The sequence below is a fragment of the Chryseobacterium polytrichastri genome, assembly GCF_900142445.1.
Lineage (GTDB): Bacteria > Bacteroidota > Bacteroidia > Flavobacteriales > Weeksellaceae > Chryseobacterium > Chryseobacterium polytrichastri.
Window position 1 is genome coordinate 57,672 of sequence record NZ_FRAV01000010.1, and the last position, 57,671, is coordinate 115,342.

Annotated in this window: 49 protein-coding genes (2 of these 49 cut by a window edge); 15 read left to right on the forward strand and 34 right to left on the reverse strand. The window is 33.8% G+C overall.

What is annotated here, in order from left to right:
- Both BUB80_RS08245 and BUB80_RS08250 read left to right on the forward strand, forming a co-directional pair.
- A protein-coding gene (locus BUB80_RS08245) for a carboxypeptidase-like regulatory domain-containing protein (protein WP_073292455.1) crosses the window boundary here: on the forward strand, positions 1-1,029 show its end. 1,839 nt of this gene lie to the left of the window's left edge; the window shows 1,029 of its 2,868 coding nt (coding positions 1,840-2,868); its start codon lies beyond the left edge, outside the window; it ends in the stop codon at positions 1,027-1,029.
- 35 nt (positions 1,030-1,064) lie between these two features.
- A complete protein-coding gene (locus BUB80_RS08250) occupies positions 1,065-2,456 on the forward strand; it encodes a M949_1556 family lipoprotein (RefSeq protein ID WP_073292456.1) in 1,392 nt (463 codons plus the stop codon).
- 277 nt (positions 2,457-2,733) lie between these two features.
- Here BUB80_RS08250 and BUB80_RS08255 read toward each other — a convergent pair whose 3' ends face one another.
- From BUB80_RS08255 to BUB80_RS08275, 5 genes are all read right to left on the reverse strand, one after another.
- Entirely contained in the window at positions 2,734-3,204 is a 471-nt protein-coding gene (locus BUB80_RS08255; protein ID WP_228433733.1) for a DUF6702 family protein, read from the reverse strand.
- Between the two features lie 58 nt (positions 3,205-3,262).
- A complete protein-coding gene (locus tag BUB80_RS08260; RefSeq protein ID WP_139262618.1) occupies positions 3,263-4,015 on the reverse strand; it encodes an LOG family protein in 753 nt (250 codons plus the stop codon).
- A gap of 8 nt (positions 4,016-4,023) precedes the next feature.
- Positions 4,024-4,737, reverse strand: a complete 714-nt coding sequence (locus tag BUB80_RS08265; RefSeq protein ID WP_073292459.1) for a nucleotidyltransferase family protein — start codon at positions 4,735-4,737, stop codon at positions 4,024-4,026.
- Positions 4,738-4,833: 96 nt separating this feature from the next.
- The gene (locus BUB80_RS08270; RefSeq protein ID WP_073292460.1) at positions 4,834-5,250 is read right to left on the reverse strand and encodes a RapZ C-terminal domain-containing protein; all 417 of its coding nucleotides are present in this window, start codon (positions 5,248-5,250) and stop codon (positions 4,834-4,836) included.
- 183 nt (positions 5,251-5,433) lie between these two features.
- Positions 5,434-6,453, reverse strand: a complete 1,020-nt coding sequence (locus BUB80_RS08275; RefSeq protein WP_073292461.1) for an aminoglycoside phosphotransferase family protein — start codon at positions 6,451-6,453, stop codon at positions 5,434-5,436.
- 50 nt (positions 6,454-6,503) lie between these two features.
- Between BUB80_RS08275 and xrtF the strand changes: the two genes are divergently transcribed.
- Both xrtF and BUB80_RS08285 read left to right on the forward strand, forming a co-directional pair.
- Entirely contained in the window at positions 6,504-7,034 is a 531-nt protein-coding gene (xrtF, locus tag BUB80_RS08280) for an exosortase family protein XrtF (RefSeq protein WP_073292462.1), read from the forward strand.
- Entirely contained in the window at positions 7,021-7,458 is a 438-nt protein-coding gene (locus BUB80_RS08285) for an exosortase F system-associated membrane protein (RefSeq protein ID WP_073292463.1), read from the forward strand. Before xrtF ends, BUB80_RS08285 begins: the two co-directional genes overlap by 14 nt.
- Before the next feature lie 143 nt (positions 7,459-7,601).
- Here BUB80_RS08285 and BUB80_RS08290 read toward each other — a convergent pair whose 3' ends face one another.
- The 8 genes from BUB80_RS08290 to BUB80_RS08325 form a co-directional block, all read right to left on the reverse strand.
- The gene (locus BUB80_RS08290) at positions 7,602-8,600 is read right to left on the reverse strand and encodes a cation diffusion facilitator family transporter (RefSeq protein ID WP_073292464.1); all 999 of its coding nucleotides are present in this window, start codon (positions 8,598-8,600) and stop codon (positions 7,602-7,604) included.
- Between the two features lie 54 nt (positions 8,601-8,654).
- A complete protein-coding gene (locus BUB80_RS08295) occupies positions 8,655-9,647 on the reverse strand; it encodes an aspartate-semialdehyde dehydrogenase (protein WP_073292465.1) in 993 nt (330 codons plus the stop codon).
- 32 nt (positions 9,648-9,679) lie between these two features.
- Positions 9,680-10,117, reverse strand: a complete 438-nt coding sequence (locus BUB80_RS08300; RefSeq protein WP_073292466.1) for a hypothetical protein — start codon at positions 10,115-10,117, stop codon at positions 9,680-9,682.
- A 95-nt stretch (positions 10,118-10,212) separates the two neighbouring features.
- Positions 10,213-12,849: a TonB-dependent receptor gene (locus BUB80_RS08305; RefSeq protein WP_073292467.1), complete on the reverse strand. Its 2,637-nt coding sequence runs from the start codon at positions 12,847-12,849 to the stop codon at positions 10,213-10,215.
- A gap of 209 nt (positions 12,850-13,058) precedes the next feature.
- Positions 13,059-13,919 carry a carboxylating nicotinate-nucleotide diphosphorylase gene (gene nadC / locus BUB80_RS08310; RefSeq protein ID WP_073292468.1) on the reverse strand — a complete coding sequence of 287 codons (861 nt, stop codon included), beginning with the start codon at positions 13,917-13,919 and terminating at the stop codon, positions 13,059-13,061.
- A gap of 10 nt (positions 13,920-13,929) precedes the next feature.
- Entirely contained in the window at positions 13,930-14,571 is a 642-nt protein-coding gene (locus BUB80_RS08315) for a hypothetical protein (protein WP_073292469.1), read from the reverse strand.
- 23 nt (positions 14,572-14,594) lie between these two features.
- Positions 14,595-16,166: an L-aspartate oxidase gene (nadB, locus tag BUB80_RS08320; protein WP_073292470.1), complete on the reverse strand. Its 1,572-nt coding sequence runs from the start codon at positions 16,164-16,166 to the stop codon at positions 14,595-14,597.
- A gap of 31 nt (positions 16,167-16,197) precedes the next feature.
- The gene (locus BUB80_RS08325) at positions 16,198-16,824 is read right to left on the reverse strand and encodes an NAD(P)H-dependent oxidoreductase (protein WP_073292471.1); all 627 of its coding nucleotides are present in this window, start codon (positions 16,822-16,824) and stop codon (positions 16,198-16,200) included.
- Between the two features lie 206 nt (positions 16,825-17,030).
- On the opposite strand from BUB80_RS08325, the gene BUB80_RS08330 reads away from it, so the two are divergent.
- From BUB80_RS08330 to BUB80_RS08345, 4 genes are all read left to right on the forward strand, one after another.
- Positions 17,031-17,318, forward strand: coding sequence for a class I lanthipeptide (locus BUB80_RS08330; protein WP_073292472.1), 288 nt, complete (start codon positions 17,031-17,033; stop codon positions 17,316-17,318).
- Between the two features lie 292 nt (positions 17,319-17,610).
- Entirely contained in the window at positions 17,611-18,810 is a 1,200-nt protein-coding gene (locus BUB80_RS08335; protein ID WP_073292473.1) for a lanthionine synthetase C family protein, read from the forward strand.
- A gap of 19 nt (positions 18,811-18,829) precedes the next feature.
- Positions 18,830-21,907 carry a lantibiotic dehydratase gene (locus BUB80_RS08340; RefSeq protein ID WP_073292474.1) on the forward strand — a complete coding sequence of 1,026 codons (3,078 nt, stop codon included), beginning with the start codon at positions 18,830-18,832 and terminating at the stop codon, positions 21,905-21,907.
- Between the two features lie 29 nt (positions 21,908-21,936).
- Positions 21,937-24,135, forward strand: coding sequence for a peptidase domain-containing ABC transporter (locus BUB80_RS08345; protein ID WP_073292475.1), 2,199 nt, complete (start codon positions 21,937-21,939; stop codon positions 24,133-24,135).
- On the opposite strand, the gene BUB80_RS08350 is transcribed toward BUB80_RS08345, so the two are convergent.
- The 13 genes from BUB80_RS08350 to BUB80_RS08410 form a co-directional block, all read right to left on the reverse strand.
- Positions 24,132-24,869 (reverse strand): nucleotidyltransferase domain-containing protein, encoded by a 738-nt coding sequence (locus BUB80_RS08350; RefSeq protein WP_175549579.1) that lies wholly within the window; start codon positions 24,867-24,869, stop codon positions 24,132-24,134. The genes BUB80_RS08345 and BUB80_RS08350 overlap by 4 nt on opposite strands.
- A gap of 136 nt (positions 24,870-25,005) precedes the next feature.
- The gene (locus BUB80_RS08355) at positions 25,006-27,270 is read right to left on the reverse strand and encodes a T9SS type B sorting domain-containing protein (protein WP_073292477.1); all 2,265 of its coding nucleotides are present in this window, start codon (positions 27,268-27,270) and stop codon (positions 25,006-25,008) included.
- A 242-nt stretch (positions 27,271-27,512) separates the two neighbouring features.
- Positions 27,513-29,768 (reverse strand): T9SS type B sorting domain-containing protein, encoded by a 2,256-nt coding sequence (locus BUB80_RS08360; RefSeq protein WP_073292478.1) that lies wholly within the window; start codon positions 29,766-29,768, stop codon positions 27,513-27,515.
- Positions 29,769-29,935: 167 nt separating this feature from the next.
- On the reverse strand, positions 29,936-30,412 hold the full coding sequence (rnhA, locus tag BUB80_RS08365) for a ribonuclease HI (protein ID WP_073292479.1): 477 nt from the start codon (positions 30,410-30,412) through the stop codon (positions 29,936-29,938).
- 198 nt (positions 30,413-30,610) lie between these two features.
- Positions 30,611-32,191 (reverse strand): replicative DNA helicase, encoded by a 1,581-nt coding sequence (dnaB, locus tag BUB80_RS08370; RefSeq protein WP_073292480.1) that lies wholly within the window; start codon positions 32,189-32,191, stop codon positions 30,611-30,613.
- 156 nt (positions 32,192-32,347) lie between these two features.
- The gene (locus BUB80_RS08375) at positions 32,348-34,465 is read right to left on the reverse strand and encodes a T9SS type B sorting domain-containing protein (RefSeq protein WP_073292481.1); all 2,118 of its coding nucleotides are present in this window, start codon (positions 34,463-34,465) and stop codon (positions 32,348-32,350) included.
- A 114-nt stretch (positions 34,466-34,579) separates the two neighbouring features.
- Positions 34,580-36,661, reverse strand: a complete 2,082-nt coding sequence (locus BUB80_RS08380; RefSeq protein ID WP_073292482.1) for a T9SS type B sorting domain-containing protein — start codon at positions 36,659-36,661, stop codon at positions 34,580-34,582.
- A 28-nt stretch (positions 36,662-36,689) separates the two neighbouring features.
- Positions 36,690-37,310, reverse strand: coding sequence for a tetratricopeptide repeat protein (locus tag BUB80_RS08385; protein ID WP_073292483.1), 621 nt, complete (start codon positions 37,308-37,310; stop codon positions 36,690-36,692).
- Positions 37,311-37,400: 90 nt separating this feature from the next.
- Positions 37,401-38,636 (reverse strand): MFS transporter, encoded by a 1,236-nt coding sequence (locus tag BUB80_RS08390; RefSeq protein WP_073292484.1) that lies wholly within the window; start codon positions 38,634-38,636, stop codon positions 37,401-37,403.
- A 93-nt stretch (positions 38,637-38,729) separates the two neighbouring features.
- Positions 38,730-39,092 (reverse strand): hypothetical protein, encoded by a 363-nt coding sequence (locus tag BUB80_RS08395; RefSeq protein ID WP_073292485.1) that lies wholly within the window; start codon positions 39,090-39,092, stop codon positions 38,730-38,732.
- Positions 39,093-39,161: 69 nt separating this feature from the next.
- Positions 39,162-40,661, reverse strand: coding sequence for a GH3 auxin-responsive promoter family protein (locus BUB80_RS08400; RefSeq protein WP_073292486.1), 1,500 nt, complete (start codon positions 40,659-40,661; stop codon positions 39,162-39,164).
- Positions 40,662-40,789: 128 nt separating this feature from the next.
- Positions 40,790-41,080 (reverse strand): hypothetical protein, encoded by a 291-nt coding sequence (locus BUB80_RS08405; RefSeq protein WP_073292487.1) that lies wholly within the window; start codon positions 41,078-41,080, stop codon positions 40,790-40,792.
- A gap of 254 nt (positions 41,081-41,334) precedes the next feature.
- Entirely contained in the window at positions 41,335-41,727 is a 393-nt protein-coding gene (locus BUB80_RS08410; protein WP_073292538.1) for a hypothetical protein, read from the reverse strand.
- Positions 41,728-41,979: 252 nt separating this feature from the next.
- Between BUB80_RS08410 and mfd the strand changes: the two genes are divergently transcribed.
- From mfd to pth, 7 genes are all read left to right on the forward strand, one after another.
- Complete coding sequence (mfd, locus tag BUB80_RS08415; RefSeq protein ID WP_073292488.1) at positions 41,980-45,348, forward strand: transcription-repair coupling factor; 3,369 nt, start codon at positions 41,980-41,982, stop codon at positions 45,346-45,348.
- A gap of 135 nt (positions 45,349-45,483) precedes the next feature.
- Positions 45,484-46,305 (forward strand): hypothetical protein, encoded by an 822-nt coding sequence (locus tag BUB80_RS08420; protein WP_073292489.1) that lies wholly within the window; start codon positions 45,484-45,486, stop codon positions 46,303-46,305.
- 3 nt (positions 46,306-46,308) lie between these two features.
- Positions 46,309-47,127 (forward strand): hypothetical protein, encoded by an 819-nt coding sequence (locus tag BUB80_RS08425; protein ID WP_073292490.1) that lies wholly within the window; start codon positions 46,309-46,311, stop codon positions 47,125-47,127.
- Positions 47,128-47,130: 3 nt separating this feature from the next.
- A complete protein-coding gene (locus tag BUB80_RS08430) occupies positions 47,131-47,895 on the forward strand; it encodes a hypothetical protein (protein ID WP_073292491.1) in 765 nt (254 codons plus the stop codon).
- A gap of 141 nt (positions 47,896-48,036) precedes the next feature.
- Complete coding sequence (locus tag BUB80_RS08435; RefSeq protein WP_073292492.1) at positions 48,037-48,921, forward strand: hypothetical protein; 885 nt, start codon at positions 48,037-48,039, stop codon at positions 48,919-48,921.
- A gap of 102 nt (positions 48,922-49,023) precedes the next feature.
- Positions 49,024-49,956: a hypothetical protein gene (locus tag BUB80_RS08440; protein WP_073292493.1), complete on the forward strand. Its 933-nt coding sequence runs from the start codon at positions 49,024-49,026 to the stop codon at positions 49,954-49,956.
- Between the two features lie 90 nt (positions 49,957-50,046).
- Positions 50,047-50,610, forward strand: a complete 564-nt coding sequence (pth, locus tag BUB80_RS08445) for an aminoacyl-tRNA hydrolase (protein WP_054512175.1) — start codon at positions 50,047-50,049, stop codon at positions 50,608-50,610.
- A gap of 146 nt (positions 50,611-50,756) precedes the next feature.
- On the opposite strand, the gene BUB80_RS08450 is transcribed toward pth, so the two are convergent.
- The 8 genes from BUB80_RS08450 to BUB80_RS08485 all read right to left on the reverse strand — a co-directional run.
- Positions 50,757-51,392 (reverse strand): carbonic anhydrase family protein, encoded by a 636-nt coding sequence (locus tag BUB80_RS08450; protein ID WP_073292494.1) that lies wholly within the window; start codon positions 51,390-51,392, stop codon positions 50,757-50,759.
- A gap of 47 nt (positions 51,393-51,439) precedes the next feature.
- Positions 51,440-53,032, reverse strand: a complete 1,593-nt coding sequence (locus BUB80_RS08455) for a SulP family inorganic anion transporter (protein ID WP_073292495.1) — start codon at positions 53,030-53,032, stop codon at positions 51,440-51,442.
- Positions 53,033-53,177: 145 nt separating this feature from the next.
- Positions 53,178-53,477, reverse strand: coding sequence for a hypothetical protein (locus BUB80_RS08460; RefSeq protein WP_073292496.1), 300 nt, complete (start codon positions 53,475-53,477; stop codon positions 53,178-53,180).
- Positions 53,478-53,497: 20 nt separating this feature from the next.
- Positions 53,498-54,166: a carbonic anhydrase gene (locus tag BUB80_RS08465; protein ID WP_073292497.1), complete on the reverse strand. Its 669-nt coding sequence runs from the start codon at positions 54,164-54,166 to the stop codon at positions 53,498-53,500.
- A 373-nt stretch (positions 54,167-54,539) separates the two neighbouring features.
- Positions 54,540-55,094, reverse strand: coding sequence for a serine acetyltransferase (locus BUB80_RS08470; RefSeq protein ID WP_073292498.1), 555 nt, complete (start codon positions 55,092-55,094; stop codon positions 54,540-54,542).
- A gap of 13 nt (positions 55,095-55,107) precedes the next feature.
- The gene (locus BUB80_RS08475) at positions 55,108-56,259 is read right to left on the reverse strand and encodes a glycosyltransferase (RefSeq protein ID WP_073292499.1); all 1,152 of its coding nucleotides are present in this window, start codon (positions 56,257-56,259) and stop codon (positions 55,108-55,110) included.
- Positions 56,260-56,823 (reverse strand): DapH/DapD/GlmU-related protein, encoded by a 564-nt coding sequence (locus BUB80_RS08480; RefSeq protein ID WP_073292500.1) that lies wholly within the window; start codon positions 56,821-56,823, stop codon positions 56,260-56,262.
- Positions 56,820-57,671: the 3' portion of a glycosyltransferase gene (locus tag BUB80_RS08485; RefSeq protein ID WP_083547117.1), read on the reverse strand. Its footprint extends 306 nt past the window's final position; the window shows 852 of its 1,158 coding nt (coding positions 307-1,158); the start codon falls outside the window, past its right edge; its stop codon occupies positions 56,820-56,822. The genes BUB80_RS08480 and BUB80_RS08485 overlap by 4 nt, the downstream gene beginning before the upstream one ends.

Consider the following 57,671-nt stretch of genomic DNA (forward strand, 5'->3'; position numbering starts at 1 on the left):
TTCTGGAATTTTGGAATGAAAGGACAAGCTGTATATAAAGTGAATGGTAGAAACTTCATTGTATACAACGGGGCATATTATTCTCAAGCACCTTTCTTGGAGGATTTATTCATTAACCCTAGGGTAAACGGATCTACTGCTCCTAATATTAAGAATATGGTTGTGAATGCTAACGACCTTAGTTATGTGATCTCTACACCTTTCTTGAAAATGAGATTAACAGGTTACTTAGTAGATACAAGCAACGAAACGACAGTGCAAAGATTCTTTGCCGATGGTATTCCGTTGGAAAGTATAGATGCTGATGGTAACCAAACCAATGTACAGAGTGCTTTTGTAACTCAGGTAATGACTGATGTTAAGAAAAGAAATATGGGGGTAGAATTAGGATTTGATGTTAAAGTTATTCCTACTTTATCTTTACAGGGATTAGCAAGTTACGGACAGTATACTTACAAAAATGACCCAATGACTTACTTTGCATCTGATGCAGCGGGGGTTTTTGCCAATGGTCTTTCTTATACAAGTGTAGGCAAATCTTATATTAAAAACTATCGTCAGGGAGGAACTCCTCAGCAGGCGTTCTCTTTAGGTTTCCGTTATAACAACCCTAAATACTGGTGGGTAGGTGCTAACTGGAATTATTTTGATGATAATTATCTAGATCCATCTTCATTGATTAGAACAGAATCATTTGTTCAGAATAGTACGACCTCTACACCGTATTATGGTTTAACAGAATCTGATCTTAGAAGAGTTTTACAGCCTAATAAATTGCCATCTTCATTTTTCTTCAATGCTAACGCAGGGAAATCTTGGGTGATCGGGAAATATTATGTTTTGATTTCTGCATCTGTTAATAATATTTTAGATAATAAAAGATATATTACTGGAGGTTTTGAACAAACACGAAATGCCAAATATCCTACTTTTTCTCAGGATCTTGATAGAGAATCTTCACTGTTTGCTCCTAAATACTGGTATACTCAGGGAAGATCATATTTTGTGAATTTACAGTTTAGATTTTAAGAAAAATACGAATAACTACTTTAAAAATTATTAAAATGAACATCAAAAAATATTTAAGTTTAATAACGGGGGTCACATTTGCTGCGATTTCTATTACTTCTTGTGTACAAAAAGATGAATGGGAAACTCCACCCATTAAGTGTGAGAATAAATTTCCAGCTCCAAATATTTCTTTAGCTGCTTTTAAAGCATTAGCTCCGGCTACAGGATATACTTTAATTACTACTGACCAAATCTTTGATGGGTATGTAATTTCTTCCGATGAAAACGGAAATTTCTACAAAACAATTTCATTCCAGGATAAGTCGGAAAACCCTACAGCTGGTTTACAGATTGAGGTAGATAGAGCAAGTAACTATGCCGATTTTCCTGTAGGAGCGCATATCAGAATAAATGCGAAAGGTCTGAGAATAGGTTTAGATAGAGGAACTGTGAAAATAGGTTCCGTAGATCCTACTTACTCAATTGGTAGAATTCCTGGATCTTTGGTTGGGAGATATGTTTCTGGAGTTTGTAATGGTAATGGGCTTGAGGTAGTAGCTATTAAGCCTCTAGAATTGCCTAACCTTGGAGCTGCTAAAAGTGATCAATATATTAATACATTGGTTAAAGTACCTAATTCACAATTTGTAATTGGAGATGTTTTCCCTGTGAACAAAACTTTTATTGACTATGTTGCAGGTGCAGGAGTAGATACAGACAGAACTTTGGAAGATGCTTCTGGAAATACGGTTACTGTTAGAAACTCAGGTTTCTTTTCAGAAGGAGCCTCTTTATTACCAAAAGGAAACGGCGATATTACTTTTGTAGTGAGTCGTTATAATAGTACATGGCAAATGTTTATTAGAAACACTAAGGATATTAACTTTAAAGGAAATAGAGTAGATGCTACACCGCCAAAAGGAGGTACAGCAATCACGTATTCTGGAAATTTCCTAGAAAATTTTGAAAGTTATTCGCTTACGCCTACAAACTTGGAAGTTTATCCTAAATATGTAAATGATCCACTTCTTGGAAACAGATATTGGCAGTTAAAAAGTTTTAGTAATAATAAATATATTCAGTTAGGAGCAAATTCAGGTTCTGGAAGCTACTTAACTTATTTCATCGTTCCAATTGATTTTACAGCAGCTAACACATTTAAGTTTGATGTTAACGTTGGATTCTATAATGGGAATGCTCTGAAAGTTTATACGACTACAAATTATACTCCACTTGGAGATATCACTGCTGCTACATTAACTGATATTACTTCAGCGTTTACTATTCCAACAGCACCTACAAATGCATATGGAACGATAGCACCTGCTGGAACATATAATATCCCAGCATCACTTACTGGTAACGGTTTTGTTGTGTTCGAATATTCAGGAGCTTCGAATGGAGCAACAACTACTATTCAATTAGATAACATTCAGGCTCAATAAATTGAACTTGATTCATTAATCAAAGAGGCTGTTCGAAAGACCAGCCTCTTATTTTTGTCAATTTCTACCCCTTTTTCTATATCAAAATTAATGAAATTGTAATTCTGAAGGTCTTTTTACTCATGGATTAGATGGAGGGTTTTATTTCCTGTAAACTCAAAATAATACTAAATGCCTTGTGAGAAGTGTTTTCATTCAAGAAGGTTATGGGAAATTAATGCAATTAAAAAACCACTGCAAAAAACAGTGGCTTATTATTTAAACTAAATTTTTTCTTTTAAAAAGAAACTTCATTCACTTCTTTTCCGCGTTGGAAATTCATTGTTTTCTGGCTTCCTTTGTAAGCAATATTAACTAAATTAATTTGCTTAGGAAAAGCGCTTAGAAGTATGGTATTTTTAATTTTTAAGGTACTTATTTCCGAAACGCCGCTGGTTTCAAAATATACCCAAACTGTTTCTCCGCTTACCTGACTTCCTGTAAAGGTAATGGTCTTTGGAGAATCATTAACGTACACGTCGAAGTTATTATTTACATATTTCTTTACTTCTGCTTCAAACCCTGCTGTGTTAGGATTTATTTTTATAGCATCCGAAATATGGGCTGTATTCATCTTTGTGGTAAACTTCAACGTCTTGCTTCCATCAATATAATCAACTTTAGTCATTGAAGAGAAAAAGTCTACACTCATGAAACTCGTTAACACAAAAAATGTTAATATTCCTGATATATATAAAAGTTTTTTCATTCTAATTAATAGATTTACAATCATAGTTGTTAGTTATAAGTCACAAATAATATGCCAATTAAAAATTTACGTTTACAGAATATTTATCATAAAACGCTTTAATGTGTGCAACTGCCTCGTCAGCTGTGTCTACCACTCTATAAAGATCTAAATCGTCTTCAGCAATCATTTTTTCTTTTAATAAAGTTGCTTTAAACCAATCTAGCAATCCTCCCCAAAATTCAGATCCTACCAAAACAATAGGGAATTTTCCAATTTTATTGGTCTGAATTAAAGTCATGGCTTCGGTAAGTTCATCCAATGTTCCAAACCCTCCAGGCATTACAATAAATCCTTGGGAATACTTTACAAACATTACTTTTCTTACGAAGAAGTAATCAAAGTTCATAGAATAGGATTTGTTGATATAAGGATTAAAATGCTGCTCAAAAGGCAAATCAATATTTAATCCTATCGATGTTCCTTTAGCGTTAAAAGCTCCTTTATTTCCAGCTTCCATAATTCCAGGCCCACCTCCGGTAATGATTCCGAAACCAAGTTTCGTTATTTTTTCGGCAATCTCAACTGCCATATCGTAATATTTAGTATCTGGTTTTAGCCTGGCAGAACCGAAAATAGAAACACACGGTCCTATTTTAGCCAATTTTTCGTAACCATCTACAAACTCAGCCATTACCTTAAAAACCATCCAACTATCTTTGGTAATGATTTCATCCCAGGTTTTTTGCTTTAAACTGTTATGTAGTTTTGTTTCGTTACTATCAAGTGCCGGATTTACCAAACTTTCATCTCTCGTTTCATCAAGTTCCATCATGACAATTATTTAAAATGTTTTTCGGCTTCTATTACAGATTCTGGTCTTCCAACATCTACCAAAATGCTATCGTGCACAAAACCATGGATGTGCTCCGTTTGCATGATGTCCAGATATTCTTCCATAATAGAAAATTTGCCTGTTCTTTTTATTTTGTTAAAAATGATAGGGTTGATACAATGAACACCGCTAAAAGCCAACGCTTTGAATCCTTTGTTAAATTCTGCAAGTCTTTGTTCGCCGGTTTGTACATTAAGCCATCCTCTTAAAACCAATTCATCATTGAAAAGTAATTTTCTTGAACTTTCCCTATCCGAAACGGCTAAAGTAGCGAAATCTTTTATCTTTTTATGATACTTTACAAGATCAGTAATATTTATCTCTGTTAAAATATCCGCATTCATGATTAAAAAATCTTCCCCATGATCAAGGAATCTTCTAGCAAAAATCAAACCACCGCCAGTTTCCAGAAGTTCGTTGGCTTCATCAGAAATCTCAATGTTGCAATTGAAATTGTTATTTTTCTTCAAAAACTCAACAATCTGATCTCCAAAATGATGGACATTGATCACGAAATCAGTGATTCCGAAACTCTTGAGATAATTTATATTTCTTTCTAAAAGAGGAATACCATTAACCTTAGCCAAAGCCTTTGGATGATGATCTGTAAAAGGTTTCAGACGGGTACCTTTTCCCGCAGCGAAAATTAAAGCCTTCATATAGTATGGGTAATGAGTAATTGGTAATAAGTAATAATGGTGTATAAATAATAATTAATATAATTTAACGAAGTTAAAAATATTACTCATTACCAATTACTTATCACTCATGTTAAGTTGGTGTTGTTCATCATGATGCAGCGTTACATTCGTTCCTTCAGGATATTTTTCTTTGATAAATTCTGCAATTTTTATCGCACAGTATACAGATCTGTGTTGTCCGCCTGTACATCCGAAATTAATTTGTAGGTTTTCAAAACCTCTTGATAAATAGTTATCGATGTTGATAGAAACGATGCTTTTTATAAGCTCTAAAAATTTAGGCATTTCAGTTTTTGTTTCAAGATATTCCTGAACGCCAATGTCATTTCCTGTTTGAATTTTATATTCTTCAATTCTTCCAGGGTTTAAAATTCCTCTACAATCGAAGGCGAAGCCACCTCCGTTTCCTGATTCGTCTTTAGGAATTCCTCCTTTTTTGTATGAAAAACTGTGGATGTCTATGTGTAGCATTTTCTTTTATATTTAATGTTGAACGGTTAAGTTCATTATGTTTATTATTAATTTTTCGGTCTATTTTGTCATTCCGGAGGAATCTAAACTGAGTTTTTTAAAGAGATCCTTCGACTTCGCTCAGGATGACATTGCTAATACTAATTATTTAAATGAGCATATTCTTAAAAGCTTAAAAGAATCTTAATGGTTTAAAACTTCTTCAATTTTTAAGCTTATTTTCTCTAAACTCAATTGTTGTATCACTTTTTCAAGCTCAGGATAATCTTTCATGTTTTCCCAAGTTTGAGCAAATTCTGTAATGTTTTCTATTCCTTTTTCAATACTTGCAATGAAATGTTGTTTCCTTTGAATTAGGCCTCTAAAGCCATATGCTCCCAAAACCTGTAAGAATCTCATCAGTTGAATTGGTTTAACCGATTTTCTTAGTTGAACTTGATTTTTTTCATTTTCAAATTGTTGAATGTAGAATTCCAGCATCTCGTTTTTAAAATCTTCAGGAAAATTAGCTTTCGCCTGAAAAAGAAAAGAAATGACATCATACATTAAAGGTCCCTTCATCGCAGACTGATAATCGATAAATGAGATATCATTATTTTCATTCACCATAATGTTTCTTGCCTGAAAATCGCGGATCATTAATCCTTTGGGTTCAAGGTTTTCGATGAGGTTCACAATTTTTTTAAATTCTTTAAGCAGAGTAGATTTATGATATTCCAGCTCAAGAACATCTGCCACAAAGTTTTTAAAATAATATAAATCGTGAATGACGGGAAGCTCATCATAACTTTCATATTCAAAAGTTTGATGGTAATCTATTTTCCCTTGGGTCTGCCTTTGAAGTTGAAAAAGTTTTTCTAATGTCTGCTTTACCAATGATCTTACATTTTCAGATAAGCCTTCTTTTGAAATAACTTCAGAAAGTGTATTTCCTCCTAAAAACTCCTGGATATATATTTTCCGGTCATCAGAAATGGAGAAAATAGTAGGAGTACTAAGGTTGAGTTGAGAAAATATATCTGAAAAATAAAAAAAACTTTCATTCTCCTGAATGTTTTCATTGTATGTAATGATGTATTTTTTGTTATCGGATTGGGCCACGAAATTTACCCTCGCAGAACCGCTTTGAGCCAATGTGATGAACTCAGAAGATTTTTTACCAATATAGTTTTCAAAAAATCGTTTTGCGTTTTCGGAAGTCATAATATGGAAACAAATATACTAATTATCAGTTGATTTTTTATCTTTGCTTTATGCTAAAGGATTTTAAACCAGTTTTGAGCATTTTATTACGCTTCATCATTATTTATTTGGTGTTGCTTTTTGGGTATCAGTTTTATCTGAATGAATTTAAAGGAACAGGGCTTGATCCTTTTTCAAGAATGATTGCGGATCAGGTAATGTGGATTCAGAATTTAGTAAGTTTTCCCACAAAACTGTATGATGATATTCGCGGAGAATCTGTTTGGTTTAATGTGAAGAATTATTATCCAACAAGGATGGTGGAGGGATGTAACGCTATTTCTGTGATGATTCTTTTTGTATCTTTTGTTTTCGCTTTTTATAAAGGAGCAAAAACATTTATTTTTGTTCTCATCGGACTCATTATTCTTTATATTATGAATGTATTGAGAATTGCGGGTTTGAATGTTGTAATGACAGATCATCAGCAATATGGTAAAATGTCACATGATTATATTTTCCCGGCAGTAATCTACGGAAGTGTGGTTTTACTTTGGCTTGTTTGGATTAAATTCTTTGCTTTAAAAAATGAAAATTCTTAGTTGGCTTCTTGTAATATTAGGCGTTGTTGGACTTGTAAGTGTGAGAGCACTTGAAGACAAAATCTTCTATGATCCTTTTCTCAATTATTTTCATGAGGCTAATAAAAATATTTCGTTTCCTCCTTTTGAATGGGGAAAACTGATTGTAGGGTACCTTTTCAGATTTATTTTAAACTTATTCTTTTCCTGTGTAATCATTCATTTTATATTTAAAAATAAAGAATGGACGATCCAAGGAGCTTTATTAATCACAATAATTTTCGCGATTACGTTTCCGATTTATCTGTATTGTATCTATGATAGATTTGAGATTGGCTACCTATTTTCTTTTTACATGAGAAGATTTGTAATTCAGCCTTTGATTTTACTTTTGATTGTTCCGATGTTTTATTATAGAAAGCAAATGGGTAAAGAAGTTCAATAAATTTCTAAATACAAATTTCCACTAATATTCTTCACCAATAACACAATTTTGTCATCAATAGGAACGGGTTTTAACCCGTTTAATTAAGGTAATATTATCAATTGGCTTTAGCCAAAACTTGAAATTTTTTATCTAAATTGAAATTATTCGATGGTATGTTTAACTTCTCTAGTAACATTCTCAGCTGTCCATTCTACTCGTTTTACAAATTCTTTTTCGCGGACTGGGCAGTCTGCAATCTGGCATACAGGACATGAAACAGTTCTGCAGTCATCCATATGGAAATTAAATTCTACGGTACGTTTTGTGTTTTTGGCTAAAAGAATAATCACTTTTTCCATTTCTTTATGGGCATCACGCAAGGTGTAATACCAAGGAAGAGTGATATGAGCATCGATATGCAGGGAAGCTCCAAATTGCTGGATTTTCATATTATGAATATCAATCCATTCTGTTTTTCTATTATTTTCAAGAATATGAACAATCTGATTTAATAAATCTGGGTCTTGTTCATCCATTATTCCGCTTAAAGATTTACGGACAATCTTGTATCCCACAAAAATAATATATGCTCCAAAAACTAGTGCTACGGCTGAATCTATCCAATAAATTTTGGTGAAATAAACAACGACTAAACTAATCACCACACCCAATGTTGTAATGGTATCAGACTGAAGGTGTTTTCCGGAAGAAATCAACACTAAAGAGTTTTCTCTTTTTCCTTTGTTGATGGAAATGTAGCCTAAATAATAATTTACAATCGCGGTTGCAGCAATAATCCAGATTCCCCAATCAAGTTTATTTAATACTTTGCCGATGATTAAACTGTTGATGCCTTCATAGATGATCATGATCCCCGCAATAGCGATCAAAGCACCCTCTATTCCCGATGTTACGAATTCTACTTTTCCGTGACCGTACGGGTGGTCTTCGTCCTTTGGTTTTGCGGCAAGATGTAAAGAGTAAAGTCCCATAAATGCACTAATGACATTCACTATACTTTCCATAGCATCAGAAAATACAGCATCGGAATTAGTTAATTTCCAAGCAACGATTTTTCCTATAAATAGAATAATTCCAAAAGTGGCAATCCATTTTTGAAAGCCTATTTTATCTTTATTGATATTCTTCTGAACGTTCATAAGTTTGATAAAAAAAAGAATCTCAATTTTGAGACTCTTTTTTATTTTGTTAGTTTATACTAAGTTGTTTGCTACAAGGTATTCTGCGATCTGTACTGCGTTGGTTGCAGCGCCTTTTCGCAGATTATCTGCTACAATCCAGAGGTTGAGCGTTTTCGGCTGGGAGAGGTCTCGCCTGATTCTTCCGACGAACACTTCATCTTTCCCTTCTGAATATAGTGGCATTGGATATTCGTTGTTTTTAACGTTGTCCATTACAATCACTCCCGGAGTTTCAGCTAAGATTTTTCTTACTTCATCAAGTTCAAATTCATTTTCAAACTCAATGTTTACACTTTCAGAATGTCCTCCCTGAACCGGAACTCTTACTGCTGTTGCTGTTAAATTAAATGTATCATCCCCTAAAATTTTCTTAGGTTCTTTCATTAATTTAATCTCTTCTTTTGTATAATCATCATCAGAAAAAACATCACAATGTGGTAATGCATTTTTAAAGATCTGATAAGGATATACTTTTGCAACAGAGTCGTCTCCGTTTATTTCTCCGTTTAATTGATCTACAGCAGCTTTCCCAGTTCCTGTTACAGATTGGTAGGTAGAAACAATTACTCTTTTTAAATCATATATTTTGTTTAGTGGGCCTAAAACCATCACCAACTGAATCGTAGAACAGTTTGGATTTGCGATAATCTTATCTTCCTTTGTCAATACATCAGCATTGATCTCTGGAACCACCAATTTTTTATCAGGATCCATTCTCCAAGCAGAAGAATTGTCGATCACTGTAATGCCTGCTTCTGCAAATTTCGGAGCATATTCAAGCGATGTTGAACCACCTGCTGAAAAAAGTGCAATATCAGGTTTGGCAGCTATAGCGTCGTCGATGCTTACGATAGTGTAATCTACCTGTTTATACTTCACCTGTTTACCAATAGATCTTTCCGAAGCTACCGGAATTAATTCAGTTATAGGGAAATTTCTCTCTTCGAGAACTTTAAGCATCACTTGTCCAACCATTCCTGTTGAACCTACTACAGCTACTTTCATTGTTTGATTAAAAAATTTAAATTAATATATAATTAAGCTCCAAAGACTCTTGTCCATGGAAACGCGAATGCGAATAAACCAACTGCAATTAATCCCATAATTACAATTTTCAAAGAAATACTATCGCTAGATTTTACTTTCTTATTGATGATTGTCATCAAAACGGCTGCAATTAGCATAGAAAAAGGATGTTCTACAAATGTTTGTCTGCTATAAGCATCACTCATTAATGTTCCAGATGCCATAGCAGCTTTTAAGCCTGGGGAAACAAATAATAAAAAGATTCCCATTAAAAATTGCACGTGGAAGAAGATCATTGTGAAAAGGGTAGTCTTCTTTAAAAATTTATTTACTTTCCCACTGAAACCAAACATGGTAGCTAGTAAAGCGATAATAAATAATGTTACTAATAGAAGCTCTAAATACCCAAATCCCTTATGGGCACTCAATAAAATCTTGTAAAAATCCATAATCCTATTTTTTCTTTTTTTCTAGTCACAAATATAGCAAAAATCCCGGCGAAAAGCCGGGATTGATATTTATAAAATCTAATGTTTTTATATGATTAGAAGTTGAATGATAATGTTGCAGACCATGTTCTTCCGAATCCGAAATAAACTTGGTTTTGTTGGCTAACTCCATTCCAATTTCCTGCTGCTTGATAAGCTGCATAGTTTGTAGTAAGTTGCGCAGCAGTAAGATTTGAATTAATGGCTCCATACTCTGCTTTAGTAAGGTTTGCAAGGGTATTGGTATTTGATTCAGAAATATAAATTTTATCCAATACATTATATACGTTTCCTCTTATAGTAAAGTATTGTTTAGGATCTTTTAATTTAATTTTAAAAGTAACCCCTAAATCTACTAAACCAAATGTAGGAAGTTTTAGTGCACCTTTCTCTCCAGAAGCTTCATTTTGGAAGCTGATAGGGTTTACGTTAGCATAAAGATTTTTGATCCCTCTATACATCCCATCAAATGAGAACCAGTTTGTAGGTTTGAATGTAAATCCTGCAGCAGCAGTAAATTGTGCTGAGCTACCAACCTTTACTTTGTCTAGGTATAATGTTGTTGTCGGCGCATTATTTAAATTAATAGGATCGTTAGTTTCTGTAAAAAGATTACTTGCAGCATTACCTTTATAATACCAGTCACCCATTGATAACATACCAGTTAAAGATAACATTTTGTGTACATTAGCAGTTGCGTCAATTTCAATACCTTGGTGAATTTCAGTAATACCTTGAATGTTAGCATAAGCATTATTGTAAACAGTACCTGAATTAGGATCTGTAAAATTAATACCTGTTCTTCTTAAGAACCTATCTTTCCAAGAAGTTCTGTAAAGGTTAACGTTAGCATTGAATATTCCTGATCTGAAACCATATCCTAATTCAATTCCAAAGATTTTTTCATTGGTCAAGTTAGGGTTAAGTAAGTTTTTGTTGTTTGGATATACAGAGTTTAAAAACGGCTGTTTAGAGTAATATCCGATATTAGCAAAAACATTATGGTGCTCATCAATATTATAGTTTGTTCCAGCTTTTATATTGTAACCAAGGATGTTTTTAAATCCTGTTTTTTCATATAGTACAGGGTTAGTAGCTGTCGGTTGATTTGTAGGGCTTACTAACGTTCCATTAAGAAGAGATTGTCCATCTACGATAAAGTGATCAATTCTTTGGAAAGCTTGATTAGAAATAGCACCTTGTACGAAAGCTGATAATTTATCATTGGTATATTCTAACTGGCCAAATCCACCATACCATAATACTTCTCCGTCATTATCAAAAGTAACCATATCATTAATATTGTTCACTTTTCCTCCAAATGGATTCCATGATGGTTTTGGATCAAATGTGTTAGAAACAATATTATAAGGTAAATTTTTGTTTCCAGTGTCTTTAAATCCGCTAGCTCCTAATAAATTTGAAATTAATTGATAATGATAACCATAATAGTATCTTGCGTCAATACCTACAGAGAAATTTAAGTTATCATTAATTTTATGGTTGAAACTAGAAATTGCACCAAACCAGTTGTGAGAGTTTACTGATGAAACCTGAGCAATTGTGTTTGCACTAGGGGTGGTTGCATTAACAGGTGTTGCTGCATTTCCAGCAAAAATAGGATCCCAGTTAATTTGACCGTCAGCAGTTTTGAAACTAGGATCATTATATGATTTTGTACCTAGTTTTCCTACGTTTCCGTTTACACCACCACCTCTACCAAAAGAAGCATAAAATACAGTGTTTAATCTTGATTTTTCAGAAATATTCCAATCCCAGTTAAGAGATAAAACAGGTTTGTGGTAGTAGTTACTTCTATTAGATAATTCTTCACCATTTCTGTATCCCCAATCTGGATTGTATTTTCTATTTGGTTCACCATTTTGGCCTCCATATTTAAAATAATCAGACATTGGAACGAATGTGAATCTGTTGTTGTGCCATTGAGGAGCTCCAGTAATTGTAAATTGGAATTCGTGCTTACCTCCTGGTTTCTTATAGCCTAATGCAAAGTAATAGTTGTATGCTTCGAAATCTGTTCCGTTAGCATATGTAGAACCTGCTGTTCTGCTCATTAAGAATGAAGAAGACCATCCGTTAGCAGATTTTCCTGTATTATATGCAAAAAGTGTTTTTAAATAATCGTCATTTCCAACTCCAAGAGAAATGGTTCCTCCTTGTTTTTTATCAGCAGCTCTTGTTAAGATATTTACAGTTCCTCCAACAGAAGCAATAGCTAATTTAGAAGATCCTAAACCTCTCTGTACCTGCATAGCAGAAGTCACATCAGACATACCTGCCCAGTTAGACCAATATACAGCTCCTGATTCCATATCGTTCACAGGAACACCATTAATCATCACTGCAATATTTCTTTGATCAAAACCTCTAATGTTAAGTTTCCCTTCACCGAAACCACCACCTCCTTTAACTGCATAAACAGAAGGTGTAGTATTTAAAATTTCAGGAAATTCTTGGTTTCCTAATTTTTCAACAATTTGTGCTTCTTTGATTGTCGAAACAGCAACTGGTGTTTTTCTATCTTTTGCGATATCCGCAACACCTGTTAGTATCACTTCTTCAATGTCTTTGGATTTTGTTTTAGTAGAATCCTGAACTTGTTGAGCGTAATAGACGCTAGCTGTAGATAAAGTAATTATCGCAGTTAACATCGATTTGTTGATTAATTTCATAATCGTTAGTAATAGTTAGATTTAATTTTCTGCAAAATTGGCGAAATAAATTTTAACTAATATTAACTATATGTTAATTTTTACTGAATCTTAATAAGTTGTAAATTGTTGATTTTTAGTCGTTTAACTTAAAATTGAATTTTCATATGAAAAAAATCATATTATTGTATTTTTAATAAATAGGGGTGCTTTTTATTAAAAATACAACGCTATTTCACTGCTTTGAGGCTTAAATCGATATTCTCAGCTGAGTGAGTAAGGGCTCCTACAGAGATATAAGTCACTCCTGTAGTTGCAATTTCTTTTAACATTTCTCGGGTAATTCCTCCCGATGCTTCAGATTCGCAAGAGCCATTAATCATTTTTACAGCTTGCTTCATCATTTTCACATTCATATTATCAAGCATAATTCGGTCAACTTTTGCTTTGATTGCTTCTTCAACCTCTTCAAGATTTCTGGTTTCAACCTCAATCTTTAATTTCTTTTTATTTTTTTTGATGTAATCTTTTGCCATTTTCACGGCATTAGTTATGCTTCCATTATAATCGATGTGGTTGTCTTTCAGCATGATCATGTCGTAAAGACCGTATCTGTGATTGGTTCCTCCACCAATTGCCACTGCCCATTTTTCACAAACTCTGAAATTGGGAGTTGTTTTTCTAGTGTCTAATAATTTAGTTTTTGTGCCAACCAATCTAGAATCCCAGTCATTGGTAAGGGTTGCGATCCCGCTCATTCTTTGCATGCAATTAAGAATCAATCTTTCTGTAGAAAGTATAGATCTTGCACTTCCGGTTACAATAAGCGCGATGTCTCCAACTTTTGCGGGAGTTCCATCTTTAATGAAAACCTCAACCTTTAAGTTTTTATCAAAAGTTTTGAAAATAATTTCAGCCAATTCTACACCCGCCAAAATACAGTTTTGCTTTACTAAAAGTTTTGCACTTTGTTCCAAGTCTTTCGGAATAGTAGAGAGGGTAGAGTGATCTCCATCCTGAATGTCTTCTTCTAAAGCATTCTTTATGAATTGTTTTAAAACTTTATCTGTAACGTAAGCTGGTCTTTTCATATTTTTAATTTTAATAATAAAAGGAAGATCTTTTTCCGAATAATAAGTCGTGGATGATGAAGAGCAAAATTACTTCATTTTCTTTAGCTTTTATTTTTCCGAACTCTATTTTGTTTTTTATTCTAATATTATCTTGGTTGGGACCTGTAAATTCTATTAAATATTCACCTTGAGCTCTATATGAATTAGGGTTTTCCGAATAGAAAAAATATTTCCAACTAAAATCTTTCCAGTCATATTCCTGATTATGAAAAAGGATTTTGCCTTTGTTAAATTGCAAAATAGGATGCTGAAGATTGTTAATGTAATAAAAAGTTAAAGGAAGTTTATTGTCATTAATAATTTCATCCAAATCAAATTTATCTTTTCCGAAATAATAAGGTTTTCCTATATCAAGAATATTACATAATAAATTCAAAGGAAGCGGATGTTTTGTTTTAGAAATAATTATTTTCTTTAAATAATTAAAAAAATCTCTTCCAAAGCATATAGCAACAATTCCTAATATCCATGCTACAAGATCGCTTGAATCTTCAAATTTAAAAACATATAATAGAATACTGAAAATTCCTAAAATCATTAATACAATTAATACTCTTAGAAAATATAAAAGATTGATAATTGTAAGAATTCTCAGACTGAATATTTCCATTGATTCTTGCGTTTAAACTCTTTTTAAGCTAAATCTTTATTATAAAACGCTCCTTTGTTCTCCGTCATTTCCATAGATTGGGTGATGATGAGGTGAGCAACGGTTGTTAAATTTCTTAGTTCTGATAATTGTGGCGAAAGAATGGAGTAGTGGTAGATTTCATCTACAGCCGCAGCAATTTCCTGATGCTTTTGTAAAGCCATAGCTAAACGTTTGTTGCTTCTTACGATTCCCACAAGGTCGCTCATCATTTCCTGAAGTTGTTTTCTTAGGTAGCTTACGATTACCATTTCATCCATGATATTCATTCCTTCTTCATCCCATTCAGGGACTGCTTTTAAATCATCAAAGTTGAAATTATTTTCATTTAATAGCGTCATTGTTTTCATAGCAGCATTGTGTCCGAAAACTAAACCTTCTAATAAGGAGTTGGAAGCTAGTCTGTTGGCTCCATGTAGTCCTGAGTTGGTACATTCACCAACTGCAAAAAGATTTTTAATGGATGATTGCCCGTCTTTGTCAACTTCAATTCCGCCCATCAAATAATGGCAAGCCGGAACTACGGGAATCAATTGAGTAAAAGGATCAATTGCTTCTTCTCTGCATTTTTTATAAATATTGGGGAAGTGTTCCAAGAATTTTTCATGATCCATATCCCGGCAATCTAAGCCGACAAATTCATCACCTGAAACTTTCATTTCATTATCAATAGCTCTTGCGACAATATCTCTTGAGGCTAATTCTTCACGTTCATCATATTTGTGCATGAATTTTTCCCCTCTTTTAGTTCTTAATTTTGCACCATCTCCACGAACTGCTTCTGAAATTAAAAATAACATTCCATCAATTTTACTATACAAAGCTGTGGGATGAAACTGATAATACTGCATATTGGAAACCTGACCTTTCGCACGGGCTACAAATGCAATTCCGTCTCCTGTTGCAATTTTAGGATTGGTTGTGTTTTTATAAACATGTCCGGCACCGCCTGTTGCTACCAAAGTAATTTTTGAAGTAATTTTTTTGATAGTTTTAGATTTTTCATCTAAAATGTAGGCTCCGTAGCAATGGATATCTCCTGTATTTAATTCTTTTCCGGGAACGTGGTGTTGCGTAATGATATCAATTACATAATGATGATCTAAGATCTCAATATTCGGACTTTTATTAGCGGTCTCCAAAAGAGCTCTTTCAATCTCAAAGCCGGTAATATCTTTATGATGAACAATTCTGTTTTCGGTATGGCCGCCTTCTCTTCCTAAAGCAAATTCACCATTTTTTTTGTCAAAGTTGGCACCCCATTCTACGATCTCGTTGAATCTTGCAGGAGCTTCCCTTACCACCATTTCTACAACATCATGTTTGTTTTCTCCGTCTCCGGCACGCATAGTATCCTCGATGTGCTTTTCAAAATTATCATTCTTGGAATCTGTGACTACCGCTAAACCGCCTTGTGCATATTTGGTATTGCTTTCATCTTCATCAGATTTCGTTACTATAATTATTTTGGCATCAGGGAGTTGCTCAGAAACTTTTATGGCATAAGAAAGTCCCGAGATACCGGAACCAATTACTAATACATCCGCTTTTATCATATGCTTACTTTAGGTACAATCGTCTAAATAATTAAATAAATTTAAACAATTTTTCGTTTGGTTTTCTTACTTTTTTCATGTGTTGGAAATGATCTTCCTCAGAACGGTAACCTAATGCTAGGGTAACGGTCACTTTTTCTGTTTCAGGATCGATGTTTAGAATTTCTTCAATAACATCCTGACGGTAGCCTTCCATAGGACAGGTGTCAACATTTTCTATAGCAGCAGCGTACATTAAATTCGCTAGCACGATATACGATTGTTTTTCTGCCCAGTTGAAAATTTCATCATTGTTTTTTTGAGTAATATGCTGATTGATACTTTTTTTGAAAAGGTCAAGGTTCGCTAACGGAACATTTCTTACTTCAGAAATATGATTGAAATAACCTTGAATATAGTTTTCTCCGATTGCCTTTTTTGAAATAATAACAATCAAATGAGAGCATGTAGATATTTGTGATGGATTATAAAATGCAGGAATTAATTTTTGCTTCATTTCTTCACTTTCCACCACTGTAATTTTGTAGGGTTGAAGGCCAAGCGAACTTGCAGACAGCTTTCCTGACTCAAGAATGTTATGAAGGGTTTCTTGAGGAATAATTTCGGCATTGAATTTTTTTACAGAATACCTTCTGCTTAAAGCTTCCAAATAATTCATATCACAAATTTAAGGATAGAATGTGAATAAAAATGCTTTACAATGAAATATCTGCTCGTTAAAAGGTATAGCTATTTCTAATTTGGAATAAAAATGAATACTTTTTTTATTAGTAATGAAAAGTTAACAGAAATTTAACAGGGAGTAATATTCCCTATGTGTTGAAAAAAACATATTTTTAGTTAATCATAATACATTTTAAAAATATGCAAAAGAAAAAAATCAAAAAACTGGAAATTAAGAAAGAAGATATTCTTAATTTATCTAATGACGAAGCTCAAAGAGTAATAGGAGGAGGTGCTAATACAAATACTCCTTCTAATGACTGCAGTACAGAATGGTGTACTAAAAGTGGTTGTGACGGAGGTGATACCGATCCTTGTAGTGTTGTTATAGGTGATACTGACCTTTGTGGTGTGAGTGATAATTGTCAATCAGGATGGTGTCAAACAGGTTTTACACAAGATGTTGCACCTGAATGTAATAGGACCTAGAGAATAAATTATTATCCTTAATGATTGTTTAAAGTTAAAATAGTTATTAAGGATAAAATTTAATATTTTTTAATAAAAGATAAATTTAGGTGTATTGTAATTGGTCGATTGCCAACTGTTAGAAAAAATAGATAAAAATTTATGTGAGTTGTGGTCGAGTAGTGAAAGGGATGCCTGTACTATATGAGATGGATTTATAAAAACTTGATAATAAGATATTCAAATTAGATTATATATTAAGGATGGCATAATTGAATTGTTATCCTTTTTTAGTATGATTAGATAAAAAAAGATGGAAACTATTTTAAAGGAATTAGAGCATATCAAAGCAAAAACGAGCTTATACATAAATAAAAACCGGTATAAAAGTGGATTATTGGATGATTTAGGAGGATTAAGTTTGTTTTCTTTTTATTACGGTCGTGAGTTTGATGATGTTGATAGTTTGAATAAAGGTGAAGAATTAACCAATGATATTATTCTAAATATAAATACTAGTCTTAAGCGAGGTGATTTTAAATATAGTAGCGGAGCCACTGGATTTGCATGGCTTTTAAAATTCTTTAATAAAGAAGGCTTTGTTGATTTTGAGACTGAGGATGTATTGTCTGATCTGGATGAAATTATTTACAATTTTGCTATTATAGAATTAGATAAAGGAAAGTTTGATTTTCTTCATGGTGCCATGGGGGTGCTACATTATTTTTTAACTGATGCCAAGGACCTGAATGACTATGCAAAAGGTATTATTTCTAAACTACATTCTATTGTAGAATATACTCCTGAAGGAAAAATGTATTGGCCTTTTTTTGGAATTACTGACCCTAACAAGCTTGAGAAATCTATTAATTTTGGTCTCGCTCATGGTCAACCGGCGGTTGTATCAATCCTGTCAAAAGCATATAGATTAAGTCCTGACAATACTATACTGAAGGAATTGATTGAGAATACAACAAAAACAATTATAGATTATAAGTATCAAGATAAAAGGAATTCTCTTTATCCATCTACAGTACATACGTTGCAAAACTCAAGCTATTACTCTAAAGGCTCAAGAATGGGTTGGTGCTATGGTGATTTGGGCATTGCTGTAGCTTTATGGGATGTGGGAGAAATATTGGAAAATGATTCTATTCAATTAGAAGCATTAGAATGTATAAAAAAATCAGCTTTACGAAGGGATCTTCAGGACGGATTTGTAAGAGATGCTGCTATTTGTCATGGCTCAGCAGGTATTATGTATATTTTTAACAAGTTTAGTCTTTTGGATAACGGGAACAAGTATAAAGATGAAGTAGAATACTGGAAAAATATCTCTGTTAATTTACTGAATACGAATAATGATAAGTTGGTTACAGGTCATTGTGCCTGGAATAATAATACAGGTCATTATGATGATTTTGGATTTTTGCAGGGAATAAGTGGTGTGGGACTTTCTTTTTTATCCTTAATCAATCCTGAAATTAAGTGGGGGGAGGTTCTACTTATGTAATTTTAAATTAAATTTAAATATGTACGAGAGTACTTTTTATGCTACAAGGCAGCCATTATTGCCCGTCAATCAACTTTTTGAGTTTTATAGTATTATAAAATCTCATAATGAACAGTATGTATTAGATTATCTTATAGAAAAATTTACTGTAAATTATCAACTGGAAGAGGCTCTATATCTTGCTTCTGATACTTTATATCATGAGGTTGTAAAATACAAATCAATGTCTTCTGTTTTTTCTGATAAAGATAAAAAGAGGATGCTACATTCTTTGGCAAAATATTATATAAGAGCTTCATCAAGAGCGACTCCGTTCGGGCTGTTTGCTAATTTTAGAGAAGGTGGTTTTGATTTTGAAAAAGATAATGATTTTACTGATCAATTGGATTATTACCCAAAGCTGGATATGGAAGTATTATTTCAGATAGGGGAATGTCTTTCAGGAACTGAGGGGGTAAAGAATCACCTTATCCTCTATAATAATACAAGTTTGTATAAAACTAAAGATGATTTTAGGTATATAGAATATAGATTGAGAAAGGGATTAAGAACCCATCATCTGGTTTCTATAGCATCTGATGAACTTCTGAATTTTATTATTAAAATTTCTAAAAAGGGTATAAAATATGATACTTTAATTGTTGAAATTCTTAATCAATATGATGTAGTTCAGGAAGATGTTGAAGCGCATGTTGATAATCTGATATCTTGCAAGCTCTTGGTTACTAACCTTGATGTTAATATCACAGGGCTGGATTACGTTGATGTTTTGTATGACTTCGTTTCAAAAATTTCAGATGAGGTGACTGATGGTAAGATTGTGCAGCTAAAAAATATTTTACAAGATATAAAATCTTTATTATTACAGGTTGATAATAAGCAATCTAATATTAGTTCGTATAGAAAGATATATGAATTGTTAAGGGATGTGCTACCAAATATTCCTGAGAAAAATTTGATACAACTAGATGTTGTAAGCCAACAGATAGACGATACTTTGCATTCGGGGGTAAGAGCTGATTTGGGAAAGTTATTATCTGTTTTTTCTACCTTTTCAAAATCATATTCGACTCAATATTCCCAGCTTGAAATCTTTAAGAGAGCCTTTTCAGAACGATATGATGATCGGAGGGTGAAGCTGACGGAAGCACTGGATGAAGAAATCGGAATTGGATACAAATCAGCCATAAGCACAAAAGATATTTATGATCCTAAAATAACCGGAAAAACTAAGTTTACCAAATTTGTTTTGAAAAAGTATCATGACTATTTAAAACAAAATAAAAAGCAAATAGAAATTACAGATTGGGATATAAAAGAAAGTTTTGGGAATACCAATATCGACAATTCATGCCCTGGATTTACTTATCTGATTAATGCATATCCTAAAAAAGAAGGTCTATTATTGCATGCGATTTCATATTCTCCGGTCATAACAGGTTTGTCAGGCCGTTTCTGCGGAGCTCATCAACAGTTTTATGAAAAGTTAAATAATCTGAATGATCGTATTGAAGATCAATATGATAATTATATTTATGCGGAAATAATACATTTACCACAGGCTAGAGTAGGGAATGTCATAGCTAGGCCGTATTTTGGAAAATATGAGATTCCTTTTTTAGCGAATTCTAGGCTTCCCGAAGAGCAGAAAATTTTTGTTGATGATCTATATATACAGATGATTAACAATGAGTTGTTCTTATTTTCAGAGAAATTGAATAAACCAATTCGTCCACGTTTGTCTAATGCCCATAATTACAGAAAAAATGGTATTCCTATCTATCATTTCTTAAGTGATATGCAATTTCAGAATTTTGATTCTCAAATGATTTGGGATTGGGGTATTTTGAAAGATGTTGAAGAATATCTTCCCAGAGTTGTTTATAAAGATATTATCATAGAGCAGGCGTACTGGATTATAAAAGACCATCATTTTGCAGCTTTAAAAAAAACTAAAAATTTTATTCAGTTTAAAATGAGTCTTGCGGAAATAAAACATAAGCTTCACTTCGATGATTCCATAGTTTTTAAAGAGAGTGATAACGTTCTTTATATTGATCTTTCAACAGATTTAGGAATTGAATTGTTCCGGAAATATGTTAATAAGAACGAGAAACAGATTGTTCTGTACGAAAGCCTAGTGGATAAAACCTATGGTGAATCTCTACCCAGATACAATAAAGAATTGGTGGTCCCATTTGTGAAAAAAACTAACAAAAAAGCTTTTCCCTTAAAAATAGTAAGCCCAAGTAAAGATACAGTTCCCAGAACTTTTATTCCAGGCTCTGAATGGATATACTTCAAAGTTTATATTGGACATAAATTCTCAAATAAACTTTTGGTTGTAATAGGAGATTATATTGAAAACAAACTGGTAAGCAAAGGGTTAGTAGGAAAATGGTTTTTCATAAGATATTCAGATCCTAAACAACATCTGAGAATCCGTATTTATATCAGGGATACTAGTTTGGTGTCTTCCGTTGTAGTGGGTATAAGTACTATTTTTAGTAAGTATATAAAATTAGGTAAAATAGCAGGTGTTGTACAGGATACTTATCACAGAGAGCTGGAAAGATACAAAAACAAAAATATAATTGAATCTGAAGCGTTATTCTATCACGATTCCAGATTGGTGTATAATCTTTATAAATCTTTCGGTGAAATAAACTACAACCAATTGTTTTTTGCAGCCTATTTTATAGTGGAGGAGTATTTGGAAACTTTAAATTTGGATCATCTTGAAAAATTTAAATTTCTTGAAAGGAATTTTAAAAATTTCGCTAAAGAATTTGATTATGAAAGAAATAAGACCTTGAGGAATTCTTTGCATGAAGAGCTTAGAAAAATTAAAGATATTACTTTTACGGAGGCCCTTGATACTAAAATGATCAATATTATCAGTAAGTCTGAAATAAAAAATATTTTGTTAACTATTAAAGGCAATGTAAAAGATGATTATTTTAGTATGCTAGGAAGCTATATCCATATGTCAGTTAATAGATTGTTTTCTGATAAACAAAGGCTGAATGAATTTCGGATATATTTTTTTCTTTATAAAAAATATCAGTCTATTATAGCTAGAGAAGCAAAGTCATGATATAATAATTAAATCAATTAACCTATCTTTTGAAGAAGTTTCCTTTTTATAAACAACCTGATGCTAAGGATTGTGGTCCTACCTGTCTGCGAATTGTCAGTAAATATTATGGGAAAACCATAAATCTACAACAAATAAGAGATCTTGCGCAAACTACCAGAATAGGAAGTAGCTTGTTAAATCTCGGAACTGCTGCTGAAAAACTAGGGTTTAGATCAAGAGGAGTAAAGGTCAATTTTAGAGTTCTTGCTGAAAGTATTCAACTTCCCTGTATTGTTCATTGGGATAAACGACATTTTGTAGTGGTGTATAATATTAAAAAACAGGGCAGAGAAGAAACCGTATACGTTTCTGATCCCAGTTATGGTTTACTGACATTTAAAAAAAAAGAGTTTATTAAGCGCTGGATTGGAAATAATGCCAATGAAAACTCTCAGGAAGGTATTGCCTTACTATTAGAAACGACACCCTTTTTTTACGAAGTAGAGTGGGATGAGAAAAAGAAGAAATTAGATATTAAATTTTTAAGCCGTTATGCATTTAAATATAAAGCATTAATATTTCAACTGGGTGTTGGTCTCTTAACAGGAAGTTTATTGTCTTTAATACTTCCTTTTCTTACGCAGAGCATAGTAGATGTAGGGATACAGAATAATGATATCAATTTTATCTATCTCATCCTCATTGCTCAGTTTATGCTTTATTTGGGTCGAATGGGAGTTGAGATTGTGAGAAGCTGGATTTTACTGCATTTAAGCTCTCGCATTAATATTTCGCTAGTGTCGGATTTTTTTATAAAGCTTATGCGGCTTCCTATCAGTTATTTTGATACAAGGATGACAGGAGATTTACTGCAGAGAATAGGGGATCATTCCAGAATACAGCAATTACTGACTTCCTCAACGCTCACCACCCTGTTTTCAGTTTTCAATTTTTTTATATACAGCATTATATTACTTTTTTATGATTACAGATTATTTTTGGTTTTCTGCATTGGAGCTGTTTTGTATACTGTATGGGTACTATTCTTTCTTAAAAAGAGAAAAGAGCTGGATTATAAAAACTTTTCTCAATTATCAGAGACCCAAAGTAAAGTGATTGAGCTCATCAATGGGATGCAGGAAATTAAAATGAATAATGCAGAACAAAAGAAAAGATGGGCATGGGAGTCTACTCAGGTTCAGATATTCAAACTTAATATTCAAGGTTTAAAATTAGACCAATGGCAATCTATAGGGGGTAGTTTTATCAATCAGATGAAAGATATGGTAATCAGCTTTCTGTCTGCAAAATTAGTGGTAGATGGTGATATTACATTGGGTATGATGATGTCTATCCAATATATTATAGGTCAGTTAAATGGTCCCATCGGACAGGTTGTATCATTTGTGAAACAATTGCAGGATGCTAGTATTTCTTTGGAGAGACTTAACGAAATACATGAGAAAGATAATGAAGAAATTGATGCAGAACATTACTTGGATGAGGCTCCACAAGGAGATATTGTTATCAGTAATCTTACCTATAAATATGTTGGAGGTTATAAGAATATTTTTGAAAACCTTAATTTAACTATTCCTTACCGGAAAACAACAGCAATTGTTGGGGTAAGTGGTAGCGGGAAATCAACATTAGTGAAGCTATTGCTGAAATTTTATGAGCCTCAGCAGGGAGGTATAAAAATAGGTAGTGCTGATTTTAAAAGAATTTCTCCGAGAATATGGAGAGAAAATGTGGGAATAGTAATGCAGGATGGATATATATTTAATGATACAATAGCAGATAATATAGCGGTAGGTGATGATAATATAGATAAAGCAAAACTGCGCCATGCTGTAGAAGTGGCGAACATCAAGGAGTTTATTGATACTATGCCTTTGGGTTATAATACCAAAATAGGAAATGAAGGTATGGGAATCAGCGGGGGACAAAAACAAAGGCTGTTTATTGCTAGAGCTATTTACAAAGCCCCGGATTTTATTTTTTTTGATGAGGCAACCAGTTCATTAGATGCAAATAATGAAAAAGCAATCATTGACAATCTAAATCAGTTTTTTAAAGGAAGAACAGCTGTCATTGTAGCGCATCGTCTTTCTACTGTGAAGAATGCAGATAAAATAGTTGTTCTAGACAATGGTAAGGTGATAGAAGAAGGAAGCCACGCAGAGCTTGTTAAGCTTAAAGGTGCTTATTTTAAATTGATTAAAAACCAGCTTGAGTTGGATTAATCTCTATATACGACCTCAAAATCTTTTTCTTCTATAACTAGGGTTTTAGTTTGAATGTATTTATATATGACCTCCATGTTCTTTGGATTGATTTCAGTAATGCTTTTTATCCATAATTCAACGAAAGTGGAATCTGGGAAATCTTTCCATAAATTCTTTTCACGGTAAGAACTGTTTGATAATATTTTATCCGGCTTAATGTCAATCACCATCTCAGAATTAAGAATAAGTGAATAGGTGATCAAAATGGCCTTCATTAAAGAAATATAGTTGTAAATATAAATAGGATCTGAAATAGATGTATGCAATAAAGACTGGTAGCGTATATGTAAGGAGTACATTTTCAGGATAATATCATCCTGTGTTGTTTTTTTTTGAAACGTATTTTCCATGAAAATCTTTGCATACTGAATAAGTTCTTCTACATATCCATTTTTATCATATAAAATCTTGCCTAAAGTAAATAATCTTGCTTCAAAACGACTATTTCTGGAAAAATCAATAGACATTCTTCTCTTTACCATATCTATATTTTCTCCAAAATAGGATAATTTATATCCATCAATATATTTTACACCTTTTATAGTGTGCTTTATATTTTTATCAAAGATAATCCTGATATCAATATCAGACTTTTCAGTTTGGGTTTGGGTAGCATAGCTTCCGGTGAGTAGAATCCCATTTACGTCATCTTTTTTTAAATAAGAGATAATTTTTTCTTCAAAATTTTTCATATTCATATAAAATTCTTTATTATAACTTAGTAAGCTAAAAATACCTATTTTAACTATTATGGACAAAGATTTATTAAAAAATAAGCCATACACTGGTTAATATGTATGGCTTGTTTTAATTCTTTAAAGATTCTTACTATTCTCTGTTTTTTACCAATATCCATCCTGAATATTTGAAAGGGGTATTGTGTTTGTCATTTTCATTCCATGTTACAGAATACCAGTAGCTTCCTGTAGGAACTTTTCTTCCTGAAATGGTTCCGTCCCATCTGTATCTTGTGGATTTGTCACCTTGATGTATCTTGGCTCCATATCTGTCGAATACATTGAATACTAGGTTTTGTTTATTGGCTAATGAGGAATAATCGATGGCGTCATTCACTCCGTCTCCGTTCGGAGTAATTACGTTAATAAGATTAGGAACGACAACTGTGATGGTAATAGGTTCGCAGTCATAAGCATCTTTTACATATATTTTGTTGTCGCCTCTCGGTACGTTTTTAAATTGATTAGAATCCTGCCATGTAATATCATCCATTGAATATTTATAAGGCTGAGTACCTCCTATTACATTGATGCTGATTGTATTGTTTGAAATATCAACATTCGTAATAACCGGTTGCTCAGAAGGGAAAATGGTTACTTTTTGAGTTGCTGTACAGTCTCCTGTTTTCAGTTTTACCCAATACGTTCCAACACCTACATTGGTTATTGCTTGGGTTGTAGCTCCTGTACTCCACAGGTATGTGCTAAATCCAGGGCCGGCATCCAATGTAGTTTTATCTTCCATGCAAATTGTTTTGTCTTTTAAAACAGCAGATAAAACTGGGGCAATTACGGTTAATGTTACTTTAGCTACAGCATAGCATCCGTTTCCATTTGATACTTTGATATAAATGACTCCATTAGGAGCCGTATATGTTAAAGGATTAGTAATTTCATTGGTTCCATTTACAGCATCTGTTAAAGATGGATAGTATTTTTTTGTTGTTCCTCCCTGTGTTGTTACGGATGCTGTACTAAGGTTAAATAAGCCTGTTGAAGGATTTGTTTCGATGAAGCATGTTCTTAAGGTAGCATCATTTACTGTAACTACGGCAAAATGATTTAATGTAATTTTTGCTGTAGACACACAACCTTGAGGGGTTGTTACTTTTACATATACAAAACCTACTGGAGACGGATAAGCGGCTGGGTTTAGAATTTCATTAGTCCCGTTGTTAAGGTCTGCAAGTGTAGGATAGTATTTTTTTGTTACTCCAAGAACTGTTGTTACAGCAGCTGTTGTAAGATCAAATATCGCTACTCCGGCGTTGTTGTTATTACAACCTGTTAATGTTACGTCAACGGCAGCAAAAGGAGTAGGGGTTAATTTAATTACACCATCGCCGTTGTCACATAGAGTAGACGATGGGTCTTTAACAACCACGGTTATGTTGATGTTCCCTGAATAGGTATAATTGGTAGGGTTGATAATAGGTGTTCCGCCAGGCCCAAAATAGGAAATAATGTAATTAGCAGGGTTTGCTACAAACTGAGTATTGTATGAAGTTAAATCTATAGTTCCTGTTCCTGTTGCTGGATTTACACATACAAAAGGAGTAATTGTGTTGGTAAGAATCGGAACTTTGTCGATATAGATTTTCGCATTTTTAATAGAGTGTCTTGCACTGGCGCCTCCTGTAGCTGCCGAAAATCCGAAATATCCGGTGGTCATTCCTATTGCTCCTCCAGATGGTGCAAAAGATTGGTCAACAAGCAGTACTCCGTCAATCCTTATTTTTATAAGCCAGCTTGTAGGATTGGTGGGATCAGTCTCTCCGTTTACTTCAACGTGTTTGTAAGTTGCGCCTACAAATGGTTGGGTTGGATTAAGGTCTGGGGTATGGTAGGTGCTTCCCGGAGTATTGTTATATTCGATATTGAAGTTCCCTGCCGGTAAATTGTTGGTGCCATATAAAACATGCACTTTGCTCATTTGCCCTTCAGTAGAGTTGTTGAAGATATCAAATCCTACCATTAGTCCATTGGCGTTTGCCGGAATTCCAAGTCCACCACCTGATACAAATCCTGTAGGAGGGTTGGCAAGGTACCAGAAGGTAAAGCCATCTCCTCTCCCAAATTGCGTGGTTCCATTTCCATCGATTCTGAAATCAAATTCCACTTTCCATTTGTCGCAATATTTTAAGTTGATAGGAGCTGCTAATTTTACAGCACCATAAAGACCTCCTTGGTCTGCGGTGAGCTGTACAAAATCTCCACCGCTAACGTTTGCACTAGAAACGAGGTCCCATCCTGTGGTCACGATAGGGTTTCCTGTGAGCTGATAAGTCTGAGAAAATAGCTTTCCAGACAAGCAGCATAAAATGATAAAGAAATAAGTGAGTAAAGTTTTTTTCATGTGAAGTAAGTTGGTTAGGTATTTACTATTATAAATGTATTGATTTTATATTATTTCGTATTGTTTAAGTGTTAATTATGTAATTTAAACTAATGAAATTGTAATAAAATTTACATTATGTGGATGAATGTATAATTTTGTTTACACGTATAAACAGTATAAAATAATAAATTAAGTTTTTTTGGTGGGTTAAGGTGTGATTTATAAAAAACTCACTCCAATTTTGGAGTGAGTTTTACATATTATTCTCGGTTTTTTACAAGTACCCATGCATTGTATTTTGTTTGGGTATTATTTTTATCGTTTTCATTCCAAGTGATCGTGTACCAGTAAGTCCCGGTTAAGATCTTCTTGCCTCCAGAAGTTCCGTCCCATCTGTAAGCTTTTGATTTATCAGCCGTGAAAAGCTTGTTTCCATATCTATCGTAAACAATAAATTCTAAGTTCTTCTTGTAAGCTAATGCAGAATAATCTATATAATCATTAATGTTATCTCCGTTTGGAGTAATTGCATTAATTAAATTAGGAACTGTGATTTGAACCTGAATAGGAGTACAGTTATAGAAATCTATAACATATACTTTCACTTCTCCTCTTGCAAGGTTGTTGAAGTAATTAGAATCCTGCCAAGTAATACCATCCAAAGAGTATTTATAAGGAGGTGTTCCTCCATTTACATTTACAGTGATTGTATTATTGTTGATATCAATGCTTGAGATAACAGGTTGAGCAGAAGGAATAACTTTTACAATTTGAGTTGTTATGCAGCTTCCTGTTTTTAATTTTACCCAATAAAGCCCTGCTGAAATATTTTGTATAGCCTGAGTTGTAGCTCCTGTGCTCCATTCGTATCCGTCAAAACCGGGTCCTGCATCAAGCGTAGTTTTAGCGTCTATACAGATAATCTTATCTTTTAAAACCGCGGATGTTACCGGAGTTAAAACAACCAAGGTTATTTTAGCTGTATTATAGCATCCGTTTGCAGCGGTAACTTTTACATATACGGTTGTGTTACCTGTAATAAACGTTGTAGGATTCATGATCTCATTAGTTCCTGCTAGTGCATCAGCTGCTGTTGGGTAATATCTTTTTGTAGTACCAGTTAATGATGTTACATTGGCTGTTGTTAAATTGAATAAAGCTGTTGTAGGAGCACTTTCAATAAAACATGAACGTAAAGTAGCATCGTTTACAGTTACAAGAGGTTGGAAGGCGAGAGTAATTTGCGCGCTGCCGGTACATCCTTGTGGGGTTGTAACTTTTACAAAAACAACTCCTGGTACAGAAATATACGCTGCAGGATTTGGGATTTCATTAATCCCTGCATTAAGATCAGCCATTGTTTTGTAATACTTCTTTGTAACTCCTAAAACACCTGTTACGTTGGCTGTAGTAAGATTAAATGTAGCTGTTCCTATATTGTTATTATTACATTCCGTTAAAGTAACATTATTGGCGCTGAATGGTGAGAGTGATAATACAATCTTTCCATCGGCGTTATCACATAGAACCCCTGCATTATCCTTAATAACAACGGTTATCGTAGTATTTGCATTGTACTGATAGTTTGTAGGAGTAGCAATTGGAGTAGAACTTCCTAAAACATAGTAAGTAAAGGTGTAGTTAAAGGGATTAGCTACAAATTGATTATTATAAGAAGTTAAATTTACACTTGCTGATCCTGTAGTTGGATTAGGGCAAAAAGATTGGGTCACGCTATTTTGTAAAATAGGAACTTTATCGGTGTAGATTTTTACATTTTTAATAGAATGCCTTGATCTGTTCCCTCCTGTAGAAGCAGAGAATCCAAAATATCCAATGGTCATTGCAGCAGCAGCACCTGAAGGAGCGAAAGACTGATTGCAAATTAAATTCCCATCAATTGTTATTTTGATAATCCAGCTGGTAGGAGCGGCCGGATTAACCTCAGCAGTTACTTCAACATGTTTGTACGTAGCTCCTTGAAAAGGTTGCGTTGTGTTCAGATCAGGGGAGTGAAAAGAACTTCCTGCAACATTGAAAAATTCTACGTTGTTGGTATCGGTAGTGTTCGCTACCTGCCCGTAAGCAACGTGTACTTTGCTCATAACAGCGGTAGTAGTATTGTTGTAAGTATCAAGTCCTACAATAAGTCCTACGGCATTTTGGGAAACTCCAAGACCAGAGCCTAATACACTGGCTACCGGTGGGTTGGCTAGGTACCAAAACGCAAGACCATCTCCGTTGGCGGTTTGGTTAGAATCCATTCTGAAATCAAATTCAACCCTCCACTTATCACAGTATTTTAAGTTGATGGGATCATTTAGTCTTATGGATCCGGATTGGTTGTTGGTGTCAGGAGTGAGCTGAATAAAATCAGTGTTAACCTGTGTAGGAGAAACCATTGTCCAGCCGGTAGTAGTTACAGGATTTCCTGTGAGCTGATAGGTTTGGGCCAAGATTTTTCCGAAGAAACTAGAAAAAATAATGGCAAAATAAACGAGTAGTTTTTTAATCATTTAGTAACGCACTTTAAATTAGACGTGTAAATATATTAAATCCGAATCAATAAATATGTATTTACTGTTAATTTTGCGGAATATAATAGGTATTTAATAAAGAAATCTAATTTGAATAGCGAAATGATTAATAGATGACATCTATAATTGGTTTAAATAAAATTGAGTTAAAAAAGAGAGTTATTTTCAAGAGACTCAAAATATGCATCAATTTCAAGGTTGTCTGAAGCAGCTGCAGCAACGGCTAATTTATCACAAAGTTCATTTTCAAAATGTCCTGCGTGTCCCTTTATCCAATGCATTTTAGGTTTATGTATATTATACAGTTCAATGAATTTTTTCCAGAGATCCGGGTTTTTTACATTTTTCCAGCCTCGTTTTATCCATCCGGTAATCCAGTTTTGGTTAATGGCATCTGATACGTACTTACTGTCCGTAAAAACATGAATATCATTGTCTGGAGATTTTAGTTTTTCCAATGCTGTAATGACGGCTAAAAGTTCCATTCTGTTATTCGTGGTTTTGCGAAAACCTTTCGAGAATGTTTTTTGGTAATTTTTTTCAGGCACGCGCATAACGATTCCGTATCCTCCTTTTCCGGGGTTTCCGCTGCAAGCGCCGTCTGTATATATTTCGATTCTCAAAATTTTATTGAATTGTTTTAGCTTAAGATTAAACCAAGAAGTGATAAAAGATGTATTAATTTTTATACTTGAGCTCCTTCGACTCCGCTCAGGATGACAACGCTACAAAATGACAGTTAGTATTAGAGATATCATCCTGAGCGGAGTCGAAGGAGCTGATTATATTTAAATTTTATTATTTAAAATTATCCTTAAACACTAAAAAGGAAAATCGTCTTCATCATCAAAATCATTCATTGAAGAGCCTGAAAGTTTAGAACTATCGGGTAAATCAAATGCGGCTCCCGGTTGAATTGTTGTTTTTATTTTATCAAAACCACTTGGTTCAGGTGTACCGAAATCAGAAGGAAAACCTCCGCCTGTTGCGTGTTCTATATCTCCAAATTTTGCAAAATGTTTCAAGAAAGATAATCTTACATCTGCTGTGGCACCATTCCTGTGTTTTGCGATAATAAGTTCGGCTTGGTTTTCTGTTGTAGTTTCCTGTCCTTCTTCATCATTATCCCAAACACCAATTTTATAATATTCCGGTCTAAAGATGAAAGACACAATATCCGCATCCTGCTCAATTGCTCCGGATTCCCTTAGATCTGAAAGTTGAGGTCTTTTTCCTGGGCGGGTTTCCACACTTCTTGAAAGCTGTGAAAGTGCAATTACAGGAACGTTCAATTCTTTTGCAATCGCTTTTAGTGAACGTGAGATCATCGAGATTTCCTGTTCACGGTTTCCAACTCCTTTTCCGCCACTACCGGCTGTCATCAACTGAAGATAATCGACCATTATTAGTCTAACGCCATGCTGCATTACTAATCTTCTGCATTTTGCACGGAAGTCGAAGATAGAAAGGGAAGGAGTTTCATCAATAAAAAGAGGAGCATTTTCCAACTCAGATACATTGGAGAATAGACGTTGCCATTCTTCATCATCTAAGGTTCCTTTTCTCAGTTTTTCAGATGAGATTCTTGTTTCAGAGGCAATCATCCTTGTGATCAACTGTACCGATGCCATCTCCAGAGAGAAAAGTACCATCGGAATTTTATGTCCAACAGCAATATTTCTTGCCATGGAAAGAAGGAAGGCTGTTTTTCCCATTGCGGGACGGGCAGCGATAATAATAAGGTCAGAATTTTGCCAACCTCCGGTTTCTTTATCGATATCTCTAAATCCTGAAGGTACTCCTGAAATACCTTCTTTGTCTTTTAAAGATTTAATAGTTTCAATAGCTTGTTTTACTAATGAGTTTGCGGTGTCGAAACCTTTTTTAATAGTTCCGTTAGTGATCTCAAAGAACGACTGTTCGGCTTTATCTAAAAGTTCAAAAACGTCTGTTGACTCTTTGTAAGATGAGTCAATAACGTTGGCCGAAACATTAATTAAACTTCTTAAAATGTATTTTTCAAGAATAACACGAACGTGATATTCAATATGGGCAGATGAACTTACTCCCATCGTAAGATCAACAATATAATGATCTCCACCAGCCAAAGGAAGTTTTTCTTCTTTCTTAAGCTCCTGAATAATGGTCATTAAATCAACAGGATGGTTTCCTTCGTATAATTTCAAAATGGTTGTGAAAATTACCTGATGTCTTGGGTCGTAAAATACATCAGGAGTAAGAAGATCAATAGAATGGTCTAGCCCTTTTTTATCAATTAAAAAAGTTCCGATAACCAATCTTTCAAAATCTACTGCATTAGGAGGCATCTTTCCATCAGCAATTGACAACTCTTTTGCGAAGTTTCCGTGGGTAAGAGATGATAATGTTTCTTTCTGCGCCATTGTGCAAAGATAGTTTATTTAGAAAATAATTTGAAAATAGTAACTAACATTTTACTGCTGATTTGTTTTAAAATACCACCAATAAAAGAGGGAGTCTGTGAATAAAAAAATCACCCCATAATTGAGGTGATTTTTTAAATGTATGAAAGAATTAAATTATTCTCTATTTTTTACTAGTACCCATCCATTGTATTTTGTTTGAGTATTATTTTTATCATTTTCATTCCATGTGATAGTGTACCAGTAAGTTCCAGTTAAGATCTTCTTACCTCCGGAAGTTCCGTCCCATCTGTAAGCTTTGGTTTTATCAGCTGTGAAAAGCTTATTTCCATATCTGTCGTAAACAATAAACTCTAAGTTCTTTTTGTAAGCGAGTGCAGAATAATCAATGTAATCATTAATGTTATCTCCATTTGGAGTAATTGCATTAATAAGATTAGGAACGGTTACCTGTACATCAATAGGATTACAATTATAAGTATCCTTTACATATACTTTTACTTCTCCTCTTGGAAGATCTGTAAATACGTTAGAGTCTTGCCAAGTAATACCGTCTAAAGAGTATTTGTAAGGAGGTGTTCCACCGTTTACGTTTATTGTAATAGTATTGTTTGTGATGTCAATACTGCTTACAACAGGTTGCTGAGTGGCATATACATTCACGTTTTGTAGCGTGAAGCATTTTCCTGTTTTTAGTTTTACCCAATAAGCTCCAACTCCTACATTTGAAATTGTTTGTGTTGTTGCTCCTGTGCTCCATTCGTATCCGTCAAATCCTGCACCTGCATCTAAAGTTGTTTTATTTTCAAGACAGATTGTTTTGTCTTTTAGAACATTTGATTTTACAGGAGGTAAAACTTTAAGGTTAATTTTAGCAATAGAATAACAATTATCAGCACTATAAACTCTTACGTATGCAGTGCCGGTTGTAGTGATATAGATCGCTGGATTTCCTATTTCATTTGTTCCACTTGTTGCATTAGCTAATGTAGCATAGAATTTTTTAGGAGGAGTTGGAAGTGCCGAAACATTTGCTGAGGTTAAGTCAAAAACAGCTGTTGTGATATCGGTAGGGATATAACAAGATTCGAGACTGGCTTCTTTTACGATAACAAGAGCGTAGAATTTTAATGTAATTTCAGCATTTGCAGTACAATTGTCAGTTGTAGTTATTTTTACGTATACCTTCTTCTCTATAGAAGTGTAGTTTGTAGGGTTTGTAATTTCGTTTGTTCCTGCGTTTAAGTCATTAAGCGTAGGGTAATATTTTTTTGTGATGTTACCACCGGTATAAACATCTGCAGCTGTTAAGTCGAATAATCCTGTGCCTATATTATTGTTATTACATGCAAATAATGTAGCATTTTTAGGGATAATATTTCCCTGTTTAAATTTAAACTTCCCTGTTTGGAAGCATTGGTTGATAGGATTGGCTGGATTGGCTGGATCTGTATATTTTATTCTGTAATAGTAAATATCTGTTGCGTTTACCATTATTGGTGTTGTGATTGGAGCATTCCCTGTAATCGCATCATTGTTGGTTAAATGATAAGTAACAGAGAAGTTCGGATTACCATTTAAAATTCCAGGAGATAAAGTGCTGAAATCAAACAATGAAGGTAGGGCGCATTTTAAAATTTCGTTTGGTGATGTAGGTGTTGGCCCAGGAACTCCAGGAGTTACAAATGGGTGCGGGGTCAGTACAGGGTCGTTAAATGCAGAAGCTAAAGTCGCTGTTCCTCCCCATGTTAATGAAAATCCTAATGCATTATGACTGTAATTATCAACTAATAAAACATAAGTTTCACCAGCTAATACATTCATTGGAGGGTTGTATCCTGTGTTTGGGGCATTTGGTGGGTTTGCTGATAGTCCTGTAGGATAGGGCCATGCTCCTGTTTTCCCAGCATAATTACATGTTACAGGTGTACCTAAATTACCACACGTAGGGCTAGGTCCCCACACTGCCCAATCATAATCTGCTTGATTGTTTATATCGGATTGAGGTAATAAAGGGTTTGTATTTGGAGTGACTTCAAAAGTTAATGTGCCAGAAGTAGCAATAGTAAATGTGTACCAAACGGAATAGTGCTCTCCAGTTTTAAGACAAAGGTCGTTCGGAGCAGGGTTGGGGATGTCCGCAACATTTCCGGGACCTGTAGGGTCATAGGAAATATCTGAGTTTCCACATACAGGAATTGCCGTAATACAGTCTGATTGTGAAAAATATAGTTGCGAAAACAATAAGATTAAAAGAAGTAGATATTTTTTCATTTTAACTGACTTTTATTAAACAAAAATAATGAAAATATTAACAATAATTTAATATTGTATTGATTGTATATAAAAAACCGCTTAAAAGAAAGCGGTTTTTATATGTATTATTAATTATTCTCTGTTTTTTACCAATATCCATCCTGAATATTTGAAAGGAGTACTTTTTTTATCGTTCTCATTCCACGTTACAGAATACCAGTAATTTCCTGTGGATAGTTTTTTGCCATCTATTGTAGTACCACCCCATTTGTATCCATTACTCTTATCAGCTTGGAAAATTTTTGCTCCATATCTGTCAAAAATACTGAATATAAGATTCTTTTTACTTGCTAATGCAGAATAATCAATCACATCATTTACACCATCTCCGTTTGGAGTAATTACATTGATGATATTAGGTACAACCACTTCCACTTCAATAGGAGTGCAGTTGTAAGAGTCTTTTACATAGACGGTTGTGTTTCCTCTTGGGATATTGCTGAACACATTAGAGTCTTGCCAGTTGATATTGTCTATCGAGTATTTATAAGGAGCTGTTCCTGCTATAACATATACTGTAAGGGTATTGGTTGAAATATCAACATTTGAAATTACAGGTTGCTCAGATGGATAAATTTTTACTGTCTGAGTTGCTGTACAATCTCCTGTTTTCAATTTTACCCAATAGGTACCAACTCCAGCATTTGTAATAGATTGAGTTGTTGCTCCAGTACTCCATAGGTATGTGCTGAATCCTGGACCGGCATCTAAAGTTGTTTTATCTTCAAGACAGATGATCTTGTCTTTTAAAACGGTAGAATAAACCGGAGCAATTACCGTTAATGTTACTTTTGCTATTGTATAACATCCGTTTCCATTGGTTACTCTTACGTAGATAAATCCATTTGGAGCGATGTAGGATATTGCTGCTGTTGGAGGAATTTCATTGGTTCCACCTACTGCATCAGTTAAAGAAGGATAATATTTTTTAGTAGTACCTCCTTGTGTTGTTACAGAGACAGTCGTAAGATTAAATAATGCTGTTGATGGATTAGTTTCAATAAAACAAGATCTTAAAGTAGCATCATTTACTACCACTACAGGGAAGAATGCTAATGTGATTTTTCCAATAGCAGTACATCCTGCGGTTGAAGTTATCAAAACAAACACAGTACCTCCTGCAGAAGTATATTGATAAGGATTTGTAATTTCATTGGTTCCCGCATTAAGATCGAACATTGAAGGGTAATATTTTTTTATTACCGTAGGATCTCCAATCACGTTGGCAGTTGTAAGGTCGAATACAGCGGTACCGGTATTGTTATTATTACAAGCCGTTAAAGTAACGTCTGTAGCTTTAATAGCCTTTTGTATAAATTTAAAATTACCAGGAATTCTACATCTGTTAATAGCGCCAATTGGTGCGCTTGGGTTTGAATAAGTGATTGCGTAATAGTAGGTATTGGTAGTATTAACAGTTGTTGGTGCTATTATCGGACTATTACCAGATATAGCATCATTTGAGTTGTTGTAATACGATACGGAAAAATTAGGATTATTATTTACAATTCCTGCGGTTAAACTGCTGAAATTAAAAACTGCTGGATCTGTACAGATGATAACTTCTCTAGGAGAGTTAGGTGTTGGTCCAGGGCTTCCTGGTTCTATGAAAGGATAGGGTTGGTTTGCACTGTTGAAAGGAGAGACCAAATCGGCAGTTCCCCCCCATGATAATACAAAACCGTTAGCACTAGAAGAAAAATTATCTACAATAAGATAATAGGTCTCCCCAGCTATTACATTCATAAAAGAACAGAATTGTGAACCTCCAGCATTCGATGTAGTGTTTGTTGCAGTCATATTTAAACCTGTAGGGCCGGAAGTTGCAGAATAGTTACATCTGATAGGAGTTCCTAAATTAGCACAGGTAACATTGGGTCCATATACTGCCCAGTCATAATCGTTAGCAGCTACATTCGGATTAATCATAAAGGTTAATGTACCAGATGTAGCAGCAGTAAACGTATACCAAATAGAGAAATGTTCATTACTAAGACATCCTCCTAAAGTTTCAAGAACATCTCCAGGACCTGTAGGAGTAAAAGAAATAGGAGTATTTCCACACACTTGAACATTTCCGCCACAATCAGAACTAGATTGAGCAAAATTCATTTGAGATATGATTATAAGAAAAATAAGTAGAAATTTTTTCATTTTGATCAGTTTAAGATTTTCTAATTCTTTATTTGTTTACTTGGGTTAATTGCTTACCCCACATTGGTAGTGTACTGCTCGTAGAATTCTTACCCTCAAATCCGCTTGCTGCTTTTTTTAATAATATTTCGGCTGCTGTTTTATCACCTGATTTTTCCTTCATTCTGGCTTTTAGAATTGCCAACCTTGGATTGTTTGGTGAAGCTGCTTCGGCTTTTGCTATTATTTTTGAAATGATATCTAAATCTTTTTGTACATCAGTAGATTCATTGATTTGTATTTTTTGAAAGTATATCAGCCCAATCAGAATGTTAATTTCTGCATTATCTTGCTGAGAGCTTAATGCTCCATTTGCAAATTTTACTGCAAGGGCATTAGATGCTGAAAGGTCCTCATGAGTCGTTTGATTTATCTGAACCTCTGTTTTAAGATACATTGAAACAGCTGCATAATAATATGCTAGCCATCTTTCTGAAGTTTTGGTACTGGTGAATTTAGAAAACTTTTGAAAAAGATTATCATAATCACTTTTTGTTTTAGCGGTATTTGTTTGTAAAACAGATTGTTGGAAGTCTTTTTCTGTGTAGGATTGAGCATTTGCTGAAATGCCAGCCACGAAAAAGCTTAAAATTAGTAGAAGTTTTTTCATAAAGGGGGATTTTTATAAAGCAAATATAAATAATTATTAACGTTGAATTGAAGTTTTTGTGATTTATTTAATAAATCACACTTATAAGTCTTAATATTGCATTTTTCTTAGCTTGGGATTTGTGCTTGCTACAAGCAAAGCAACCAATACAGTCATTGTTCCTCCAAATACTACAGAGCGCACTACTCCTAGTAATTTTGCCATAACGCCACTTTCAAATTGTCCCATTTCGTTGCTAGACATAATAAAAATGGAATTCACACTTAAAACACGTCCTCTTATATGATCTGGTGTTTTCAGTTGAACAATGGTTCCTCTTATTACTACAGAGATTCCATCAAGCATTCCGCTTAATACCAAAAACATAAATGAAAGCCAATAAATATGAGATAATCCAAAACCTATAATACATAACCCAAATCCGGTTACTACACCAAGCAATACTTTTCCTTGGTTTTTCCTTAACGGAATAATAGATAACATTATTATAATACACATTGAACCAATGTCTGAAGCAGCATTTAGTAGCCCAAAACCTTCGGCGCCTACTTTTAGGATGTCAGTGGCAAATACAGGAATCATGGCAACAGCTCCTCCAAATAAAACAGCAAACATATCGAGGCATAGTGCACCTAAGATCTCTTTGGTTTTAAAGATGTAAGAAATTCCCTCACGCATACTTTCAACCACATTTACCTCTTCTTTTTTATGTTCAGAATATTGTTTTTTTAACTGCCAGAAAAATAATGAAGCGAAAAATATTAATGAAATGATAACAACTAAGGTCCATTTTACTCCAAAATAACCAATAAGGAATCCTCCAACTGCGTGCCCGCAAACAGACGATATCAGGAAAGTAGCCTGATTTAAAGTGACAGCATTGGGTAGATTTTCTTTTTTAACGATTTTTGGAATCATAGAAGGGACAATAGGACCAATGAAGGCCCGAGCAATTCCTGTGAAAAAAATAACAGCGTAGATGAAATAGGTAATTTGATGTCCAGTAAAATGCATTTCTACATTAAGAAAAGCGGGAATCAATAATAAACCAATAAGGAAAACATAGGTGTAATTACAAATGAGTAGGAGCCTCTTTTTTTCATTCATATCAATAACATGGCCTGCGTATAAAGCACAGCTTACTGCGGGAATTACTTCCGAAAGACCAATCAAGCCAATTGAAAAAGGATCTTTTGTTAATTGATACACCCACCATCCAAGTAAAGTAGCGAGCATTCTAAAGGCTAAAACTATAAAAAATCTTCCTGTAAGAAGATTTCTGAATTCAACATTTTGCAATGTTTTTAGCGGGGTAAACGAAATCATTCACAAAAATAGCCCTAAATATTCATTTAAGGCTAGTGATATTATGATTTTTTAAATGATAAATCAAATGGAAGCTGAAAGATAAAATCTATTTTAGTCAGCTCTTGAAGAGCTTAAAACTAATGCTGCAACACCGGCTGCTCCAATAACAACAGCTCCTGCAGTAATTCTTGCTTTTCTGCTGTCTCTTACAGAGGCTACATTAGATTTTGGAATAATAACTTCTGTACTGTCTTTTTTTCCGGCTGTACCAACAAGATTATTGCCATCTACATTACGGAATAACATTTTTTGTTTTTTAGAACCGTCTTTCATTTTAACCACATACATTTTTCCTGCTTCAAGGTTAGAATAATTATTCTTAGAAATGTCTTCAGTATATTTTGTAGTTGCACAAGATGAAATTACAAATAAAGACGTTAACAAAGATGATTTTAAAAGTACAGATGCTTTCATTCTTATTTTTTAGTTTTCCAAATTTATAATTTTTTTCGAATAAACGTTTCCTGAATTAAAAAAATGTGTTTAAAATTTATAGATTTCTAATAAATCTGCTATTTTTCTATCATTTGCCAGTCTTGGAGTTTTATTTTGTCCTCCCAATTTTCCCTGAGATTTTGCATATTCATGAAAAGCATTCTTTTTTAATTTACTGATATGAAGTTTCTGGAGAATATTTCCAGAGATCAAATCATCATAATAGGTGTTGCGATTTCTGAGTTGTTCGTCCAGTTCATTTTTAAAGATTTCCAAATTTTCTGGCTCTTTATCAAATTCTATGAACCATTCGTGATAGGGAAGTCCTTCTGTAGGATTAACCTGTGGCGCAAGATGGAACTCAGTAATTTGAGCAGGATGTTTTTCTAAGGTTGCTTTAAGCGCTTCTTCCACTTCAAAGGCAATAACGTGTTCTCCGAAAGCTGAAGTGAAATGTTTTGTTCTTCCGCTTACTAAAATTCGGTACGGATTTTTATCAATAAATCTTACAACATCACCAATTGAATATGCCCACAAACCCGAATTTGTTGTTAAGATTAATGCATAATCTTTATTCAGCTCAACTTCTTTTAAGGTTAATCTTCTTGCATTTGGTTTTCCATATTCTTCTAAAGGAATAAATTCATAGAAAATTCCATGATTGGTTAAAAGCAAAAGTCCTTCTTTTGTATAATCATCTTGAAAAGCGAAAAAACCTTCTGAAGCAGGAAATGTTTGAATAATATCAACTTTTCCACCTAATAATTCTTCCATCTTATCGCGGTAAGGTTCGTAATTTACTCCGCCCGTAACAATTAGTTGAAGGTTAGGAAAAATTTGCTTGATCTTTTTACCATTCTTTTCAATTAATTTTTCAAAATACATAATCAGCCAAGGTGGGATCCCTGAAATCAATGTCATGTTTTCTTTTTCGGTCTCCTCGACGATTTTTTCTACTTTGGCTTCCCAATCATCAATCATATTGGTTTCCCAACTTGGTAAACGGTTTTTTTGTAGATAATTAGGAATGTGATGAGCAACAATTCCTGAAAGACGTCCTGTTTTTATTCCAAATACTTCTTCCAATTCAGGGCTTCCCTGTAAAAAGATCATTTTACCTTTTACAAATTCAGCGCTGTTTTTCTGTGCTATATAATGAAATAATGCACTTTGAGCTCCGGCAATTTGGTAGGGCATTGCTTCTTTAGAAATCGGAATGTATTTTGATCCCGAGGTGGTGCCAGAAGTTTTGGCAAAATATTCCGGAGTTTCTGTCCATAGAATATTGGCCTGTCCTTTTTTTACTCTTTCAATATAAGGTTTAAGATCTTCATAGTCTGCAATAGAAACTCTTTCCTGAAATTCTTTAATGGAATGAATATTTTCAAAATCATGTTCTCTTCCAAACAATGTTTTTTTAGCTGTTTCTACTAAAGATAAAAGTAGTTCTTCTTGATTTTTTTCTGGGTTTTGCTTGAATTCTTCAGCTTTTTGAACATGCTTTTTTGCCCAAACAAGTGCTATATTTTTCTTGAGAAAGTTTAACATGGTTCAAATTTATAAATAACTAAATAATTTGATGGCATTTTAATGAAATATGAAATAAAAAAAACCGATGAATGAGTCTCATCGGTTCTTCGAAATTTGATTATGAAAATAACAACTATAAGTTGAGTTTATTTGTTTTCTTTATACCTTTTATCTGGGGTACCATCTTTTTTCAGATGCTGACTTTCTTTATATCTTTTGTCTGGTGTTCCGTCTTTTTTCATTTTAACAGCCGGAGTTGAGGGTGTTGCAGGCTTAGCTACTTTAGTGTCTGCAACTTTAGCTGCTTTTGTATCTACTGCTTTAGCTGTTTTTGTTACCTGTTGATGAGCTTTAGTAGCTGTTGCCGGAGCAACTTGTTGAGCCGTTGCAAATCCTAGTCCTAATACTAGTGACATTGCAGTTATTAATTTTTTCATAATAATTGTATTATTTGTTTTGTTGAATCAAAGTTAAGCAAAAATTGGGCTGAAAAATCTAACACATAGAAACTTAACTAAAGTTTATTACAGCTTAAAAAAAAATTAAAGCTGTTTAATAATCTATCAAAGCTTTCTACGATATAGGAGCATTTAAAATATTTTTTTAAAATTTAAAATTTTGGATTGCTTTAAAATAAAAACCTGCTTTCAAAAAAAGGAAGCAGGTTTTACTGTATATCTAAATAATTAGTTTAACGTTTACAATCGGCAGTCCAATTCTTGCCATCTTTGGTGTATAAAATTCTCACATGGTTGTTTTCAACTCTTATGTAAGCTGTCGTATTCGAACCTACCATTACTATAGTATTTTCTCCTGTTTTTTCAACATCAATCCCGTTAAGAGGCGGAATGTCGTTGGAGAATGCAAAGTTGTATTTTGTTCCGCTTACGACTTTGGTTATAAATATACTTCCTTCGGTTGTACTGATGTTTTTCTCGGTATCATTGTAAGATACACTTCCTTTATAAATTCCTGCGAAAGCATCGTCTTTTGTTACATCTTCTTCGCTGCTGCAAGATGAAAAAGAGATTGCTGTAAAAAGTACCAGCATGAAAATTCCTAAAGTTTTAATTGTTTTTAGCATCATTTTTCGTTTAAATGTTAGGTGGCGTAACTTCCAAACATTATGCCGTGAATAGGTTTTATTGGTGTTTTAACTTTTAATTAAACCTTTTGGCAATTATTGTGATTTAGCGGTTTTTTAATGTTCTAGCTTAAATTTTGTACACATCATAATCATCATTTTAAAGAAAAAAAATATCCCTACCTTTGTTTTGTCTTAAACGATTTCGGAAAACTCCCGAAATCGCTTTTGGCGTTTATACCGTTACTATTTATGCAGTTAAAAACAATCAACGAAAAGTTTCTTCCGGATTTATTACAAAAGGAATTTGGAAAAGAAATTTTTACACAGCTGGAAAATAATCAACATATTTCTGTAAGAGGAAGTGCAGGCTCTTCGGCTTCTATTTTTGTTGCCGAGCTTTTTTTAACCCGGAAACATACCGTTCTTTATATTATAGATGATAAAGAAGATGCTCTTTATGTAAATACAGAAATGGAAGATTTGTTGGGAAAAGAGAAAGTCTTGTATTTCCCGGCAACACATCTTGAGCCTTATCAGGTTGAGAAAACACAGAATGCCAATTTGGTGTTGAGAACTGAGGTTTTAAATAAAATAAATTCAAGTAAGTCTCCAAAGGTAATTGTTGCCTATTCGGGGGCTTTATCGGAAAAGGTTCTAAAGAAAGAAGATTTTAAAGCCATTTCCCATCAAATTAAAGTAGGTGATCAACTTGACTTTGATTTTGTGGATGAACTGCTTACGCATTATAATTTTCAGCAGACGGATTTTGTTTCCGAGCCGGGAGAGTTTTCGGTAAGAGGGGGAATTGTAGACGTATTTTCTTATTCTTATGAGAAGCCTTACCGTATTACCTTTTTTGGAAATGAAGTTGAGAGCATAAAAACATTTGATATTGAAACGCAGCTTTCTATTGAAAAAGTAAAAGAACTGCAATTGGTTTCAAATATGAACTTTTCAGTTGCGGGAACCAGAGTTTCTTTGCTGCAATTATTACCGAAAGAGAGTTTTATTGTTTCTAAAAATGGGGTTGTTGGGATTCAAAGAATTAAAACATTTTACGAAAAGTCTTTAGAGAAATTTGAAACATTAAGTAAAGATATTGCCCACAGAGCGCCACAGGAATTATTTATTTCTGACCAAGAGTTTTTATTTGATTATAAAAAATTTAAAACTATTGATTTTAGCAGTGTTCCAATCGATGGATTAAAAGATAATACTGAGATTAAAATTGAACAAACTTCACAGCCTTCTTTTCATAAAAACTTTGAACTTTTAATTGAAGATTTAGAAGAAAAGCAGGAGGAAGGTTTTGATACTTGGATCTCTTTTTCTACAGAAAAACAAAGGGAAAGACTCCAGTCAATTTTTGAAGAACTGGAACATGAAGTACCGTTTAAAAGCTTTAAATCTGAACTTCATGAAGGATTTGTAGATAATGATCACAAAATTTTGGTATATACAGACCATCAGATCTTTGACCGTTATCAACGATATAAAGCAAAAAACAATTTTGCGAAATCAGAGCAGCTTACCTTAAAGGATTTAATGTCTCTGAAAATAGGAGATTATATTGCCCACATTGATCATGGGATTGGAAAATTCATGGGATTGGTGAAGGTGAATAATGACGGTAAAATTCAGGAATGTTTTAAACTGACCTATAAAAATGGAGACTTATTGTATGTAAGTATTCATTCGCTTCATAAAATTTCGAAGTTCAACGGTCCGGACGGAAAAGAAATTGTTCTAAGCAAATTGGGATCGCCGACTTGGAAATCATTGAAGCAAAAAACAAAAGCTAAAGTAAAACAGATTGCTTTTGATCTTATCAGATTATATGCTCAAAGAAAAACAGCTAAAGGTTTTGCTTTTACACCAGATTCTTACCTTCAGAATGAATTGGAAGCCAGTTTTATTTATGAAGATACTCCAGATCAGGAAAAGGCAACCATTGATGTGAAAAAAGATATGGAAGCTGATACGGTGATGGATAGGCTTGTATGTGGAGATGTAGGTTTCGGTAAAACCGAAGTAGCTGTTCGTGCTGCATTCAAAGCGGCAACAGATGGTAAACAGGTGGCTATTCTAGTTCCAACTACAATCTTGGCTTTCCAACATTACAGAAGTTTTAAAGAAAGGTTAAAAGATTTTCCTGTAACGGTTTCTTATGTGAACCGATTCAGAACAGCCAAGCAGAAATCTGAAACTTTGGCTGATCTAAAGAATGGAAAAGTTGATATTATTATAGGAACGCATCAGCTGGCAAGCGCAAGTGTTAAGTTTAAAGATTTAGGTTTATTGATTATTGATGAAGAACATAAGTTTGGAGTTTCAGTAAAAGATAAATTAAAGACACTTAAAAGCAATGTGGATACCTTGACTTTAACGGCAACGCCAATTCCGAGAACATTGCAGTTTTCATTAATGGCAGCGCGAGATTTATCAGTTATTAAAACACCACCACCAAACAGACAACCTGTGGAAACGCAGCTTGTGGGATTTAATGAAGAAACAATTCGTGATGCGGTGTCTTACGAGTTACAAAGAGACGGACAGGTCTATTTTATTAATAATAGAATTGAAAACCTTAAGGATATTGCAGGATTAATTCAGCGACTGGTTCCTGATGCGCGAGTGATCACTGGTCACGGACAAATGGAAGGAAAGCAGCTTGAGAAAAACGTTCTTGATTTTATGGAAGGTAAATATGACGTTTTAGTTTCTACAACGATTATAGAAAGTGGAGTAGATGTTCCTAATGCCAATACCATTTTTATTAATGATGCTCAAAGATTTGGTATGGCAGATCTTCACCAAATGCGTGGAAGAGTAGGACGAAGCAATAGAAAAGCTTTTTGTTATTTAATCACTCCGCCGTATGATATGATGACTTCAGATGCGAGAAAGCGTCTGGAAGCAATTGAGCAGTTTTCTGATCTTGGAAGTGGTTTCCAGATTGCTATGAAAGATTTGGAAATCCGTGGTGCAGGAGATTTACTAGGAGCGGAACAGAGTGGATTTATCAATGAAATGGGTTTTGAAACCTATCAAAAGTTGATGCAGGAAGCGCTTGAAGAACTAAAAGATGATAAGGATTTTGAGAACTTATTTGATAATGAAGAAGACCGAAATAAGCTCTTTAAATCTGTGAAAGATGTTAATATTGATACTGATTTAGAGTTAATGCTTCCTGATTTTTATATATCAAATACAGAAGAACGATTATTGCTTTATCAAACGCTTGCGGAGATTAATAATGAGGCAGATTTACAAAAATTCGAGTTTGAATTGATTGATCGCTTTGGAAATTTACCAAAAGAAGCAATTAATTTATTAAAAAGTGTTTCGTTAAAATGGCTCGCTTCCGACATCGGTTTTGAGAAAATTGTCATGAAAAATGGGGTGTTTTTAGGCTACTTTCCAAGCAACCCTCAAGACAAATTTTACCAAACAAGCAAGTTTAAAAACATTATTAGTTACCTCACATCAAATCCTGCAGAAGCCCAACTGAAGGAGAAAGTAAGCAAGGATGGAAATCACCTTATGATGAGAAAAGATAACATAATAAATGTCGATGAGGTGAATAATCTTCTAAAATCTATCCTTAAAAATGACTAAATAATTCGCCAAAAGTAGAAATAATTCTACTTTTGTATGTTATTAATTCTATGCCGTAATTAACTTATTTCTATGAACTTATGATAAGTTAATTCTACTTTTCGCATAATATTTTATACCTTTGCAGCCCTTATTATGAAAAAAACTATGTATTTATGCGTGGTCGGGCTGTTTTCGGTCTATACTCACGCGCAGGTGGGCGTTGGGATAAGCATCCCTCAAACTACTCTCGATGTAAACGGGAAGACTACCTTAAGAAGAGAACTTAGAGTGGGTGGTAATTCTACCCAAGTTGGTATTGCCGGTTTAAACGGTCAAGTTTTGGTTTCCCAGGGAGATGGAATGTCTCCTCAATGGAAAACTCTGAATGTCACCTTTATGGAGGAAGGACAGTACAAATTAATCAATTCATATTTATCATCAGATCAAGTAGGTGTTACCTCTCTTTCTAACGGGATTTTGGGAGATAGTGTTTACAAAAACAGTATCGGAGATGATATCACTGATGCAACCAAAGGAACATGGGTGAAAATTGCGGGTCTTGAGAATAATTTTACGATTAAAAACGGGCTTAACAGACTTACTTATCAGTTCCAGACCGGAGTTGAAATGAAAGCCTCAACAGCAAGTGCATCTCAGAATGTAAGCTTTACGTGTGGGATTTTCCGAAATGGTAAACTTGTAGCGGTACGTCCGGACAAAATTTCTTCAAACAATAATTCTGAAAAGAACGGAATCCAAGATTATATTTTCACATTAAATTACACGGAACCAGACGTTCCGGTAGGGGTACAAAAGGTTGAAGTAGCATGCAGGAAAATTAATGTATCTAATAATGATGCTCAGTTTGCTATTGGACGTAATGTTGCGGGCAACGGCAATCTTTCTAATGCTTTTACTTTAGAATCTGCATTCAAGATCGATCTTATTGAATTTGTAACCTACCAAGTAAATTAATCAATGAAAAATATATTATTTATCCTATTCTCTGTATTAGGATTATCACTCTCTGCTCAAGTTGGAATCAATACACCAACACCTAGAGCAATGCTGGATGTGAATGGAAACTATAACCTTAGAGGTAAGTTAGTGGTTCAAGATGCTAATAACAAGCTTTCGGAAGGAAGAGATGATCAACTTTTAGTTTCACAAGGAGAAGGAAATGCGCCTACATGGAAAACACTTCGTATTCCTGATTATGAAGCCAATAAATTTTATTTAATTTTTAATAACTCATTTTCCGACAGGGAAGGGGTGAAATTTACGGCTTCTGAAGAGTCTTCTCCTACTTCACGTTCTGCTTCTTTTACAAAAAATAATACGTTCAGTACTTTTGCACAATTTAAGAAAATACCTGGGCTGACTAAAATTTTCAAAGTATTCAGTACACAAAGCAAGACCTATTTTCAGTTTGAAACCGTTGTTCATGCCAATTTTGGAACAGTAGGAAATACAGATACTTCCATTGATTATGGTTGTGGGATTTTTGTAGATGATAAACTGGTGAATTTAAGACAGGGAAATATTAAGGCAAGTAGTGCATCCAATCCTTTCCTTACGCACAACCAAATTGGTCTTGTGGAAAATCTTTCAAAAGGAGATCATACCGTAAGTGTGGCTTGTTCAAGATTGGAATCTTATAACATAAATAATAATAATCCAATAACATTAGGAATAGGAACTAGTGTTGCGTCTAATATTGATTCTTTCATCTCTCAGTCATCACTTAAAGTAGATGTTTATGAGGTTCCTCAGGTGTTTAATACAGTAACAAACTAAATCATGAAACAAATATTATTAATAAGCTTGCTATTCTTTTGTGCTTTATTAAATGCTCAAGTGGGTATTAATACAGCTACACCAGTAAATAGATTAGATATAAATGGAGATTTGAATGTAGGAAAAGAAATAAGAATAGGCGCTTCTGCTGCTACGAAAGGTTCTTCGGGACCAAAAGGAACACTCTTTCATAATAATGCAAATTTGAATGTTAATGATTGGAAAGATGTAAAAGTTGCTGATGGGATGGGAAGTATGTCTCTTTTTTCTATGACTACAGTTTTTGATAAAGTGGGTGCACGTTTTACCGGTGATAATGGCTCTACAAGTCCATATGCAGAAAACTTAGATTATAATACAAACTGGACAGTTTTGACTGGAACCGTAGGTAAATTCTCTATTACAAATGGAGAAAATAAAGTAACCTTTACTTTTCAAACGACTGCTCAAAAAACAATTAATCCTAATTCAAATACTACCAATGCTAATGCATCAATAAGTTTTGCCTGCGGAATTTTTGTAGACGATAAACTAAAGGCAGTGAGAACTGATGTAATATTAGGTGGGGATGGAACAAATAAGATTTTTAATCTTAATGCAACTCTTACTAATCTTCTTCCAAAAAAGGATTACAATGTAAAAGCGGCCTGTGTAAAAAGAAATTTGAATTCAGGTACTTTAGGAATTGGAAGAGCCGTAAATACTACTTTTCTTAATGAAGATATGTCACAATCGGTATTAACAACATCGGTATTGCAACCATTTTAATTTTTCAAAATAAATAATAGTTGAAAAGGTTTAAAAGTATAAATTTTTAGACCTTTTTTTATTTTAGCACTAATGTTTATGATGGTTTGGTTTTTATTTGGGAAAATAAATTATATTTGGCACCATTAAAAATCATTAACCATGAAAAAAAATATTCCATTGAAAGGCCTTTTAGGGCTGGCTTTCGTATTTCTGTTGTCGTGTGACAATACAACGGACGACCCTATTAACCAAAATAAAACAACCAACCCGAATAATAATGGAGGTGGCACAACGATTACCGGACCAAGAATTTTAAGCAAAACAACAGGTAATGGGGCTACAGTAGAAGAGTTTATTACCAATGCGGGTGTTCTTGATAAGGGAATATTTACCGATGCAAGTGCTCCTAACTCTTTTTTTACGGGTACTGCAACTTATACAGGAAATAAAATTTCGAAAATAAAGTTTGTGGGTAGCAATGGTGCAGGATATGATTTTGATATCAGCTATGATGCAAATGGCAAAATTTCCGGGACAACCTCTAATTTACTTACGGGAACTATTATCACAGGTAAAAGTGATTTCTTTTACACCTATGATTCTGCAGGAAAGATCACAAAGATTATAGAAAAGAAAAAAATGGGAGCTGGAGGTGTAATACCTACTGCATATAGTCAGTTTACAGAAAACACGCTAACCTATACCGGAGATAATATTACTAAAGTGGTTTCTGTAATGGGAGCAACTGATAATAGTGGAAATCCGCAAGCAGGCGGATCATTGGCAACAACTTTCAATTTTACCAATTATGATTCTAAAATTAATCCGTATACAACGCTTCCAAAAACATTCTTTTTGGTATATAGCTTAATACACCCTGCTAATTTTTATAGACTATCTTCAAATAATGTTGGAAATCTGAGCTTTGCGTATCCGGCTCCAGCCCCATCTATATCAGTAGATATGACGTATCAGTATGATACTCAGAATTATCCTATTTCAAGCCAGAACCAGACGGGAAAATATATCTATAAAGCTTTATAATGAAAAACTTAATTACTAAGTTTGCTATAATATGAATAATTATATACTTTTTATTCAAAAAAAAATTATATTTTTGAAAAAATAAATAATCCCCCTTAAGGAATGAAAAGACTTTTATATTTTGTTTTACTATTGGCAGGTTTTTCTGCAATACATTCTTGTAAAGATTTATTGGATGAAGATGGAAATCCATTGGTAGATTTGAATAATAACAGCGGTTTAATAGGCCCAAGAGCGTTATATAGAGAAATTACGGATGCTGATACAATAGCAGAATATCATTATAACGGTTTGCTTTTATCAAGAGTAATTAGAAATCATGCATCTATTACTGATGTTACTTTCAGTGGTGACAAAGTAAGTACAATTAATTTTCGTGGTTTTCTTGATATGGATGGAGACGGAATTTTAGATAAAGACAGTACATCATTCACTCAGTTGTTTACCTATGGTAACACTGGAAGATTAGAGTCTATATCAGAAAACCGTTCTGTATTTAAAAGAGGAGCTCCTACTCCTCAGGTACCTTTAGGCCCATTTGCTCTTTTAAAAAAGACGAAAAGTTTGTTTAATTTAGAGTATGATGCATCTACGGCTAAATATAAGGCAATTACTATGAGAACCGGAACAGAGGTGTCAGGAACTCAATTTGCCTACACAGCGTATTCAAAAACGAATTATGATTATGTAGGAGATAATGTATCGAATGTTGTAAAACAGTCTGGTCTTATAGGAGCTGGTGATGTATTTGGGACACCAACTGAGAAACTAGGATATGCATATTCAAGTTATGATGCTCAAATAAGTGCATATACATTATTGCCTTTTGCTTATAAAGTGTCTGTTCTTATATCTACAAGTAAAAATGATTTAAAAAGTTTAATACTTTCTCCAAACAGTCCTAAGAGGATGTCTACATCAGATCTTATGTTGTCAATTCCGGCTCCTGTTGTGTTCTCTACAGATTATCGTTATGATCCTCAGACGTATGTGACAAAAGGATTTGGGACAAACTTTATTTATAAACCATTATAAGAAATAATTATTTTTAATAATATTTAAACTCAATTCTTCACCGGATTGAGTTTTTTATTTTTTATCTCTTAATTTTGCAAAAAATTTCTCATGAAATATTTAATCGTCGGTCTCGGAAATAAAGGCCCGGAATATGAAAATACACGTCACAATATAGGATTTAAAGTAGCTGAAAAAATAGCTGAAACACTTGAAGCATCATTTAATACCACCAACTTCGGATGGATGGCGGAAGGAAAATACAAAGGCAGAAAAGTTTTGATTTTAAAGCCTGATACTTATATGAACCTTTCCGGAAATGCAGTGAAATTTTGGATGCAGAAAGAAAATATTCCTTTAGAAAATGTAATGATTGTTACTGATGATCTCGCATTGCCTTTTGGGACGTTAAGAATGAAAATGAAAGGTTCTGATGCGGGTCATAACGGGCTTAAAAATATTAATGAAGTACTTCAGACACAAAATTATGCAAGGCTTCGTTTTGGAATCTCTGCAGAGTTTTCTGAAGGCAGGCAGGTAGATTATGTTCTTGGAACCTGGAATGAAGAAGAAGCAGAAAAGCTTCCTGAAAGAATAGAGAAATTTACCAAAGCTTGTTTGTCATTTGTTTTTGCAGGTATTAATAATACAATGTCTGCTTTTAACGGGAAATAAATAATCTAAGTTTTTATTAAAAAGCAAAGACCATCGATACAATCGATGGTCTTTTTATATACTTTAGAAATTAATTTCCAATCTAACTAACTATAGTATTATTTCTTTTTTATGTGTGTGTAATAGAGATGTGTAAATTGTATCTATTACAACCAAGTTACAACTCCGGTTTCAACGTCATAGTTGGCTCCAACTATTTTGATTTTACCTTCGTCTTCAAGCTTTTTAAGCGTTGAACTTTGTGTACGAATGTCTTCGATGGCACTTTTGACATTTTGTTGATTTAATCTTTCCAAAAGATCACCGTTTTTAGAAGAACGCTCTTCACCTTCTTCAATGATGTCATTAATAATCGGATCAAAATGGTTGATTAGGTGGTTCAGGTTATCCATTCCCATCCCTTGTATTTGTGCTGCATCCAAACCGCCTTTTAAAGCGCCACATTTTGTGTGCCCTAAAACTACAACAAGCTTTGAACCCGCAACGTTACAACCAAATTCCATTGAGCCTAAGATATCCTGATTTACAAAGTTACCAGCAATTCTAACGCTGAAAACATCTCCTAATCCCTGATCGAAGATAAGTTCTGCAGAAGTACGGCTGTCTATACAGCTTAAGATTACGGCAAAAGGCCATTGCCCTTCACGGGTAGCATTTACTTGTCCTAAAAGATCTCTGTTTGCCTTTAGATTGTTTACAAATCTTTGGTTTCCTTCTGTTAAAATTTCTAATGCTTTTTCGGGAGTAATTGTCGATTGAGTTTCGTGTGTATGTGCTTTCATATGATGTATTTATTCTTTTTAAAGTTAAAAAAATTATTGGAATGAGCTTACATTGCTCTTTTGTGAGTAATCAAGATATGAGAATCCTGATTGGTTTCATAATCTCGATATGAAGTTTTGAAACCTAGAAGTTCAACATTAATATCTTCTTCTTTGGCTCTTATATTGGCGAAATCCTGAATCATTTCTAGTACATCTGTAGTGATGTATGAAGTTTCTCTTGCGTCAATAGTTACTGTAGAATTAGACTTAATGTTTTTTAATGTTTTCTTGATGGCTGCTTTATTTAAGAAAGAAACTTCTTCAGCCAATTTAATAGTGATTTCATCTGCATCGTCTAGCTTTTCTCTGCTTAAATAATAAGCACGTTTCATATTCCCTTGAAGAATGTAGAAAACAGAAATAGCTAAACCAATTCCTACACCTTTCAACAAGTCTGTAGCTACTATCGCAACGACAGTTGCAACAAATGGAATGAATTGAAATTTCCCCAAATGCCAGAAATGCATAAAAGTAGCAGGTTTTGCTAATTTATATCCTACCAAAATCAATACAGCAGCAAGCGTTGCAAGCGGTATTAAATTTAAAATGAATGGAATGGTAAGAACGCAAACTAATAGAAGAACACCATGAATCATAGCTGAGGTTTTAGAAGTAGCTCCCGCATTGGCGTTGGCTGAACTTCTTACCACAACGGAAGTCATTGGAAGTCCGCCGATGAATGAGCTTATCAGGTTTCCGATTCCTTGAGCTTTAAGTTCCAGGTTGGTATCAGTAATTCTTCTTTGTTTATCTAATCTGTCTGATGCTTCAATACAAAGTAATGTTTCGATAGAAGCTACAATGGCAATGGTTGCTCCTACGATCCAAACTTTAGGATTGGTTAATCCACCGAAATCAGGCAGAGTGATCAAATTTTTAAAATCTTCAACAGATTTTGGCACAGGTAAAGAAACTAAATGTTCTGTCCCAATTGCTAATCCGCTTCCTGATATTTTAAAAAGTTCATTAAGTACAATACCTAAAACTACCGCAACTAATGCTCCTGGAAGCATTTTCATTCTTTTTAAAGCAGGTACTTTATCCCAAATTAAAAGAACAGATATTGATACCAAAGTAACTAGAATGGCTCCTATGTGAACTGCTACTAATAATTCAGTAAAATAATTAAAATTGAGTCCTTTATCAAATATTGATTCATGACCTTCATAATCTTTATCAAACCCTAATGCATGTGGAATTTGTTTTAAAATAATGATGATACCAATGGCGGCAAGCATCCCTTCAATAACGTTATTGGGAAAGTAGTTTGAAATACTTCCGGCTCTTACGAAGCCTAAAATTAATTGAATGAGACCCGCCACGATTCCTGCGCAAAGGAAAAGGTCAAAGGCACCAAGATCTGTGATTGCCGTTAAGACAATCGCTGTTAAGCCTGCAGCAGGACCGGATACTGAAATGTTAGAGTTACTTAAAAACCCCACTACTAATCCACCAACGATCCCTGAAATAACTCCAGATAATGGTGGTGCTCCAGATGCTAAAGCAATTCCTAAACAGAGCGGAAGTGCTACTAAAAATACAACGAGGCCTGAAGGAAAATTTTCCTTAATTCCTCCTATTAAAGATGTCTTTTTCATGATGTGAAAACTGCTGTGAATGTATAATTGAGCTATTTGTCTTTAAATAAATCAATTATAAAAGATTGGAAATTTAATTTTAAAGCATGTGTATTCGATATCAAATTTGATATGAATAATTGGAAATATGAATCTGACTTTAAAATTAAGCTTCCGGAGGAGGCGAAAATATAGTAAGTAGGGGTGACAGATGAAAAGAATCATCTATCAAAACAAAAGATCTACCTGAAAGATCAGGTTCGAAAAATTTTAGATAATCGAATACATCCAAGGTCTTTGGAATTGTCTTTTCGTAAATGATTAAAGAGGTGGGATGAGAATGGGGTTCTTCTTCATTGATTATTATATTGGTTCTCTGTAGATCCCATCCAAAAACAGCAGCAATGCTTGGCAGCGCTGTAAAGTTTAGGAAAAACGTTAATATAATAATACTCCAGAATTTCATTTTATATTCTTTTAAAAAAACTATTTCGTTTTTTTACTCATTACCCAATCTGAACCAGTAAGGTTATAGATTTTTTGGATGTCTTTTAATGTTTTTTCAAAATCAATCTCCAAATCAATAATTCTACCTGTTCTAAGGTCAAAAACCCAGCCGTGAACAATAGGATATTCTTCTAAAATATATCTTTCTTGTACACAAGCCATTTTAATTACGTTGATACATTGCTCTTGAACATTCAGCTCTACAAGCCTGTCATAACGTTTACCTTCATCACTAATAGCATCTAGTTCTGCTTGGTGCAATCTATACACATCACGGATGTTTCTCAACCATGGATTTAATAATCCTAAATCCTGAGGAGTCATCGCTGCTTTTACACCACCGCAGTTGTAATGTCCACAGACAATAATGTGTTTTACTTTTAGGTGTTCTACAGCATACTGTATGACAGCTGTTGAACTCATATCTAAAGTATTAATCACATTCGCAATGTTTCTGGTTACAAAAACTTCACCTGGCTGTGTGCCCATTAATTCTTCTGCCGTTACTCTGCTGTCTGAACATCCAATGTATAGATAATCAGGATTTTGAGTTTTAGCTAGTTCTTCGAAGAATTTTGGATCTTGTGAGATTTTAGACTCTACCCATTTTCTATTGTTTTCAAAAATAACTTCGTACGATTGTGACATAAATTTAAAATTTGAAGGTGTAATTATTTATTTCGTTTAAATTATTTTGAAAATCAATAGACTAAATCAATAATGATGCAAAAATATAATTTTTGTCTAAATAGCAATCACTTTTAACAAAGTTTAATATTAAAATATGCTTAAAATCATACGGAATCTATGTATTGGATAGGTTTTCCTTTGTTTTAGATCAATATTTTATGTTTTTAATAATTCAAACAGCCTAGCAAAACAGATATAAAATTACAAACTATTTAGAATAAAAAGAAATTTGAATATTAAAAGATTCTTAAATGTACATAAAAAAAGCTTCCAAAATAAGGAAGCTATTATATATGTTAAAGGTTTATCTGTTTGGAATGCAGTGTGTTATTTATATTTTACTGTTGATATATCCTTCTGTCGCTCTTTTTATGGGATATATTTTCCCCGGATTTCCAACAACTACAGAATTAGATGGGATATCAAAGTTTACATAGGAGTTAGGGGCAATTAAAATATTGTTTCCAACGGAAACTCCACCTACAATTACAGCATTGGTTCCAATCCAGACTTCATCTCCAATGGTTGGGAAGCCTTGATACTTTCCACGGTTTTGCTGTCCGATCGTTACGCCTTGTGCAATATTACAGTTTTTACCAATTTTAGCTTTAGGATTAATCACCAAACTTCCCCAATGGCCTAAATACAATCCTTCTCCAATCTCAGTTTCAGGATAAATCTGGTAGCCATATTTTATTTGGTAATGTCTCAAAACAAGTCTCCAGAAAATTCCTAAGACAGGTTTTTTCATGTGTTTCTGAGTTTTTCTAAAAATATAGATAAAGTGTAAATTAGGGTTGATGCATTTTGCCCAAATTTCAAATTTTGAAAGCCATTTTCCGCTTTCACGATAAAAATCTTTCTGTATGATGGAATAATTTGACATAGCTTGTTACGGTTTATATTTCATCAATTATTTTTTGAAGTTTTTGTACAGATTTTTCTAAAACAAAAGGTAAATCTGTTTCAGCAACCTGTTTTTTATATTGTTCAGCAAGGTCTTTATTGGTAAGAAACTTTTTCATTCCGTCATAAATCCCATCTTCGGAATTGGGTGTTATCGTTCCTAGTTTTCCGTCTTGTAAAAGGTCTTTAATTCCTGAGATATCTGTTGCTGAAATAGGTTTGTTGAGAATAAGTGCTTCTGCTATAATCGTAGGAAACCCCTCATGTCTTGAGGACATAATATAATAATCTGCTTTTTTTAAATAAGGATAAGGGTTGCTTTTAAAGCCTAACATTTTCGCTGTTTCCTGTAATTTTAATTGATCAAGCAATGCTTGGATATTATTTAGATCATAACCGTCACCAATGATTAAAAGCTGATGTTTTAAACCTTCATCTAATAATCTTTTATGAACTTCCAGTAGTCTGTCATATCCTTTTTGAGGGTAAACGGTTCCAACGCTTACAAAAGTAGGAATATTATTGTCGAAAGGGTAATCATCAATAATAATATTTGCTTTTTTCAGCGTATCTTCTTTATCTATAGGATTGAAAATTTTAATGACAGCCTTTTTTTCTGAGTCATTTTGAGCCAGTTTATGCATTTCCTCTTGTAGTTTATTGGAAATAACTAATATTTTGTCAAACTTAAAAAACTGTCTTATAACATCCGGAGTATATTCTTTTAGATTGAAAATATCATTCTGTACCCAGATTATTTTTTTTGAATCTTTCTGTGGGCTGGATAAAATTTCTTTATACATTCCATGAATAGCAGCCAGCTCTACGTCATATTGTTTATTCTTTAAAACAAATTTATAAAGTAGGGAAGGAAACCAAAGAAACATCTTTTGGTAAAGGACCCGATACACTTTTACAGGAATATCCTGAGGTCTATTGGTTGTGATCATTTCTCCTTTCAGTAAATAATAAACATTTACCCAAGAAGGCACTTCTTTAATATAGATCCCCGAATAAAGATTGATTAATAAATCTACTTCATATTTGTCTGGTGAGATGTTTTTTAAAAAAGTAACCAAAACTTTTTCTGCACCACCATGACGAAGGGAGCCTATGCGAATGAGGATTTTCTTTTTTTTCGGCATTTATTTTTTTACGGGTTTATAGGTGTGAGGGAGGTTTTTGATAAGATATTCTTCTAATTTTGCGCGGTCTGCTTCTAGCTCGAGAGGGTATATTGTGCTATTTGCGATTAATTTTTCTCCGTATTGTTCAATGGTGCAAATGAATTTGGCAGGTGCACCCCCATAAATTGTATTGTCGGGAACAGAACTGCTTACCACACTCATGGAACCCACAATACAGTTGCTTCCAATGGAAACTCCGGGGAGTAAAACGGCTCCTTTACCAATAAAGGTATTGTTGCCGATTTTTATTCTGCCAAAGGTTCTTCCGTCTTTATATTTTTCAATTCTTTTTGTAACTCGCCCATCTCCTCCATGATTAATAAAAGAGACCCCTTCGGCGATGGTTACATTGTCTCCCATCTCAATAAGAAAAGGCTCTGAACCAAAGTTGGGAACTCCTTGTACATATAAATTTTCACCCACTTTCATTCCTTGGTTGGTGGCGACTTTGATAATAACAGACTTAATCATATCTTGATACAGGGAACGTATCTTTAGTATGATTCTGAATAATAACATCATTTTTGTGTTAGTTTTAAGATTATATTTTCTACAGCATTAAATATTTTCTGATTGTCAAATTGTTCTTCAATCGTTTCAAGATTTTTTTTAATATTGGAAACAAGTTCAGGTTCAGTTAAAAACTTTTTCATGGCAGCGTACATATCGTCAACATTATAATCAATAAGAATACCGGTTTCCTTATTTTTAATCATAATTCCCACATCTCCGGTATCTGTTGAAATAATGGGTTTTTGAAGAATTAATGCTTCTGCAATTACTAATGGCCATGCTTCAGACTCAGACGGAAGAATGAAAAAATCTGCATTTTTAATGTATGGATAAGGATTCATCTTGTTTCCTTTGAGAATGAATGACTTTTGGAGGCTATTTTTATTGATTTGTTCAGTAAGATTTTTAAATTCCTCACCATTTCCTATTATGATGATACTATGATGGAATCCTTCATTAATAAGTCTTTTATGTGCTTCAATAAGCTTGTGGAATCCTTTTCTTGTATGCAGCCTGCCAACAGAAACAAAAACGGGCCCTGTTGGAAGATCTTCAATTTTTTCCTTTGCTTTTTTCTTGATTTCCTCAATCGGAATTGCGTTAATGATTACACTTTCTGACGGATAATTTAAATCAGGATGATATTGATGCATTGTATCCTTAATTTTTTCCGAACAATACACCATATGATCAAACTGTGGAAAATGCTTTAAAATATTAGGAACTAAAGGCTGCATTTTAAAAACATTAATCTCAGAATGGAACCACCCTATTTTTTTTGAATCTTTATTGGAGGAATTTAAAACTGATGAAAAGGTAGCGTAAGAAGGTGCAATTTCTACATCATACTTTTCATT

Excerpts from the sequence above, each read along its gene's own strand:
- BUB80_RS08300 (WP_073292466.1), bottom strand. The coding sequence starts at position 10,117 with ATGGATTTTTACAAGATTTTATTGAGTGCCCATAAGGGATTTGGGTAT.
- BUB80_RS08360 (WP_073292478.1), bottom strand. The coding sequence starts at position 29,768 with ATGATTAAAAAACTACTCGTTTATTTTGCCATTATTTTTTCTAGTTTC.
- BUB80_RS08385 (WP_073292483.1), bottom strand. The coding sequence starts at position 37,310 with ATGAAAAAACTTCTACTAATTTTAAGCTTTTTCGTGGCTGGCATTTCA.
- BUB80_RS08355 (WP_073292477.1), bottom strand. The coding sequence starts at position 27,270 with ATGAAAAAAACTTTACTCACTTATTTCTTTATCATTTTATGCTGCTTG.
- BUB80_RS08325 (WP_073292471.1), bottom strand. The coding sequence starts at position 16,824 with ATGAATTATTTGGAAGCTTTAAGCAGAAGGTATTCTGTAAAAAAATTC.
- BUB80_RS08460 (WP_073292496.1), bottom strand. The coding sequence starts at position 53,477 with ATGAAATTCTGGAGTATTATTATATTAACGTTTTTCCTAAACTTTACA.
- pth (WP_054512175.1), top strand. The coding sequence starts at position 50,047 with ATGAAATATTTAATCGTCGGTCTCGGAAATAAAGGCCCGGAATATGAA.
- BUB80_RS08375 (WP_073292481.1), bottom strand. The coding sequence starts at position 34,465 with ATGAAAAAATATCTACTTCTTTTAATCTTATTGTTTTCGCAACTATAT.
- BUB80_RS08340 (WP_073292474.1), top strand. The coding sequence starts at position 18,830 with ATGTACGAGAGTACTTTTTATGCTACAAGGCAGCCATTATTGCCCGTC.
- BUB80_RS08440 (WP_073292493.1), top strand. The coding sequence starts at position 49,024 with ATGAAAAGACTTTTATATTTTGTTTTACTATTGGCAGGTTTTTCTGCA.
- BUB80_RS08435 (WP_073292492.1), top strand. The coding sequence starts at position 48,037 with ATGAAAAAAAATATTCCATTGAAAGGCCTTTTAGGGCTGGCTTTCGTA.
- BUB80_RS08400 (WP_073292486.1), bottom strand. The coding sequence starts at position 40,661 with ATGTTAAACTTTCTCAAGAAAAATATAGCACTTGTTTGGGCAAAAAAG.
- nadB (WP_073292470.1), bottom strand. The coding sequence starts at position 16,166 with ATGATAAAAGCGGATGTATTAGTAATTGGTTCCGGTATCTCGGGACTT.
- BUB80_RS08285 (WP_073292463.1), top strand. The coding sequence starts at position 7,021 with ATGAAAATTCTTAGTTGGCTTCTTGTAATATTAGGCGTTGTTGGACTT.
- BUB80_RS08475 (WP_073292499.1), bottom strand. The coding sequence starts at position 56,259 with ATGCCGAAAAAAAAGAAAATCCTCATTCGCATAGGCTCCCTTCGTCAT.
- BUB80_RS08295 (WP_073292465.1), bottom strand. The coding sequence starts at position 9,647 with ATGAAAGTAGCTGTAGTAGGTTCAACAGGAATGGTTGGACAAGTGATG.
- BUB80_RS08430 (WP_073292491.1), top strand. The coding sequence starts at position 47,131 with ATGAAACAAATATTATTAATAAGCTTGCTATTCTTTTGTGCTTTATTA.
- BUB80_RS08395 (WP_073292485.1), bottom strand. The coding sequence starts at position 39,092 with ATGAAAGCATCTGTACTTTTAAAATCATCTTTGTTAACGTCTTTATTT.
- mfd (WP_073292488.1), top strand. The coding sequence starts at position 41,980 with ATGCAGTTAAAAACAATCAACGAAAAGTTTCTTCCGGATTTATTACAA.
- BUB80_RS08480 (WP_073292500.1), bottom strand. The coding sequence starts at position 56,823 with ATGATGTTATTATTCAGAATCATACTAAAGATACGTTCCCTGTATCAA.
- BUB80_RS08405 (WP_073292487.1), bottom strand. The coding sequence starts at position 41,080 with ATGAAAAAATTAATAACTGCAATGTCACTAGTATTAGGACTAGGATTT.
- xrtF (WP_073292462.1), top strand. The coding sequence starts at position 6,504 with ATGCTAAAGGATTTTAAACCAGTTTTGAGCATTTTATTACGCTTCATC.
- BUB80_RS08250 (WP_073292456.1), top strand. The coding sequence starts at position 1,065 with ATGAACATCAAAAAATATTTAAGTTTAATAACGGGGGTCACATTTGCT.
- BUB80_RS08315 (WP_073292469.1), bottom strand. The coding sequence starts at position 14,571 with ATGGAAATATTCAGTCTGAGAATTCTTACAATTATCAATCTTTTATAT.
- BUB80_RS08465 (WP_073292497.1), bottom strand. The coding sequence starts at position 54,166 with ATGTCACAATCGTACGAAGTTATTTTTGAAAACAATAGAAAATGGGTA.
- BUB80_RS08290 (WP_073292464.1), bottom strand. The coding sequence starts at position 8,600 with ATGAACGTTCAGAAGAATATCAATAAAGATAAAATAGGCTTTCAAAAA.
- BUB80_RS08455 (WP_073292495.1), bottom strand. The coding sequence starts at position 53,032 with ATGAAAAAGACATCTTTAATAGGAGGAATTAAGGAAAATTTTCCTTCA.
- BUB80_RS08265 (WP_073292459.1), bottom strand. The coding sequence starts at position 4,737 with ATGAAGGCTTTAATTTTCGCTGCGGGAAAAGGTACCCGTCTGAAACCT.
- BUB80_RS08390 (WP_073292484.1), bottom strand. The coding sequence starts at position 38,636 with ATGATTTCGTTTACCCCGCTAAAAACATTGCAAAATGTTGAATTCAGA.
- BUB80_RS08260 (WP_139262618.1), bottom strand. The coding sequence starts at position 4,015 with ATGGAACTTGATGAAACGAGAGATGAAAGTTTGGTAAATCCGGCACTT.
- BUB80_RS08350 (WP_175549579.1), bottom strand. The coding sequence starts at position 24,869 with ATGAAAAATTTTGAAGAAAAAATTATCTCTTATTTAAAAAAAGATGAC.
- BUB80_RS08330 (WP_073292472.1), top strand. The coding sequence starts at position 17,031 with ATGCAAAAGAAAAAAATCAAAAAACTGGAAATTAAGAAAGAAGATATT.
- nadC (WP_073292468.1), bottom strand. The coding sequence starts at position 13,919 with ATGAAAAGACCAGCTTACGTTACAGATAAAGTTTTAAAACAATTCATA.
- BUB80_RS08270 (WP_073292460.1), bottom strand. The coding sequence starts at position 5,250 with ATGCTACACATAGACATCCACAGTTTTTCATACAAAAAAGGAGGAATT.
- dnaB (WP_073292480.1), bottom strand. The coding sequence starts at position 32,191 with ATGGCGCAGAAAGAAACATTATCATCTCTTACCCACGGAAACTTCGCA.
- BUB80_RS08335 (WP_073292473.1), top strand. The coding sequence starts at position 17,611 with ATGGAAACTATTTTAAAGGAATTAGAGCATATCAAAGCAAAAACGAGC.
- BUB80_RS08470 (WP_073292498.1), bottom strand. The coding sequence starts at position 55,094 with ATGTCAAATTATTCCATCATACAGAAAGATTTTTATCGTGAAAGCGGA.
- BUB80_RS08380 (WP_073292482.1), bottom strand. The coding sequence starts at position 36,661 with ATGAAAAAATTTCTACTTATTTTTCTTATAATCATATCTCAAATGAAT.
- BUB80_RS08255 (WP_228433733.1), bottom strand. The coding sequence starts at position 3,204 with ATGAAAAAACTTTTATATATATCAGGAATATTAACATTTTTTGTGTTA.
- BUB80_RS08425 (WP_073292490.1), top strand. The coding sequence starts at position 46,309 with ATGAAAAATATATTATTTATCCTATTCTCTGTATTAGGATTATCACTC.
- BUB80_RS08450 (WP_073292494.1), bottom strand. The coding sequence starts at position 51,392 with ATGAAAGCACATACACACGAAACTCAATCGACAATTACTCCCGAAAAA.
- BUB80_RS08420 (WP_073292489.1), top strand. The coding sequence starts at position 45,484 with ATGAAAAAAACTATGTATTTATGCGTGGTCGGGCTGTTTTCGGTCTAT.
- BUB80_RS08275 (WP_073292461.1), bottom strand. The coding sequence starts at position 6,453 with ATGACTTCCGAAAACGCAAAACGATTTTTTGAAAACTATATTGGTAAA.
- BUB80_RS08305 (WP_073292467.1), bottom strand. The coding sequence starts at position 12,849 with ATGAAATTAATCAACAAATCGATGTTAACTGCGATAATTACTTTATCT.
- BUB80_RS08410 (WP_073292538.1), bottom strand. The coding sequence starts at position 41,727 with ATGCTAAAAACAATTAAAACTTTAGGAATTTTCATGCTGGTACTTTTT.